The following is a 57,671-nucleotide window of genomic DNA, read 5'->3' as shown; positions in this document are numbered from 1 at the left end:
AGGACAATCGCCGGACATCATCGTAAATTCACCCAAGGAGCATCGCAAGTTCTTTTTTAGAAGATCCGCAAAAAAATGAACGAGTCTGAGTCAACGTACTTCGTACTTCGTAAATCGTACTTAGTAAAGCCTGTCTGCAAAAACTGCAACCTGCTGCATCTGAAACTGAGGAGCAGGTTGTTGATCTGGACAGGCGGAATAGTCAATAGTGAATGGTCAATAGTGAAAGGTGAGGCCTGTTACGGATTCATTGGTCTGTTTAATATTTTGCTATTATGTGGACAATCGCCGGACATCATCGTAAATTCACCCAAGGAGCATCGCAAGTTCTTTTTTAGAAGATCCGCAAAAAAATGAACGAGTCTGAGTCAACGTACTTCGTACTTCGTAAATCGTACTTAGTAAAGCCTGTCTGCAAAAACTGCAACCTGCTGCATCTTTCACTATTGACCATTCACCATTGACGCCCCTCACGCCCCCACCATTTCCCGCGCATTCTCCAGCGCTGCGGCGGTTGGTTTTTCGCCACTAAGCATTTGGGCGATGGCGTTTATGCGTTCTTCGTGGGCAAGCTGGCGGATATTTGTTTTTACAGAATCGCCTTTTACGTCTTTATATACAAAGAAATGAGCGTTGGCCTTGCCGGCGATTTGAGGTTGGTGGGTGATGCAAATTACCTGCCTGCTGTTGGCCAGTTCTTTCATAATAACGCCCACTTGTTTGGCAGCCTCTCCGGAAATACCGGTATCAATTTCATCAAAGATCATGGTGGGGAGATCAATAGATTGAGCTACGAGTGATTTGATGCAAAGCATCAAACGGCTAAGTTCACCGCCGCTCGCTACTTTGCTTATTGGCTCAAAGCGGTTGCTTTTATTGGCGTCAAAAAGAAATTCAATTTCATTGCTCCCTGTTGCATTCAGTTCGGTATCTTTTACTTCAGCCTTAATTCTTGCATTAGGCATACCTACCTGAAATAGTAAGGCATTAACCTTTTGTTCCAATGGTGAAGTTTGCTTCCTGCGCTGAGCGGCAATTTTTTCCGCCTGGGTATTGGCTTGTTTAAAGAGCGTTTCTACCTGCTTTTCTTTTTCTACAATAGCATCGTCAATATGCAGTACTGCCTGTAATTTCTGTTCCAGTTCACTTTGCAGTTGCAACAATTCGGCAGTGGTTTTTACACCATGTTTTTTCAATAATTTATATCCTGCGGCTATGCGTTCGTTGATCCAGTCAATTCGCTGCTCATCATAGTTCACAGCGTCGCTTATGCCTTCGGCTTCAGATGCTATATCCTGGAGTTCAATATGTACACTTTGCAGTCTGTTGATCAACGGCGGCAGATCATGATGAAAAGATGAAAAGCCGTGAAGCTGATTCACCAGTTGTTTTACTGTTTGAATAACAGGTACCTCGCTTTCCTTCAGATCAAAAGCAACTCTTGATAATGCAGTTTTGATGCCTTCTGAATTGGTGAGAAGTTTTAATTCATTGTCGAGATCTTCAAGTTCATTCGGCTGCAGATTTACTTCGCTTAGCTCATCAAACAAAAACCTGAAGTAATCCAGTTCTTTGGTGAAGTTATTTTTTTGAGAGACCAGTTGCTCCAGTTCTTTTTTGCTGGTAGCCCATTGTTTGTAAACGCCGGAATAAGTGTTCAGCAAAGACTGATTCCCTGCCAGTGCGTCCAATACTTCACGTTGAAAATCGCTGTCGCCAATCTCCAGCGTATCAAATTGCTGATGCAGATCAACAAGTAGCGATGCCAGTGTTTTTAGTTGCTGTAAAGTGGCCGGTGTATCGTTGATAAATGCCCTGGACTTTCCATTTGATGCAATTTCTCTTCTTATCACCAGGGTTTCTTCATTATCCAGTTCATTTTTCTGTAAAAACTCTTTAACCGCTTGTTTGTCTTCAACTTTAAAAAAGCCTTCAATAAAACATTTCTTGTCCGAATGCATTAACACGGATGTATCTGCGCGTTCACCCAATATCAGGCTCAGTGCGCCCATCACAATACTTTTTCCCGCGCCGGTTTCACCAGTAATAATGTTCAGGTTAGGAGAAAAGCTAATCTCTATCTCATCTATTATAGCGTAGTTCCGTATGTGTAACTGTTGAAGCATGGGTGCAAATTAAGGAAAAAAGCTATGAGCTATTAGCTATTAGCTGTCAGCCGTCAGCTATCAGCTTTGGCAATTCATAATTTCAGAAATTAAGAAACTTTGGTGAAATTTTAGGTTGCGAAAAATGTACAACGTATTACTTACAACTTTAAACCTCACGCCTCACATCGTACACCTTACATCGTACACCGTACATCCCACATCGTACATCCCCATCATTCTCCTTTGCATCTTGAAATTCCCGCTTTCGCTTTCTGATCCAGCGAGTCCTGGTATTCATGGTCCTTCATGTCGAGGCACTGTTGGTAGTATTGGATTGCCAGATCTTTTTTGCCTTGCTTTTCATAGATAAAGCCAATCTGCAAGGCGGCTCTTGCTGCAAAATATTCTTCGCGATCCTTGCCGAGATTGATGGCAGCGAGATACATCGAAATTGCTTTATCAGCATAACCAAGGTCATCATATATCCTGGCTGCACGATAGGAAAATTCAAGTTTATCGACTTCATTGGGAAAATCGTGCATGCTCTTACCATACAGCATGTTTAACGCTTCACGGTTATAACCGCCATCACTTAGCAGTCTTACCTTAAGTAACAACTGGTTGGGCCACTTGCCCGCTTTTGCATCCTTCTGCGCTTTTTTATCTACATCGGTATCGGTATTGCCACTTTTCAACAGCAACTGGCGTGCACTTTGCGCTCTTGTCATATCGCCCTGCAGGTAATAGCACCAGCTCATTTTCTGGTACACATCCTTTACATAGAAATTGCCTTTAAAGTGTGCAAGATAATTCTGAAAGTATTGTATAGCTTCCTGTGTTTCGAGATGATTGATCTTTGCAAATCCCATTTCCATATCCCAAACAGAAACATTTAAATACTCGGGGGATTGGTTTCTGTGCATGATCACATTCTTGGCATACTCCGTCTGCTTGTTATTAATAGCAAGGTTCGCCGCCATAAATGTGAACAGGTGATTGTTCACCACATCCAGGTTGCGGTCCTTTATGTATGCAAAAGCCTGCTCAGGCTTGTTCAAAATGTAGTTGCTGATGTAACAATAATAAAAACTGGCTTCATTGAACATCAACCTTGCAGAGGAGTCATTGCTATTTAAAAAACTATTGATCACCTGCATACCTTGTTTAATGGATCCTTTCATGCCAAACAAACTCGCCAGCCATTTATAGCCATCCGGTATTGTGCCAACGCCAACCTGCAGCGAGCCATAAATAAAATCATTCAGGATAAAATTGGGATACTTTTTTTTATTCTCTTTTATAAGAAGGAATGCGCGTCTGAAATCCCAGCCTGCTGACCATCTTTCGCCGAACTTAATTTCAACCGCAGCACGTTGCAGATACAGGATTGATTTACCGAACTTGTAAAAAGGAGAGCTTTCCGGTCCGTCTTCCAGGCGGCTCAGTCTTTCACCATATTTGGGTTTGCGTACTTTGTAATCCGCGGGATCTTCATTAAAAAACAGGACAAAAAAATCAATATAGCCCTCGAGTATATCAATAATCAGGTTATCCGGGTTTTGGGCACGTGCCTGGTTCAGCAATTGCTGGCCGTTATTTATTCTAAGGCAATTGATCTCTTTGTATGCTTGCTGGCAGGTTGCATTAAAGTCATATACTTTTTCTGCAAATAACTTATTACACATTGCTGTCAGCAAAAACAGGAAGACCAGAGAAGCTTTTTTCATCCGTTTGGTTTAATGTTCGTTCTGCTGCAGAAAGGTATTCCTACTCACCGATCTGCTTTGGGTGGGTTAAAATTATCGCCGAAAATAAAAAAGGGCACTGAATCCAGCGCCCCTTTTTCAAAAGTTTATGAACGTTTTACCGTTTATTAGTTGATTTCTATTGAGTTGTTCAGCTCATCATCAACAAGAATACGTCCGCAGTTTTCGCAAACCATTACTTTTTTGCGCTGACGGATTTCACTTTGTTTTTGAGGAGGGATGGCGTTGAAGCAACCACCGCAGGCATCACGTACAACCGGTACAACTGCAAGCCCGTTTCTGTAGCTTTTGCGGATACGGTCGTAAGAGAATTGCAAGCGTTCATCCATTCCTTTGCGGGCATCTTCGTTCATTTGTCTGAAATGGTTTTCTTCCTTTTCAGTCTCAACGATGATTTTTTCAAGTTCGCCCTTCTTGTGATTCAGAACGCCTTCTTTATTGGCAATTTGTTTTTTTGCATGCTCAAGAACTTTCACTTTTTCAGCCAGCTCTTCATTTGCATCCCTGATGTGTTTTTCAGCAAGCTTACCTTCCAGCTGCTGCATCTCAATCTCTTTGTTGATGGCTTCAAACTCACGGTTATTCTTTACGGCATTGCTCTGCTTTTCGTATTTTTTTACCAGTGCATCAGCTTCTTTAATCGCGTTCTTTTTCTGCTCAATAAAATCGGTGATACCGTTTATTTCCTCTTCAATGCGATTTTTGCGGTTAGTCAAGCCCTGTATTTCATCTTCCAGGTCGCTTACTTCCATTGGAAGTTCACCTTTTAACACCTGGATCTCGTCAAGTTTGCTGTCAATTTTCTGCAACTTTACGAGTGCTGAGAGCTTTTCTTCAACAGAATAATCTTTAACTGTTGCCATATATCTGTTTAAAATTTGAAATTAAATCTAAAACTGTTATTATCGATAGTAATATACGGGATTTGTCCTAATATCAGTTTTAAGGACGGCAAAGGTAGGGAATTTAGTCTGCAAAATATCAAAAAGCAAATCTACGGTGAACTGCTCGCTTTCCCAGTGCCCGATATCGGCCAGCACGATCTTTCCATCCGCGTCAAAAAACTCATGATATTTTACATCAGCAGTTATGTAAATATCTGCTCCAGAGGCAATTGCGTTGGGGAGCAGGAAAAATCCGGCACCTCCGCAGAGGGCCACTTTTTTCATTGGTTTATCAAGTAAATGTGTGTGCCTGATAACCTGGAGTTCAAATGCCGTTTTCAAACGGTTTAACATATCCTCACCAGAAATGGGGGATTCAAGTTCGCCTATAAGACCACTGCCGGTTTCGGAATAATCGTTGGCCAATGGTACAATATCAAAAGCCGGCTCTTCGTACGGATGGGCTTTAATGAGTGCATTTACAACACTTTTTTGCCTGTAAGCCGGAAAAATGATCTCTATTTTGATCTCATTCTCCTCGTGCCGGGTCTCGATCTCACCAACAAAAGGCTGCGTATTGGTTCCTGCTTTAAAAGTGCCGGTACCCTCTGCATTAAAACTGCACTCACTGTAATTGCCTATGTGGCCCCCGCCAGCATTAAAAAGTGCCGACCGGACTTTTTCAGCAAAATCTTTGGGAGCAAATGTGAAAAGTTTCATCAGCAGGTTTTTCTTCGGAGATAATATCTTTCGATTGATCAAAGAAAGTTTATCCGCAATTTTGTTATTTACTCCGTTAATTACGTTGTCAAGATTGGTATGAATGGCGTATATGGCAATATCATACTTTATCGAAGTGATAACGGTCTGTTCAACATAATTTCTGCCGGTTATTTTTTTCAGACCGCCAAAAATGATCGGGTGATGTGTCACCACCAGGTTGCAACCTTTCTGTTTTGCTTCCAGGATAACCTCTTCGGTTGCATCAAGCGTACAAATAACGCCGGTACATTGCCATGAAGGGCTTCCTGTGAGCAATCCTGCGTTGTCGTAGCTTTCCTGGTAAGCCGGTGGGGCAATAAGTTCGAGATGTTGTATGACTTCTCCTATTTTCATAATAGCTTTATTCAAAAGATCAAAGGATCAAAAGTTTCACAAAGAAACTGCTTATAAATATAAAGGTCAAAAGCGCTTATCCATTAAGAAAAGTTTATAACTAATACATAATTGATATAAGATAAAGATTGCATGTAACAAGGAGTGCATCAAGTAGCAATAATTGATAAATTCGCACTGTTGCGCAGCAACACAATTAATAATCCGTAACCGCTAAAACACAAGACGTATCTATGTTATTAAATGCATTTGTTAACTATAACGGAATGGTCTACCGGTCCGTTAAGTTATTGATCTCACCAGAAAGCAGATCCTTCCGCTATGGAGATGGTTTTTTCGAAACTATGAAAATGATCAATGGAAAAATTCCGCTTGCCGATCTCCACTTTGAACGATTGTTTTCTTCTTTGGAATTGCTGAAATTCGAAAAGCCCGATTATTTTACTCCTGAGTATCTGTTGGAACAAATTGATGAAATTGCCAAAAAGAATCAACACACAAAACTGGCCAAGGTAAGGTTGATGGTCTTCAGGGGAGATGGTGGACTTTTTGATCCGGAGAATCTCACTCCCAACTTTTTAGTAGAAACATCAGAGCTGGATCCTGAATCCAACAAGCTCAATAAAAAAGGTCTTGTGGTAGATGTTTACAAAGACGCAAGGAAATCCTGCGATAACTTTTCCGTAGTAAAAAGCAATAACTATCTTCCGCAAGTGATGGGTGCACTTTGGGCAAGGGAAAATAAGTTGAATGATGCGGTCCTCATTAACAACAGCAACCGCATTGCAGAGTCCACAATTGCGAATATCTTTATTGTAGACGACGGAATTATAAAAACGCCGGCGCTTACTGAAGGTTGTGTTGGAGGAGTTATGCGTAAACACCTGTTACAGGTAATACGCGAAGAAGGCATTCCTGTGCAGGAAACAAAGATCAAGGTTGATGATCTTATGAATGCCTCCGAAGTTTTTTTAACCAATGCTGTATCAAACATCCGTTGGGTTAAAAAAGTTGGTGAAAGCAATTATGAATCCCAGCTGGCAAGTGTGCTTTACAAGAAAGCAGTCGCTCCTTTGGTCAAATAACATTTTTTGAAATTTTAAGAACAACATCCTGCCAAAAACAGGATGTTGCTTTTTTAGGACCAATACTTGTTTGTGTTAAGTTTATAGTTTCAAAATAGTACGGAGCATGAAGCAAAAAGTGAATATTATGTGGTTTAGACGCGACCTGAGGTTGCACGACAATGCTGCTTTGTATCATGCACTAAAGCGTAAGCTTCCCGTTGTTGCCATTTTCATTTTTGATAAAAACATTCTGGACGACCTTGAAGAAAAAAAGGACAGGAGAGTAGAATTTATTCACCAGGAATTGCATGAAATGCAAGCAGAACTGGAAGCGCACAAAAGCAGCCTTAGCGTTTTTTACGATAAACCTGTTCATATATTCAAGCAACTATTTGATGAATTCGATATTGATACTGTGTTTGCAAATGAAGACTTTGAACAGTATGCAATTGACCGGGACAATGCCATCTCCGAAATCTGTAAGAAACATAACGCAGCATTTATGTTGTATAAAGACCAGGTAATTTTTTCAAAAAATGAAGTGTTGAAGGATGATGGAACGCCTTATACTGTGTTTACTCCATACAGTAAAAAGTGGAAGGCTGCGTTGAATGATTTTTATTTAAAGTCTTATCCGGTAAAAAAATATGCTGGCAATTTTTTAAAACAAACGCCTCATCGCATTCCCCCTCTTGAACATATGGGCTTTGAGAAAACGGACTTGCCTTTTCCTTCAAAGTCATTTAATCAATCATTGATAGAAAAATATAGTGGAACCCGCGACTATCCGGGTATAAAAGGCACGAGCCATCTTGGTGTACACCTGCGGTTTGGAACAATAAGTATTCGCGAGCTGGTTCGTTATGCGAAGAAGCACAGTGAAGTTTTTTTGAATGAGTTGATATGGCGGGAGTTTTATCAAATGATCCTGTCACAGTTTGAGCATGTTAGAAAATACCACTCTTTCCGAAAGGAGTACGATCATGTAAAATGGCGCAATAATGAAAAAGAATTTGAAGCCTGGTGTAATGGTCAAACCGGTTACCCGATTGTAGATGCCGGCATGCGTGAATTGAACGCTACGGGCTTTATGCACAACCGCGTGCGTATGATAACGGCTTCCTTTCTTACAAAGCACCTGTTAATAGATTGGCGCTGGGGGGAAAGCTATTTCGCAAAAAAATTGCTCGATTATGATTTTGCAAATAACAACGGTGGCTGGCAATGGGCCGCGGGGAGTGGCTGTGATGCTGCACCATATTTCCGGGTGTTTAATCCTGCATTGCAGGCGAAAAAATTTGATAAGGATATGAAGTATATCCGCAAATGGGTGCCGGAACTCGATGAGCTATCTTATCCTCAACCTATTGTGGAGCATGAAGCAGCAAGAAAGAAAGCGCTCGAGGTGTATGCTAAAGCTGTAAAGTTGTAAGTTATACGTTGTAAGTACGTTGTACTTTTTTCATGTCATAGAACCTATTTTCGTGGATGAACAAGATAGTCATACGTATAAGTTGTTTACTTATTGGAAAAAGCTCTGTGTCTCCTTCTGTATTCTCTGTGTAACAATAACTGCTATTAAGTAGCATTAATTAAATCAGAGATCCTCAAATCAGAGATCAGACATCAGCCATCACGCAAAAATATTCTCGTCTTTAATGTTAGCCGATGGATGTAATTGCTTGTACACATTCAATAGTGTGTTAACAGCCTTTTTGCCATCTTCTTCCAACGCAACAGAATAATTGTTTACATACAAATTAATGTGTTGCTTCATCACCTCTTCGCTCATTTCCTGTGCATGCTGTTTTACGTAGTCAGCCAGTTTTTCGTGATGATGTTCAAATGCGTATTCCACGCTTTTGCGGATCAGCCTGTCAACTTGTTCTATCACATCATTGCCAAGTGATCTTTTGCCGATAATGCCTCCAAGCGGAATAGGAACACCTGTTTTTTCTTCCCAATAGTTGCCAAGATCGATGACTTTATGTAGACCTTTCAGGTGATAGGTAAACCTGTTTTCATGTATGATAACTCCGGCATCTTCAGTCTTATCAAGTACACTGCTTTCAATTTCATTAAAGACTTTGAATACCTTATTACGCGCATTTGGAAAGGCCAGGGAAAACAGCATATGAGCTGTGGTGTTTTCGCCGGGAATAGCGACGGAAAGCTCTTCAATGTTTTTATTATTATCAAGAAAATCGTTCTCCGGAAGCGTTATTAAAAGCGGACCAACGCCTTTACCTAAAGCACCGCCACTATTAAGCACTATATATTGTTCCAGTACAAGTGGCAATACACCATAACTGATTTTCGAAAAGTCAAGTTTCCCTGCTTTGGCCCATTCGTTAAGCGTTTGCACATCTTCCAAAAACACCTTAAATGAAATGCCTTCTGTATCAATCTTATTGTTGACCAATGCATCGAATATGAATGTGTCATTCGGGCATGGTGAAAAACCAAGTGAATAAGTCATACGTTTTACGTTGTACGTTTTGAGTTTTACGTTGTACGTTTTACGTGGTAGCTATTGATTTTTCGAGACACTTCCTTTTGTGAATCTATAACGTACAACGTATAACGTACAACTCCTTACGCTATTCTATAAAGTTTGTCAATGTATTTTAAGAGCGTCTGGTTAAGGTTGCCGATGGATTCTTTAATCTTCCAGTTGGCTTTGTTTCTTTCACCGATATAATTGCTCGTCGCTCTTATCTGGATGAAAGGAATATTGAATGTTCTGCCCACATAATGAAGCGCAGCGCCTTCCATGCTTTCAATAAAAGGGTTGTACTTCTTAATGAGCTGTTGAGCACGTTGCGGCGATGTTGTTATTTCGTTGATGGTTATAGCCGATACTTCCGGCAATTTCAGCAGGTTATATCTATCCAGAAAGTCATTAGGTAGTTTCTTTTTTTGATGCGGAGGATTACTGGGCCTTTCCAATTTAAGATCGAATATGTCTTTCCATTTTCCATCTTCTGTAACACCAATATCCGCAGCCATATCATCTTTTACCGCAATGACTTTTCCCAGCACCGCATTATTATCGAAACAGCCTGCAATTCCGGCCTGGATGATCAGATCCGGTTTTTCTTCAAGGGCCAGTCTGGTCAGAGCAACTGAAGAGGCAAGCATTCCCACACCGCTTTGCTGAAAGGAGACTTTAAAGCGATTGCTTTCGCCAGTATATAATGAACTGATCTGCTGAAACGAGGGCATCCATTCGCCGGCTGTAGCGGCAGTAATAACAACACGCATAGAAGAACAAAGGTAATAGGCTGAAGATCATGAAGCTCAAAGTTTTTTCTCGCAGTTTGTTTCACGCGGTGGGATGGCTAGTTTCACGCGGCGGACGCAAAGAAGCAATGACGCGGAGCATTGCACACAAAGACAACGGTTTCACGCAGCGGGCGCGAAGGAGCGGCGACACGGCGGATCTTGTGCAGCTTAAAATAAATCTCATCAGCAGATACAATGACAGCGACACACAGTAGAAGTAAATGAAGCGTTAAAATGTGTATGAACGCTACGCCACCGATTCGTCGCGTCCGTTGCGTGAAACCTCATGCCAATCGCCGCGCCGCTGCCTCGTAGCGTTCGCCGCGAGAAACCCCATCCCCACAGTCGCGCGTGCCTTGTTGCGTCCGCTGTGTGAAACCCTGGTCCCTACGAGAAATCCCATCCTTGTATTATCTTTGCGCAAATTTTGATGTGAGCGATGGTGTATCTTACGAGGTTAATGCATTTTAATGCGGCGCATAAATTATACAATCCGGCCTGGACCCAGGAAAAAAACGAACAGGTGTTCGGAGTCTGCGCCAACGAAAACTGGCATGGTCACAATTTTGATCTTTATGTTACCATAAAGGGCGAAGTTGACGAAGACACCGGTTTTTTAATGGATGTAAAACAATTAAAAAAGATTATCACCGAACAGGTTATAAAGAAAGTAGATCATAAAAATCTCAATCTTGATGTTGATTTTTTGAAAGGCAAAATGTGCAGTACAGAAAATCTGGCAATCGGCATTTGGAATCAGCTAACTCCTCATCTACCTCAAAATGTTCAGTTGCATTGTATTAAATTATACGAGACTCCACGGATCTTTGTAGAATATTTCGGGTAAAAGTATATAACAAAATTATACATATGTCCCGCAGCGCTTGAGTTGTGGGATATGTTTTTTTTGATATATGATAAAGCTCATAATTAGCTCTTTTTTTTCCCGAAAGCGTATTATCTTTGATATTCTGATGGCATTTGGAGTTTGGTTCATTAGAATTAAAATTTGCCAATTCGAGTTCTTACCGATACGTATGCTTTCTTTTTGTAAGGCCACTTGAGCAGCACACTTCTGCCGCAGTGCCTTTCAGTCGGTGAGAAATTTTCTTAAAAAATGTTGACAAAAGTTCCATTTGTTGAAGTGTGCGACGCAAGGGACGATGCTATGTAAGTGCATGTTGGGATCGTAATAACATGCTCAGTGGCTAGTCGTTGAAACGTATGAGTAAAAAAGTTGCAGTATATCGTAAGGAGCATTTTAATGCGGCGCACAGGTTAAATAATCCTGAATGGACGACCGAAAAAAACCAGGCTGTATTTGGCAAATGCAACAATGCCAATTATCATGGACACAATTACGAGTTAGTTGTAAAACTAACGGGTGTGCCTGATGAAAAGACTGGTTATGTGTACGATCTGAAACTTTTGAGCGATCTTATTCAGGAGGAAGTTATAGACAGGTTTGATCATAAGAACCTGAACCTTGACACGGAAGCTTTTAAAAATCTGAATCCTACAGCAGAAAACATAGCAATAGTAATTTATGACCTGTTGCGTGGCAAAATTGACAAGGATTTAGAATTAAAAATATTCTTATATGAAACAGAACGAAACTTTGTTGAATACCCGGCCTAGCGGAAGTATGAACAATGGTGAAATGAAGCACAAACCTTTTGTGGAGTTGAGCGATGTAATCATTGATGAGATTGGTGATAATCATGTAAGTACGTCTGTAAATACGCCTTTACGTGAAGATGCTTTTGTAATGAGTGAAGATCAGAAGATTGAAAAGATCGAAGAGCATTTCAGAAGCATTATGGAAATAATGGGTCTTGACCTGACTGATGACAGCTTGAAAGGTACACCTCGCCGCGTTGCAAAGATGTACGTTAAGGAGATCTTCAGCGGACTTAACCCTGCCAATAAACCTGCTGTTACTTTATTTGAGAACAAGTATAAGTACAACGAAATGCTGGTGGAGAAAGATATTTCTTTCTTCAGCAATTGTGAACATCACTTTGTGCCGATATTCGGGAAAGCGCACGTAGCCTATATTTCAAGTGGTAAAGTAATTGGATTGAGCAAGCTTAACAGGCTCGTTCAATATTTTGCCAAACGCCCGCAAGTACAGGAACGCCTGACCATGCAGATAGGGAAGGAGCTGCAGGCAGCCTTAAACACAGATGACGTTGCTGTTGTGATCGATGCGAAACACATGTGTGTTGCCAGCCGCGGTGTAAACGACGTTACCTCTTCCACTGTCACTTCTTTTTACGGTGGTAAGTTCAAAGAAGATAGCGTTAAGCAGGAATTTTTGAAGTATTTGGAGTTGAAGACGGATATATAAAAGAAGCCCGGTGTTTGAAGTAAAAGTCAAAAGTTCAAAAGGCAAAAGCAAAAAAAAAAATCGGGAGATAAATGGTGCTTTTGTAGCAAGCAATAGAAGATGTTTGTAAATCGTTGCCCTTGCATTTTGAAGATACGCTGGCGGTAAAACAAGTGCCGGCATTCGTGTTTGCCCTGATCGATTGATTTTTTTTGGATCAAGAGAAGAACATAAAAAAGCAATTGATTTTGACATTCGTTTCGAGGATGTACACATGCCGCTTAATGCATAACATATCAAAGATGCCTACTTTATTCAGAATTGAAAGACAAATTGAAAATCAAAAATCATAGCGAAAATCACGAAGGATGTTAAGTGATCTTCAACCTCCCTGATCCTCTTTTAGTTTTAACTTTAACAGACTGCGAATATATTTGAGTTAATAAAAAGGAGATCCTCCAATAATTTATTTTTTTCACATTAAACAACAAGTTTCTCTATATTGCCGCAATATAAATGACAGGAACGATTATTTAACTCAAACAGATCCTGAATCTGTATGTCAGATTTACCGCAACCAACACTATTAGAAATTGCTTCCGGAAACGAAAAAGCCTTTGCTCAATTGTATGAACATTTTAGTGTTCAGTTGCTTCGGTTTGCTAAGTCGTTATTGCGAAACAACGAATGTGCAGAAGAGGCTGTAGAAGACGTATTCATAGGCGTTTGGCGTAACAGAACCACTATCGCGGAAGTTGAAAACATTGCAGTGTATTTATATGTTGCAACGAAAAATAAATGTCTTACCATCTTATCTCAAAAAGCCAAAGAACTCATTAGCGCCCCTTACGAATTTTTAGATGTTCAGATTGAAGATCAATCAAATCCCTATACCATTATGGCCTCGGATGAGGCCTTTGCCCGCATGAAAAAAGCGATAAATACATTGCCTCCTAAATGCAAAATGATTTTTAAACTCGTTCGCGAAGACGGTTTAAAGTATAAAGAAGTAGCTCAAATTCTCAATATCTCAGTTAACACAATAGATGTGCATATGGCTATCGCCGTTAAACGCATTTGTGCTGCCATGGAAATAGAAAAAACCAAATCAAGAACAAAGCCTCACCCTCTTTCGGTAAAAGAAATAAAAAAAATTCATTTCCCTTTAGTAGATATTTTCAAAATGTAAGTCCTATTGTGTAAGGCAATGTTTGAAAATGTCTAAAAGCAATAGAATTTGGTATTTAATGTCCCGGTGTTTAAATAAAGAAGCATCGGAGGAAGAACAGGAGGCACTGAATGCGCTTCTGAGTGAGGATATTGACTTAGCCCGTCAATATGAAATGCTACAGCAATTCTGGCAGGATGAACAATTGCAACATAGAACAGAGGAGCAGGATACGGAAAATAAGCAACATGAAAATGTAAGAAGGGTTCTGTATTTGGCAAGCCTCCCAGATGAATCTGAGGAAGTTAAAGAACGCAGCAATGTGCACAGTTTATTCCGTTGGAAATCAATTAAACGATACGTTTATACAGCTGCGGCAGCATGTATATTGTTGTTCATTGCAAGAATAGTATTGGTTCAGAAGCAGGAACAAAACAGCGCCTTAAATACTTCTCAAATACAAACAGTTACAACCTCAAACGGCACAAGAACCAGAACGATATTGCCCGACGGTTCGGTAGTATGGCTCAATTCAGGATCAAAAATTTCTTATTCCAATGATTTTAAAGGCGCTTTTCGTGAGGTAACGCTTAGTGGTGAAGCTTTTTTTGATGTGGTAAAAAATCCTAAAAAACCATTTATAATCCATGCTTCCAATATTAATATAAAAGTGCTGGGAACAGCATTCAATGTAAGATCGTACGAATCTGACTCAACTACTGAAACAACCTTAGTAAGAGGATTGATACAAATTAGTAATGCACATCAGCCAGCAGGTAAGACGGTGTATTTGCATCCAAATGAAAAGATTGTCGTATCGAAAAAAACAGAAAGCATTGAACCATTGACCGTATTAAAAAATGATCCGGCAAGTCAATCTGCAACCATATCAAAAATAGACACAGCGGTTAAGATCCAGGACCGGCCTGAAACTGCGTGGGTCTACAACAGGCTGGTTTTTCGGGGAGAAAATTTTAAAGAGTTGGCCACAAAACTGGAACGTTGGTACAATATAAAAATTCATTTTACTGATGAGGCCGCCAGCCAGTTAAGTTTTAATGGTTCATTCGAAAATGAAACCATTGAAGAAGCATTTAACGCGCTTCAGGCAGCAGTACCTTTTAATTATAAAATAACCGATCATGAAATATTTATCAGCACCGCAAAGTAGCCCACATCCTGTGTAGTCAGCACATGTAAAGAATGCTGGCACATTCGTTAAAAAAACACCAACACTAATTAATTTGTAAACGCTCACTGTTTTTCAGGAAGAAATTCCATACCCTTTAATATTAATAATGCTATGCCACTATTTCTAACAAGTGCTAAAAAGCAATTGCTTGTTATGAAACCTCTAACGATGCTTATCATATTGTCGTTATTCGTATCTACAGCCATTGCTCAAAACAAGATCACATTACAGTTTAAAAAAACTGAAATTTCCACGATCCTTACTGCGATTGAAGCGCAATCAAAATCGCGTTTTTTGTATAATAGCAACCTTAAAGCGGTTCATCAAAAAATTGATTTCAATATTCAGGATACTTCCCTTGTGGAAATATTAAACCGGCTGTTACTAAATAATGGAATGACTTACAAATTCCTGCCGGATCATGTTATTGTAATCAATAGCACTGGTTCGGGAAATGATGATAATACAAAGGGAACATCTGTGGTAACAGGTAAGATAACCGACGTTGCTGGAACTGCGGTTTCCGGCGCTGCGATAGTCATAAAAGGCTCGTCTACAGGCGTTGCCACCGATGCTAACGGAATGTTTAAAATTAACGCTGCCAATAACGACACACTGATAGTGTCAACTGTAAACAGCGCCCCCAAAGAAATCGCTATAAATGGCCAGGGTACTTTGTCAATTACATTGGAGTCGGCTGTAAAAAATTTGGAAGAAGTAGTAGTGGTTGGTTATGGTGCAAAGAAAAAAGAATTTCTTGTTACATCGGTTGCAACTGTGGGGCAGGAAGCATTCAGGGATCGCCCGATTACAGATGTATCGTCAGCGCTTCAGGGTGCAGCTCCGGGGTTAATAGTTCAAAGGTATTCAGGTCAACCGGGGGCTGCCGGATGGAATGTTAATGTACGAGGTGCGTCTTCAATAACCAGCACACCTCCGCTTATATTAATTGATGGCATTCAGGGAAATATGGATTTACTGAATCCCAATGATATTGAATCTATGAGTATTTTGAAAGATGCTTCAGCTTCTATCTATGGTGCAAGGGCAGCCGGTGGGGTTATTCTCATCACCACAAAAAAAGGTAAAACCGGGAAGGCTCAAATCACCTACAGTGGAAACGTTGCTACTTCAAAAGTTACCGGAATGATGGAGCAGCCCAACACTTACCAGTTTGCAGTTATGGATAATGAAGCCTATATGCATACTCCCGGTGTTAATGCAGCTTACTATACACCTGATATGCTTCAGCGGATTTTAAATAATGATCCGAATCCGATTCCTGATCCTAACCCGGACAAAGCCGGGGCCGGAATGCAATTTTTCTTTACTACAACTGATTGGTATAAAGAAATATTTAGAAATGGGTTTCAACAAAAACACGCACTCACAGTTTCGGGGAGTAATGATAAGTCCGATTACTTTATTTCAGGAAACTTTAGCGATCAGAAAGGGATAATGAAAAATACCAGTGATGGTAACAAGCTATATAACTTGCGCGTTGGTTATGGTGTTCAACTGAGAGATTGGTTGAAACTGGAAACCAAATTATCTTACGACAACCAGGTGCGCACAGATGTTGGCGGCGGGTCGTGGGGAATAATAGGAGAAGGAATTTTTGGAATGCCTAACCACCCTGTATATACGCCCGACGGTAAATATTTTGCACAGGCAGGATGGGGCAATGCTGTCGGATATGGTAAAGAAGAACCGACTGCTACTTTCAAAACAACCAATATTAATACGAACATCCGTCTTGTTGCCGATATTATTGAAGGGCTTAAAATGAATTTGCAATTTGGCGCCAATAATTTCACCAATACCGGAACGGATATGCAAAAAGCTTTCCCTTTATCTAACTGGGATGGAACTTTTAATTATTGGGGTGGTGCCTGGTCGCCGGACTGGAGTTATGTTGAAGAAACGAATGGTCACAATAACTACTATAACTACACCGGGTATCTTCAGTATACCAAAAGGCTGGGAAGCAAACATAATTTTGATGTGATGGCTGGTGGTTCGTATGAAAAGAATTCTGCCAAAAATGTAGATTTCTACAGATGGAATATAGTTGGCGCTAACTCAAACGTATGGGATGTAAATTTAGGTACCGGCGATGTTGCAACCAGAACATCCAACAACTTCAATGAACAATGGGCCATCGGTTCCGCTTTCTCGAGATTGAACTATGCTTATGACGGTAAATATTTATTAGAAGCTAATCTGAGATATGACGGCAGTTCCAAATTTGCAGGTGCCGACAAACGCTGGGGATTGTTTCCTGGCATATCTGCCGGATGGATCGTTTCAAAAGAATCATTCTTTCGTGTAAACTTTATCAATAACCTTAAGCTCCGGGCTTCTTATGGTACAACAGGTAACCAGGCGGGCATCGGTTTATATGATTTTGTTCAAAAGATCAGCATAGGTTCAAATGGAATTTATCCGTTTGGAAATGGAAGAAGAGATCCGTCAGCTTCTTTAGACACTATGGTGGCTCATCAAAGAACATGGGAAACACTGATCAATCAAAACATTGGATTGGATGCACAAATGCTTTCAAACAGACTGAGTTTTTCATTTGATGTGTTTCAAAAGAGGAATAAGAACATGCTGATAAGAATAAATTATCCGAGTATGCTGGGTTCTACTCCTCCCACAACAAATGCAGGTGAATTAAAAACATGGGGCTTTGAAACAAGCATCGGATGGAATGATAAAATTGGGAAAGACTTTCATTATTCTGTAAGGCTGATGTTGAGCGATGCGCAGAATAAAGTAGTGAGGTATGAAGGAGCGAATTCATATGTGCTTGGATTAAATTCTCCAGGCAGTGGAAATATTCGTGAAGGAGATCCTTTAAACACTTACTATGGATATGTTTTTGACGGAGTAATAAAAAATAAGACTGAATTAGAAGCATATCAAAAATTAGGAGGCGTACATCCCGAGATCGGTATAGGAGATGCTAGGTTTAAAGATGTAAACGGTGATGGCCAAATTAACTTATACAGCAATAAAGGCGATGGTGATGTGGTGAAACTGGGAACGATTGATCCGAGATATATTTATGGAATTAATTTAAATGCCGGCTATAAAGGATTTGACTTAGGTGTCTTCTTCCAGGGTGTTGGAAAACGCACATTGTTCAGAACAGGAGAATATGCTATGCCATGGTCAGACTGGTGGAGACAACCGCCTGCATACTATTATCAAAAAACATGGAATGAAGACCGCCCCAATGCGGAATTACCAAGGCTTTCTCATGGTGACGTTCGCAACTGGAACTATCAGGCATCAACACTTCAGAAGATCAATGCCGCTTACATAAGGCTTAAAAATCTTCAAATAGGCTATTCCTTACCACAAAGTCTTATCAGCAAAATATCCCTATCCAGGGCAAGAGTGTATTTCAGCGGACAGGATCTATGGGAAAAACACCAGGTAAAAGGTGGATGGGATCCCGAATCTGCGGATTGGGGCGGAAATTATCCTTTCCAACGTTATTATTCATTTGGTCTTGACGTAACCTTCTAAAATGACAACTATGATACAAACTAAAAATATATGGTTATTCACTCTATTGGCCATTGTTGGCTTAGGGTGTAATAAAAAATTAGATCTTAACCCCCTTAATAAAATATCAGATGCATCTTACTGGAAAACTTCTAATGACTTTCAGCTTGCTGCCAACGATTTCTATTTCGGTTTGCAGAAAGCGCCTAACTATACTGATAATAATTCCGATATCGTTATTGGAAATGGAGATGACATAGCCGCGAATTATCCTAATAATGGTGTTAGCAACGGATCCTTCCTTCCTCAGTCTGAAACAGATTTATGGAATAATTCCTATAAATACATTCGCTCTACCACCTATCTTTTGCAAAAGGCAAAAGAATCAGGTCTGAAACAGGATGCTGTTGGCCGTTGGGAAGGAGAAGCCTTTTTTTTCCGTGCATATAATTACTGGAACCTGGTAAAAGCATATGGCGGCGTACCAAAAATTGATATGGTACTGGATGTGACTTCTCCGGAATTATATTCAAAAAAAGCATCTCAATCCGAGATTATTGATTTTATACTATCCGATCTTGATAGTGCTATTGCAAAACTTCCTTTACGAAGCGCTCTTACAGGTGATGAACTGGGAAGAGTAACACAAGGCGCTGCATTGGCTCTGAAAGCAAGAGCGGGATTGTATGAAGGCACATGGGAGAAATACAACAAGGGATCAAATGCTGCAAAATACCTGGATGTTGCAGTCACCGCAGCCAATCAGGTGGCCGCTTCAGGCGAATACACTTTGTATACTGATAAAGGTGCAGACAGTTACAAGTATTTGTTCATTACAGAAGGCAATGACAGCAAAGAAATTATACTGGACAGAAGATATAGCGTAGCACAACAGGTAACTCATAACTGGACGAGAGAGCTATTGGTTGATGCTTCTATGGTGCCAACCAAAACAATGGCTGATATGTATCTGGCTACAGATGGATTACCTATTACGCAATCGGCTTTGTTTGCAGGACGCAACCAACTTGCAAGTGAGTTTCAAAACCGCGATCCGCGAATGGCTCTTTCATTTGTAGCACCCGGATCGCAATGGTTTACCCAAAACGGATGGGACAGTTATATAGGAGGCACTCCGGCTTCGGGTGGTAATTCAGGATCTTTGGGTTCCCGCACAGGTTATAGGATCAGAAAATTTTCGGGTGAAAGTTCGAACGATATAAATTTTTTATGCGAATATGGTCCCAGGGAGTTCAGGTACGCCGAAACTTTACTTATACTGGCGGAGGCATTATATGAAAAAAACAGCTCCATCTCCGATGCGGATCTTAACCGGACTATTAATGTCATCAGAACCAGGGTAAGTATGCCTGCGCTGACCAATTCATTTGTTACAAGCAAAGGTTTAAACATGCTTAATGAAATCAGAAGAGAACGCAGTGTAGAGTTGGCTTTTGAGGGGTTCCGCCGCGATGACCTCAGAAGATGGAACCTGGCTGCGACAATAATGCCAAAAGCTATCAAAGGCATTAAATATAAAGGGACAGATTTTGAGCGTCAGTTTGGTCCTATTGGCAATTTAACGATTGATCCGGTGGATAGTTGTGTGGTGGCTGTACCTGCCTCATCACGTCAGTTTTTACCAAAGCACATGCTCTATCCGCTTCCTTTACATCAGGTACAATTATCAAATGGAACCCTGGTGCAAAATGACGGCTGGGAAAATTAATATATCTCTCTATAGTGGTAAATTAGCAGTGCTGAAAAAAGCATTTCAACCATAAGGAATTGTTATAGCAGAGGCATGAAAATATTCTGTCAGTGCCTCTGCACTTTTAATAAATGCAAAAAAATATTTATGAAAAGCCTGGTCCTTTTCGTAAGCCTGTTGATTCTTTTTATCAGTTGTAATACTTCCTCCAACAATAAACTGATGGTAGAAACATGGCTCACCGATCCTGCCGCCAATTTGCTATTTCAAAAACAAACACCAGGGAACGTTGATGAAAAAAATACGGCTGCAACTATCTCCATTGATGATAAGCAAACCTATCAGACAATGGATGGCTATGGTTTTTCATTAACAGGAGGAAGTGCCTTTCATCTACACAATATGGATGCAGCCAATCGTGCAGCTTTGTTGAAAGAGCTTTTTACAACTGACGGTAACAATATCGGAATAAGTTATCTGCGTGTGAGTATTGGTGCTTCCGATTTAGATGACCATGTTTTTTCTTATGATGATCTGCCAAAAGGGCAAACCGATACTGCCATGGAAAAATTCAGTATTGCTGAAGATAAGAAATGGCTGATTCCTGTACTGAAAGAAATTTTAGCAATTAACCCCGATATAAAAATACTGGGTTCCCCATGGTCCGCGCCATTGTGGATGAAAACGAACGACAGCGTCAGGGGCGGCAGTTTAAAGCAGGAATACCACAATGCTTATGCAAAATACTTTGTGAAATATATTCAGGCTATGAAAGCGGAAGGTATTAATATAGATGCCATCACTATTCAAAACGAACCTTTGCACCCGGGCAATACGCCGAGCATGTATATGTTACCTGAGCAGCAGGGGGCTTTCCTGAAAAACAGTCTGGGTCCTGCATTCAAAGCGGCAGGATTAAAAACAAAAATTATTTTGTACGATCACAATGCTGACAGGCCCGATTATCCAATGAGCATTCTTGCAGACAAAGAAGCTGCACAATATGCAGATGGCTCAGCATTTCATTTATATGCTGGACCTATAGATACGTTATCAAAGGTGCATGATGCATTTCCTGGCAAGAACCTCTATTTCACCGAACAGTGGACCGGTGCACCGGGCAATATTCCTGAAGACCTTAAGTGGAATGTAAAAACATTGCTTATTGGCGGAGCAAGAAATTGGTGCAAAAATTATTTACAATGGAATCTTGCTGCCAATTCAAAATATGAGCCGCATACATCCGATGGAGGATGTGATCAATGCCTTGGAGGTGTAACTATTGACGGCAACAATGTTAAAAGAAATTCGGGTTATTACAATATAGCGCATGCTTCAAAATTCGTTCGTCCGGGTAGCGTACGCATTGCTTCAAATATGATTGAAGGATTGCCCAATGTTGCGTTTAGAACTCCTGACGGGAAAAAAGTTTTAGTTGTATTGAATGAAACCAATAAAGCCCGGACATTTAAAATAGTTGACGGAGGGCAAGTTGCATTTGAATTGCTGAATAGCGGAGCAGTTGCAACATATGTTTGGTAAGAAGTTGCTGGCCTTTGAATGACAAATAGCATCTGGCACACAATAAAATTATTATTTAACAGAAACTGATTTGCGGTGTCGCCGCTTCATTGCGAATACCGCAAGAAAATTTAAACGGATGAAAAAAATACTATTATTTTTTCTTGGACAAACACTACTTGTCGCTACAGCCTTTTCGCAACAGGCTCTATTAACAGAAATAGATTCAGCCAAAATGCCTTTGGGTGGCGGAGCACACTATATGCCTGAATATCTATTGGATGTTTCAACAAATCCCGCTGCATGGACTAAAGAAAAACCCGGACTGCATGCATCCTTTGCATCAACCGATCAATTGTACTTTAGAACAGAAGTTCCGGCTTTAGAAAAAGAAAACCTTTTATGGCAGGCAACAGGATGGAAGGGGGAACGCCTGAATACGCAGATACTGATATGGTCTCCGGATACACTGCAACAAGTGCGTTTTATACTCACCGATCTGAAAGACAAAAACGGAAAATTGCTTAGCAAAAATAATATCGGGTTGAACAAAGTGATGTATGTATTATCTAATTACCCATACAACGCAAAAGGATTTGATTGCGGGCCTACTCCGTATAAAAACGGCTACCTGATGCCGGACAGGTTTGAAAAATTTGACCGGTTTGATGTGCCGGGCAAAACAATAAGACCGGTATGGCTTAGCTGCAATATTCCTGCCGAGGCAGAAGCGGGTGTTTACACTGGTACTATTGAAGTAAGAACGGCTACAGCAAAAACAGTTTTAAACATACAGGTAAACGTTCAAAAGCAAATACTTCCAAAACCTCATGACTGGCATCACAGGCTTGACCTTTGGCAAAACCCCTGGGTTATTTCGCAATACTACAATGTAAAACCATGGGGTGAAGATCACAAAGCTTTACTGAAAAAACATCTTCAGCTTTACGCAGATGCAGGCGGCACTTTCATTACAACATATGGTGTGCACTCACCATGGGCAGGTAATGAGTATGTGTTAGAAGAGGCAATGATAGACTGGATTAAGCAAAAGAACGGCTCATGGAAATTTGATTACGACATTTTTGATCAATATGTAGAACTCGCAATGAGTGTGGGTGTTGATAAAGCAATTACTATTTACACACCAGTGCCATGGGGAAACAGGTTCCGTTATATGGATGAAGCAACAGGCGCTTATGCCTATGAAACATGGGCTCCCGAAGACGCTGTTTTCAGTGAAAGATGGAATGTGTTTTTAAATGATTTAAAAAGGCACCTGGAGAAGAAAGGCTGGCTGAATAAGACTTATATCGGCATCAACGAAAATGCCATGGAACAGACATTGGCAGCTATCAAAGTGGTTAAGAAAAACTGGCAGGGATGGAAGATCACTTATGCGGGAGACTGGCATCCGGAATTAGATACACTGTTAAATGATTACTGTTTCCTTTACAGTAAAGAATCAAATGTTGAACAGGTTAAAGCAAGAGCTGCAAAGGGTTTTACAACAACTTATTATGTATGCTGCAATCCTGATAAGCCCAACAACTTTGTTTTTTCACCACCGGCAGAAGGCAGATGGATCAGTTGGTACTCTGCCGCACATGGATATGATGGCTTTTTGCGCTGGGCTTATGATGCATGGCCCGCTGACCCCGTAAGAGATGCGCGTTTCGGTTCATGGGCTGCAGGCGATTGTTACCTGGTATACCCGGGAGGCAATAGCGGCATCCGGTTTGAAAAATTGAGAGAAGGAATTGTCGATTATGAAAAGATCAGGATACTAAAAGAAAAAGCTGCTAGATCAAATAACAAACAGGTTCAGCAATTAATACAACAACTTGATCAGCATCTGGCTCAGTTACTACCTGAAAAAGAATTCAATATGGAGAAAATTTCAAACGATGTGCAGGATGGAAAAAAAATACTGGATCAGTTAAGTGAGCTATTATAGCAGCTAACCTGTTTTTATGCATTATTGCCTGTTGAAAACACCCATGATAAAACTTTCATTTTCACTAGCTGGAATGAAAGTTTTATCATGGGTAATTCTATTTACTCAAAATACATTGCCCGGATGAAAATAACTTCTTTGCTTCTCTTTTTAAGTTGTGTATTAGTTATGAATAGATCATTTGCGCAGTCGCCGCTTTCCTGCACCGAAAGGGAAGATTATATGCTGACACACGGATTAACACCTGCAGGCCCCATTCCTACAGCATATGACGCGAATGGTGTGTACCCATACGAAAGCTATTCCGAAACATCCAATCGTCCCTCATTAAAAAAATATAAATTCATTACACTTGAAAACAACAACCTGAGCGTAACTATTTGCCCGGGCCTTGGCGGGAAAGTTTTTTCCATGATACACAAACCATCGGGCAAAGAAGTGCTGTACGTACCGGATGTTGTTCGTTATACAAGAATATTACCGCGCTTCTACTTTGTTGCAGGCGGCATTGAAGTGAGCTTTCCTATTTCACATTCTCCTTCACAAAACGAAACGGTATCTTACAAGATAGATAAAACAGCCGACAGAATATATGTTACCTGCGGTGAGCGTGAACTTCGTTTTGGGATGCAATGGTCAGTGGAATATTCGCTCGGTACAAATGATAACTTCGTAACTGAACGCGCGCTATTCTATAACCCGGGTATTGGGACTTATCCGTGGATGTCGTGGTCTAATGCTGCATTGCCTTCGGCTCCTGATACCAAATACGATTTTCCGAAAGGAAAGGTATTATCTCATGCATCAAAAGTGGATACTATTGACTGGGTGAAACAAGGACCTAAAACAGAATCTGACATAAAAGAAATGACAGGCTACTTCTGGAAAACCAAGGATGCGAATGCCTTTGGCGCTTACACACCATCATTGGGCACAGGTTTATATCATATCGCTGACGAAAAAAAAGCAGGAGGTGTAAAATTGTGGAGCTATGGTGTTGGAGACGATAGCGCGTGGTCCGTGTTGAGTACAGCCAAACATCAAACATATATTGAAATACAAGGAGGCCCTATAGCCGACCAGTCTATCAAACTTGAAATGCAGCCCAAAGAAAAAAAATGGCATGTAGAATATTGGATCCCTACAGATAAGGAAATGGATATCTATTCCTTAAAAACTCCTAATGTTACTCTACGCCCGATTGCTGCCATTCCGTTGTTTGGCTGGGCCAGGGCAGGTACGGTGAACGTGTGGACAAAACTGGAACAGGCATTTGAGCATAAAACGCAACTACCCGAACCTCCGGCTATTGATCAAAACTTATGGGCGCCTTCAGGAATGGAAAATTTAGATGACGCTTTTAAATGGGCATTAGCAACAACAAAAAACAATACACAAGACCTGTGGAAATTTTACTACGGCACATGGCTGGCAGGAAGAGGCAAGCAGGATGAAGCAATTAAAATACTTTCAACAACTCAGATTGGTGTTGCAAAAGCATTGCTGGCGAGATTGTTTAAATTAAAGGGACAAATGAATGAAGCAAGAAAAGCAATAGAATCCATTCATGAACCTTACCTGCAACTGCATCCGCAAATAGTAGTGGAAAGAGATAAAATGCTCCGCAACCTGGGTTTGCAAACAATACAGGAAAGAGAACAATGGTTGTCAAAAGTTGATGCATTAAAGGACGAATGGCTCATCGAAAGAAAAATTCAGTTACTGATTGATAAAGGCGAATTTCTGCAGGCAAAAGATTTGTTATTACAAACACCTTTTCAAAAAGTACACCAAACTTACACACGTACGGGGTTGTGGAAGCAGATATGTGACAAATTGAATATTCCGTTTACTCCAATCCCTGCCTCTTTGGGAGAAGACAGGCTGGCAACATTTGGCGCATACAGAGAGTATGAATAACATAAAATAATCAATATGAAAGGGAACCAGGCCCAGGCAGAGAACATTTGATCGGAAAAGCACAAAAGCAACTACCCTGATACAGGCATTTTTAAAAACTCAAACCAGCTCTTGCAGATATGTTTCATAAAATGTTAAACAAAGACGGACGCATTGTGAACGATATCTTTCTGAACGATCAATTATACATGAATACAAAGGGCTATGCTATCTACCAAAATACAATCATATTTAAAAAACTAAATATCGATGAATAAAAGTATAGTCCTGATAATTTGTAGCCTTACATTTTTTACACAGAACATTTTTTCTCAAAGCCTTACTGCTAAAGACAAAAGGGTTATTGATGAACTGATGGGCAAAATGACCCTTGAAGAAAAAATTGGGCAGTTAAATCAATTGGACTTTGGCATGGATGTTACAGGCCCGGCCATCAGCAAAGATGTAGAACAAAAAATAAAAGAGGGAAAGGTAGGTTCATTATTGAATGCATACACACCGGAAGTTGTACGCAAACTACAGGATATCGCCGTAAAAGAAACCCGTCTGCATATCCCGATACTATTTGGTAATGATGTGATTCACGGGCATCAGACAACATTTCCCGTGCCTCTGGCGCTGTCCTGCACATGGAATATGCCATTGATAGAACGCTGTGCGCAAATTGCAGCCAAAGAAGCTTCCGCCGATGGATTGAAGTGGACTTTTTCCCCAATGGTGGACATAACCCGTGACCCGCGCTGGGGAAGAGTTGTAGAAGGGTCAGGTGAAGATCCCTACTTAGGATCATGCATAGCAAAAGCAATGGTAAAGGGTTACCAGGGCAAAGACTTGCGTAGCGACAGTTCGATTATGGCCTGCGTAAAACACTTTGCTTTATATGGTGCAGCAGAAGCAGGCCGTGATTATAACACAGTTGATATGAGCCGTATTAGAATGTATCAATATTATTTTCCGCCCTATAAAGCGGGTGTTGATGCGGGCGCAGGAAGTGTTATGACGTCCTTCAACGAAATAGATGCCATGCCGGCTTCGGGCAATAAATGGCTGATGAATGATGTGCTTAGGAAGCAATGGGGCTTCAAAGGATTTATAGTAACTGATTACGCCGCTATCAATGAAATGACACCGCATGGGCTCGGTGATCTGAAAGACAATGTTGTTCGCGCAATGAATGCAGGCGTAGATATGGATATGGTGGGCGAAGGATATTTATCCTATCTGAAAAAACTTTTGCAGGGAAATAAAATAACCTTACAGCAAATAAACGTTGCCTGTCGCCGCATACTGGAAGCGAAAGCCATGCTGGGTTTGCTGGATGATCCTTATAAATATTGCAGTGAAGAAAGAGCCGCCAAAGTAAACCTTGCTCCTGCACACAGACAAACAGCCAGGGATGCAGCTGCACGTTCTTGTGTATTATTGAAAAACGACAATCAACTATTGCCTTTATCCAAAGGGAAAACGATAGCGCTGATAGGGCCTTTGGCTGATGATAAAAAAAATCTGTCGGGAAGCTGGGATGACTATGGTGATTGGAAGAATGCCGTAAGCGTATTGGAAGGGATAAAAAACGGGCAAGGCAATGATGTAAATATCCTGTATGCTAAAGGGTGTAATCTGGTAGAGGACCAACATACTATTGATGTTCTGAACGAATCGGGCGAAGGTTTGAAAAAAGATGAACGCTCTGTAGAAACCATGCTTAATGAAGCATTGGAACAAGCTAACAAAGCCGATATTATTGTAGCGGTACTGGGCGAAGCAAAAGGAATGACTGGAGAAGCTACTAGCCGCGCTGAAATAGGCATTCCCGAAAATCAAAAAGACTTATTAAAAGCATTGGTAAAAACAGGCAAACCTGTTGTGCTGGTATTAATGAACGGAAGGCCGTTAACACTACAATGGGAAAACCAACATGTGCCTGCAATACTGGAAACCTGGTTTGGAGGACTTGAAGCCGGCAACGCTATTGCAGATGTATTGTTTGGAAAATACAATCCATCAGGAAAACTTACGCAATGCTTTCCATTAAGTCTTGGACAAATTCCTGTGTATTACAACTATAAGAAAACCGGACGGCCGTTTGATGATAAGTCACTTGAAAAATATAAATCAAGATATTTTGACATTCCCAACGCACCACTATATACCTTTGGTTATGGGCTTAGTTACACAACATTTCAATATAGTGATGTTCGGTTGAGCACAACTATGCCTAAAGGGAATCAAACATTGCAAGCGGCTGTAACCATTACCAATACGGGAAAGTATGCCGGTGAAGAAACAGCGCAGCTGTACATTACAGACCCTGTGGCAAGTGTGACCCGCTCTGTAAAAGAACTGAAAGGATTCCAAAAAGTATTGCTGCAACCAGGAGAAAGCAAGGAAATAACATTTGATATTACACCGGAAGAATTAAAATTCTACAACGAAAAATTAGCATACATCTGGGAACCTGGAGAATTTATCATACACATTGGTACAAACTCCAATGAAGTAAAATCAGCCAAAGTTAAATGGATGAAATAGCGACCCGGCGGTAGCCGGTGAATATAAATTTTTTTGCCCGGGTCTGAGATTAGCTAACAAGCGGTATTAATAACTCAATACCATCCTGGGAAAAACGAAGCATATGAAAAAAAATATAGTAACACTCATTCTTCTCTTCTTTGCCATTAACTCATTTGCGCAGGTAATTCACTTCGATACAAAGTGGCGCTTTATTGTTGGCGACAATCCTGACTACAAAAATGAAAATTATGATGACAGCCGTTGGCAGCTACGGCCTGTTCCTTCTTCAAATAAGGGATGGGGAGGGCTTTGTTGGTACCGGGTAAGATTTAGTGTACCCAAACAAATGGTGGGCAAGGAAATGGTGTTCTTTGCCGGAACGATTGATGCTGCAGATGAAACTTATATTAATGGAAAATTAGTAGGAAAAGGCGGTAAAATTTCTCCGAATGTTGAAACCGCATGGGACCAGGAAAGACAGTATTCTATTTCAGCGGGAGCAATAAAAGAGCATAACACGCTAGCCATACGCATGTATAATGCGCCGGCTATTGGCGGCATCTACAAGGGCCGTCTTGCTTTGATGACAAAAGAAACTTATGAAAAAGAAAAGCAGGCGCTTGCCATAAACAAACAATCTTATTTTCAGTTAACAACTTCCAATGGATTAATTACCGCTGTGTATAACAAAGAAACAGACAGGGTGGAAACGCTTTATCCGCATCTTTTTTCATACTACGACTCTGCATTGTTTGTATCTCCCGTTGCTTACAATATTTCTTTAAAACAGCCGCAGCAGCCACTCTCAGTAAAATATACCGGTAACACGCATGTTATTGAAGTGAAATATCCTCGTTTTACTGTTTATTATTTTGCACCATTTACCACTCAAGAAAAAGTCTTTTATGCAGTAGTAAAGGGCAATCCGGATGCAATTAAAAATGTAGCATTTAATTATGATCAGGGAAAAGGGCAAATTCAGACCAATGAATATGTAATAAAAAAGGATGGTATTGCAGAAAAATATTTTTTATTTGGATTTACCGATACATTACATCACGATGCCGCCGTTTGTGAAAAAGCCAAAGAACGCTTACAGGAAAAAAATACCTCTTTGTTGGATTACGAAATACAGTTCATGAAATCTGTTTTTGCACGTTGTCATTTTCCGGCAAATGCAACAGCCGATGAAAAAGCAGTACTTCAGCAATCAGCTGCCATTTTAAAAATGTCGCAGGTAGGAGAACAAGAAGTGCTTCCTTATTCTCACGGGCAGGTAATGGCTTCATTGCGGCCGGGCGAGTGGAGCATTTCATGGGTACGGGATGGCTCTTTTGCAATTGCAGCTATGGCAAAACTGGGCATGCATGAAGAAGCAAAAAAGGGCCTGGAATTTATGCTGAACGCGAAGCCTGCAGGGCGGTTTAAAAATTATGTATTCCGCGATGGAAAGGATTATGGTATAGGAGTAGATTATCAAATTTCCGCAACACGTTATTTTGGTAATGGCAAAGAAGAATGTGACTTTAATGATGACGGACCCAATATTGAAATTGATGATTTTGGCCTCTTTCTTTTCGCATTGGATGAATACATGAAAAGCAGCAATGATGTTACATTTTATAAACGCTGGGAAGATGTTTTGGCAACAAAAGTAGCCGACGCCATTATTCACAACATTGACAAAGACGGAGTGATTCGCCGCGACTCAGGTCCGTGGGAGCATCATTTGCCCGGCAGAAGATATACATTCACGGCAGGTGTATGCGCTGAAGGATTAAAACGTTTTGCTTCGTTACAAAAAAATATGGGCTATGAATGGGAAAAATATTCCGCGGCTGCAGATAGCATGTACAGGGGCATTATGAAAAATATGGTGTATGAAAACCGGGTAATAAAAGGCAATGCAGACGATCAGTTAACCACTGCACACTACTTTCATGATGCGGGCACATTTGAACTGTTTGCCAATGGCCTTATCAGTGATAAAAAATTATTTGCAACACACATGCAGGATTATGACCAATTAATGAAAGTGAAAAAAGATATTGGTTATATTCGTGTATACAGTGACGATACTTACGAAAATCAGGAATGGCCCTTTGCCGATCTGCGTGTGGCGGTGGCTCAAAACCATTTAGGAAGCAGGCAGCTGGCCAAAGGCTTGATTGATAAAGTTACAATGCTGTCAAAAGCCAATTATAGCACTATTCCGGAAATATACAGGTTAGGCGATTGTTATTTCCGCGGAGCCATACCAATGGTTGGTTATGGCGCTGGGGTTTATATAATGGCCGTATTGGATTATTATGGAAAATAAAAAAACTCTTAACGATCAGCTTACTCAACTACCTATGAAACGTAATTACTACATCGTAGCACTCATTCTGCTTACGTTCTTTGTTATTTCTTTTATCACAAACATTTTTGGACCGCTTACCCCGGAGATAAAGAATGGATTTAATTTAAATTATACACTAACGGCAATTTTATATTTTGCCTTTTTTATTGCTTACGGAGTTATGTCTATTCCTGCTGGCATGTTGATTGAAAAATACAATGAGAAAAAAATGATGATTGTCTCATTTCTCGTTGTATCTGCAGGCTCCCTGCTTTTCGCTTTATACCCTGATTATTTTATCGCCTTACCCTCTCTTTTTGTTATTGGTTGTGGTTTCGCCATTCTGCAGGTTGTTATCAATCCTTTACTGCGCACTGCAGGCGGTGAAGAACATTATGCCTTTAACTCTGTATTGGCGCAGTTAATATTTGGCGGAGCATCATTTTTAAGTCCGCTTGTTTACAAATATGTAGCCGAAAGCTTAAAAAAACCTGAAAGCAACGCGCTGTCGTTTTTTCATTCCCTTGTTCCGGAAAAATTGCCATGGGTTTCGCTGTATTGGATATTTGCAGCCATTGGGCTACTTATGGTTATAGTTGTTGCATTTTCCAAATTTCCAAAAGTTGAATTGAAGGAAGACGAAAAAGCAGGTGTGTTTGCAACGCACATTATGTTGTTTAAAAACAAGGTTGTAGTATTATTCTTTCTGGGGATCATTTGTTATGTAGGTACTGAGCAGGGAATCGCAAATAATATCTCGCAATTTTTATTTGCTTACCACGGTTATAATCCTGAGCAGGCAGGGGCAGATGCGGTAGCTTACTTTTGGGGACTAATGACTGCAGGAGGTATACTTGGATTATTACTTTTAAAAATAATGGACAGTCGAAAGGTCCTGATCATATTTACAATTCTCGCGCTCACCAGCTTAAGTGCTGCATTATTCGGACCCGCAAAAATTTCTTTGTATGCATTTCCCGCTGTTGGATTTTTTGCTTCGGTGATGTATCCCATAATTTTCTCTTTGGCACTGAATTCTATCAAAGAGCATCATGGCTCTTTTTCCGGAATTCTCTGCACCGGAATTATTGGCGGCGCAATTGTTCCGCTTATAATCGGGTGGTTTGGCGACCTCTTTGGATTAAGAACAGGGATGTTTTTCTTGTATTTAACAATGGGTTACATTCTGTTAATTGGTTTTTGGGCCAAACCAATTATTGCCAACAAAACAATTTTTGACAAAAAGGAAGCGGTCAAATTGTATGAGTAATTTTTGGCATTGGTAGCCGGTAGCAATTTTACTATCTGGGCGCTTCTTCCAATTCCGGGTGCAAAAACACTCACGAGTTTCAATATATTTATAGATGAAGCTGCTGCAAGTAAACTCACCAATTTATTCAAGTAAGATATTGAAGAATGAAACACGCGATAGCATTAGACATTGGAGGAACGAATATTAAATATGCCCTTGTAGATCAAAATGGGTTTATTCATTTTGAATCATTGAAGCCTGTTAAGTCAGAATACGATAAGCTATCCATCGTGTCTCTTCTTAAAACAATTATCAGGGACGTCTTAAATATTGCAAATGCAAATCAAACAGAGATTGTGGGTATTGGCATTGGCGTTCCATCGGTTGTAGATAATGGCGTTGTGCTTTTCGCAAACAACTTACCTGAGCTGGATAACATCAATGTAAAAGCGATCATAAAAGAAGAATTTGGTCTTCCGGTGTTTGTTGACAATGACGCAAACTTAATGGGATTAGGCGAAGTAAAATATGGAACAGCGGGAAGCATTTCCGATGCCGTTTTTCTTACAGTAGGTACAGGTATTGGAGGCGCATTGATCTTAAACGGTCAATTATACGGCGGTTATAGAAACAGGGGCACAGAGCTGGGCTTTTTAATTGTAGACAGTAACAAAAGTGCCGATACCTGTGGTACGGCAGGCAGCCTCGAAGCGATGGCATCCGTAACAGCATTGATCAATGATTATAAAAAAATACTTGCAGAAAATAATCATCATCCAGATACGAACATTGATGGTAAATATATCATTGCCAAATACCTTGAAAACGAACCGTGTGCTATAACGGCAATGAACAATCACTTTTATTATATGGCTGTAGGTATTGCAAGCCTTATCAATGTTTTTGCTCCGCAGAAGGTGATTATAGGCGGTGGAATTTCAGAAGCCGGAGATTTTTATTGTGAAAAGATAAGTGCATTGGTCAACAAAATGGCAATGAAAGAAACCTCCGAATTTACCCGGATAGAATTGGCATCGCTTGGGAATAAAGCAGGTTTTTTAGGTGCTGCAGCTTTAATATTTAACAATAGACAAACTGCGTAATGGTGTATAACTTTTATTTGATCAGGTAGATAACAACAATGAGAATAATGACCGAACATTAGCAGGACTAAATAAACTACAACGTTTTTGAGATCAATGAACATTTTTTGCTAATACCTTGCGGATGATAGCTTGCAGCTATTACTTTTGTCCCATAATTTTAATGTATGAGTAAACATGCTTACATCTTTCCGGGTCAGGGCTCGCAATTCAGTGGAATGGGCAAAGCTTTGTATGAAGGTAATGCAGTAGCAAAAGAGCTTTTTGAGAAGGCGAACGATATACTTGGGTTTCGCATCAGCGACATAATGTTTAGCGGTACGGATGAAGAGTTGAAACAAACGAAGGTTACACAACCTGCAGTTTTCCTGCATTCAGTTATTGCTTATAAAACACTGGATAATGCAAAGCCCGATATGGTTGCCGGCCATTCGCTTGGTGAATTTTCTGCGTTGGTAGCAAATGGTACATTAAGCTTTGAAGATGCGCTTAAGCTGGTCAGCATCCGTGCAATGGCTATGCAGAAAGCATGTGAGCTTAATCCTTCAACAATGGCTGCTGTGCTGGCACTGGCTGATGAAAAGGTGGAAGAAATTTGCGCTAAAGTGCAGCAGGAAACCGGTGAAGTTGTTGTTGCTGCCAACTACAACTGTCCGGGCCAATTGGTGATAAGCGGATCTTTAAAAGGAATTGATATAGCATGTGAACAAATGAAAGCAGCTGGTGCTAAACGTGCTTTGGTATTACCGGTAGGTGGTGCATTTCACTCGCCTTTAATGGCTCCGGCAAAAGAAGAGCTTGCCGCTGCTATTGAATCTACTACATTTAATGCACCTGCATGCCCGGTCTACCAGAACGTAGTTGCAAAAGCCGTTACTGATGCTGAAGAAATAAAGAAAAATCTGATTGATCAACTAACGGGTGCAGTTCGTTGGACGCAAAGTGTGCAGGCAATGGTTGCTGACGGTGCAACGCATTTCACAGAAGTAGGTCCGGGTAAAGTGTTACAAGGATTGGTTAATAAAATTCACAAAGAAGCGACAACTGACGGGGTAAATTAATGGAAAATTGAAAATTGACAATTGAAAATGGGGGAGCCCACCAGAGATGTCGATTTGAATTTCCTTCTTTACATTTTTTAAAAAATGGAGAATTGACTGTTGATACATTGTCAACTTTCAATTCTCCATTTTCAATTAAATAGATAGGTTGCAATTGATCCATTCAGGATCAAAGCCGGCGCCGAGTTTTTTGTAGAAGTTGATGGCGGGTTCATTCCATTCAAGCACCTGCCAGGTGATGCCTTTGAACTGCTTTAGTTTAGCTTCTTCAATCAGTGCATCAAACAAAAGCTTGCCGATACCTTTTCCTCTTGCTTCTTCGGTAACGATAATATCTTCAAGGTACATACGTTGTCCCTTCCATGTAGAATAACGGACATAGTATAATGCAAAGCCAAGGATCGCTCCATCTTCTTCAGCTACAAATGCCCACCAAACGGGATTTTCGCCAAAGCCACTTTCTTCAAAATGATCCAGTGTAACAGTAACCTCATCCGGTGCTTTTTCGTAAGTTGCCAGTTCCTGTATTAACTCAAGTAACCTTGTGCAGTCTTTTTTTTCAGCCCTTCTTATATCGATGCTCATAATGAAATGTGTCAAAAAAGTGAATAGTGAATGGTCAATAGTGAAATGTGCAGCATTGATCCTTTTTTCTTGCTTCACAATACTCTGGTCTTCAATCGCACAACGTACCACTTATCACTTCAGTTCTAAGCTTTGCGCTTTAGGCTTTAAGCTTCTCCTCAACGTATAACGTACTACTTATAACTTACAACTTCAGTTCTAAGCTTTGCGCTTTAGGTTTTAAGCTTCTCCTCAACGTATAACGTACTACTTATAACTTACAACTTCAGTTCTAAGCTTTACGCTTTAGGCTTTAAGCTTCTCCTAATACGCCCACTTAACCCAGGTCGCTCCCCATGTAAAGCCGCCGCCGAATGCTGCAAGTACCAGGTTGTCGCCTTTTTTGAGTTGGCTTTCCCAATCCCACAAACACAAAGGAATTGTTCCTGCTGTAGTATTTCCGTAGCGTTGAATGTTGATCATTACTTTTTCTTTGGGCAGGCCCATGCGGTTAGCAGTCGCATCTATTATACGCAGATTAGCCTGGTGAGGAACCAGCCATGCAACATCATCAGCTGTAAGATTATTGCGATGCATTATTTCGGCACTAACATCAGCCATGCCAACCACTGCAAATTTGAATACTGTTTTGCCTTCCTGGAAAGCATAGTGTTCTCTTGCGGTAACAGTTTCTATCGTTGCAGGCTTTAAAGAACCGCCGGCACGCATATTAAGGTAATGTCTTCCTTTTCCATCAGATTTCAACACGCTGTCTAAAACGCCATAACCGTCGTTGTTGGGTTCAAGCAACACGGCTCCGGCGCCATCTCCGAAAAGAACGCAGGTATTACGATCAGTGTAATCAATAATTGCACTCATTTTATCGGCGCCAACTACAATTACTTTTTTATATCTGCCGGTTTCAATGTAAGAGGCTCCGGTACTCAATGCAAAAACAAAACCGCTGCATGCAGCGCTCAGGTCATAACCCCACGCGTTAATTGCACCAAGTTTGTCGGCAATAATATTCGCTGTTGCAGGAAATACCATGTCAGGTGTAACAGTAGCACAGATAATACAGTCTATTTCAGTGGGGTCAAGATTCTTTTTTTTCAGGATCTCCTGAATAGCAGGAACAGCCATATCGCTGGTCGCAAGTCCGTCACCTTTTAATATCCTTCGCTCTTCAATGCCGGTACGGGTTCGTATCCACTCATCATTTGTGTCGACCATTTTTTCCAGTTCCGCATTAGTTAAGCGATATTCAGGTACATATCCACCTACTGCTGTTATAGCTGCTGTTGTTTTGCTCATCTGCATTTATATGTTAGAGGCGCAAAAGTATCAACAAAAAATCAAATGAAAACAGACCGTTTTAAAAGGGACGTATAACATAAAATAATGAATTATTGCTGTAAAGTCAATAGCAGTCCTGAGGCCGGCCCTAAAATATAAGAAATGGCTTTGCTCTATAAAAAAATAACTTAAATATTCACTTAAAATTATATTTTTGCCTTCCAAGTATGATTGCCTTTGTAAGAGGAAAATTTGCAAGAAAGTCGCCGGCGGTAATAGTTGTTGATGTAAATGGGGTAGGATATGAACTTCAGGTGAGCCTTAATACGTATTCGGCCGTAGCAGACATGGCCGAAGGACAACTGTTTACCTACCTGCATATTACAGAAAACGCTCATGTGCTGTACGGTTTTTTTGAAATGGCTGAAAAAGAGCTGTTTTTGAACCTGATTAGTGTTTCCGGAGTTGGAGCTTCTACAGCAAGAATGATGTTGAGCGGCATGAAGCCCGAAGAAATTGTCCGGGCAATTGTGCAGGGAAATGCAAGGCAACTTGAAGCAATTAAAGGCATAGGCAAGAAAACTGCCGAGCGTTTAATTCTTGAATTACGGGATAAATTAGGAAAACAAAATCTCGATACCGTTATGAACCAACCCTTATTGGCAGTAGAACAGGACGCCCTTTATGCATTAATGGCCCTGGGTATTGCTAAACCCGCAGCAGAAACAGCCCTGAAAAAAGTATTAAAAATATCTCCTGATGCTACTTTGGAGGAGATCATTAAGCAATCTTTAAAACAGATGTAATATCGAAGAGATTTCTACTTAACCAGAGCTACAAATAATTTGACCCGTAAATACCATTTATTTAGCTGTTTATTACTGATAGCCCTATTGGGAATGTCATTTGGTGATGCGTTGGCTCAGAAAACCGACTCGTCCCGAAATGCAGGTAATGATAGCTTACATTACCCCTTAAAAGACAGGCGCGGAGATCCTTTCTCCTGGAAAAACAACAACCCCTTCTACCTAAACGATACATCTTTCATCAAAAAGCAGATCATTTACGATCCTGAAACAAAAGAATATTACATCCTGGAAAAAGTTGGCAACAAATATTACCGCAAACCAACTTACCTGACGTTTGATGAATTGATGAAGATCCAGGGACGGAATGATGAAATAGACTACTTTAATAAACGTGCACAAACCTTAAGTCTGCTAAACCAAAAAACACAAAGACCGAAGTCAAATGTGTACGACAAATTGTTTGACCGCATCTTCGGAACGGGACCCAATGGACTGAAAGTAGATATCAAGCCACAGGGTAACGTGGATATGACGGTGGGCTACCAGGGACAAAATATTAAAAACCCCACACTACCGGAAAGAGCCAGGCGGAACGGAGGATTTGATTTTGACATGAACGCCAATGTGAACGTAATGGGGAGCATTGGTGAAAAGTTGAAGTTGCCCATTAGTTACAACACCCTCGCCAATTTCGATTTCGAAAACCAGATAAAACTCGACTATAAGGGAATGGATGATGAGATCATCAAATCCATAGAAGCTGGTAATATCTCTTTTCAGTCCAAAGGAACATTAATTCCCAGTACGCAAAGTCTGTTCGGTATAAAAACGCAATTGCAGTTTGGTAAGTTGACTGTTACCGCCGCAATCGCTAACCAAAGAGCTCAGCGGCAGTCAATAAACCTGCAAGGTGGCGGTGTAACACAGCAGATCAATAAAAAGCTGGATGATTACGATGAGAACAGGCACTTCCTGGTTGCACAGTACTTCCGCAATAACTATAATAAAACGATGGCCAAGCTGCCCGTAGTGAACAGCCAGGTGCAGATACTTAGAATGGAAGTATGGGTTACCAATCGTACAGGTGCAACCACGGATACACGTAATATAGTTGGTTTGATGGATTTGGGTGAAAATGCACCCTACAATAACAACATCCATTCCTTAACAACCAATCCATTACCGCAGAATGGCGCGAATGACTTGTATGGAGCATTAACTTCAAATCCCAGTTACAGAAATCCTTCACTGGTTAACTCCATCCTTGTTTCAAAGGGATTGAAGCCTGTGGATGATTATGAAAAAACACTCGCCCGCAAGCTAAACAGCAATGAATATACGTTCAACCCTCAGGCAGGGTTCGTTTCGTTAAATATCCAGTTGCAGTCAGATGAAGTGTTGGGTGTTGCCTACCAGTATACCTACAACGGAAGAGTATTCCAGGTAGGTGAGTTTTCCCAGGATGTTACAGTTGATTCTACGCAAGGGGTTCAAAAAGTGCTTTTCCTAAAATTATTGAAAGCAACTTCACAAAGGGTAACGTTGCCGATCTGGCGATTGATGATGAAGAATGTTTACTCTCTTGATGTAACCGGGTTAACTCAGCAGGATTTCAAACTAAACATATTATACCAGGAGCCAAGTGGCGGTTTAAAAAGGTACCTGCCCGAGGCTGCACCGGATGCACTTGGAAAACCGCTTTTATCCTTATTGAATCTTGACCGGTTAAATAACCGCAATGACCCATTACCAGATGGGCAGTACGACTTTGTGGAAGGCTTTACCGTGTTATCGCAACAGGGTAAGATCATCTTCCCCGTGTTGGAACCGTTTGGGCGCGATCTTGATTCACTCGCCTTTAGCGGTCAATCGCAGGATCTTAAAAACAAATACGTCTACTATTATCTCTATGACTCCATAAAAGCTATCGCACAAACCTATGCCAACCTTAACCGCTTTGTGGCACAGGGAACGGCAAAGGGTAGTTCCACTTCTGATATTTACTTAGGTGCATTTAATATTCCCCCCGGATCGGTGATTGTTACTGCAGGCGGGCAGACATTGCGCGAGAACGTGGACTATATGATCGACTACAACCTGGGTACATTGAAAGTGTTGAATGCGGCCATCATTAATTCAGGTGTACCTGTGCAGGTACAGTTTGAAAACAATGCTGGTTTTGGTATGCAGCAACGAAGCTTCCTTGGGTTAAGACTTGATTACAAAGTAAACAAAAAGCTTTCGTTGGGTGGTACCATTGTAAGATTAAGTGAACGGCCATATTTCACCAAGATGAACTATGGTGAAGATCCGATCAGGAATACCATGTTCGGTCTTGATTTCAACTACCGTTCAGAATGGCCGGGTTTAACACGTTTCTTAAATAAGCTGCCTAACTATTCCTCCACAACCATGAGTAATATTAATGCTTATGGTGAATTTGCTGCATTAAAGCCGGGGCACCCGCCGCAGATTGGAACTGGTGAAAATGGGTTGATTTATATTGATGACTTTGAAGGGACAAGAAGCAGCGTGGATATGCGTTTTCCATTTATTTCATGGACGCTGGCGTCTACACCAGCGGGAAACGGATTGTTCCCCGAAGCTACATTGGCTGATTCGGTTGATTATGGAAAGCATCGTGCGAAACTGGCATGGTATAATATTGAACCAACGCTGCAGGATAAGGCAAGTAATGATAACCCGCTGAAAAATAATACAACCGAATTAAGTGATCCACGTGTGCGGGCAGTCTACACAAATGAATTATTCCCTCAGAAAACTACTAATATTACAGACGTTCAAACTGCAACGTTTGATCTGTCCTATTATCCAAAGGAAAAAGGTCCTTACAACTTCGAAGCACGGGGATCTGAAATAGATGCTAACGGACATATAAGAAAGCCAAAAGACTATTTTGGTGGTATTATGAGAAGCATTGATCAGACGGATTTTGAAACCGGTAACGTCGAGTTCATAGAATTTTGGGTGCAAGATCCATTTATTAAAACTCCAACAAGTTCTGGGGGTAAGTTGTATCTTAACTTAGGAAATGTGAGTGAAGATGTTTTGAAAGATGGCAAACGTTTTTACGAAAATGGATTGAATACGCCAACTCAGCCTGCAGCAATAGACAGTCAAAGTACTTGGGGTAGAACTCCGGTGAATCCTATCCAGGTTACCCAGGCTTTTAGCAACGATCCAAATGACAGGCAATATCAGGATCTTGGCTTTGATGGTTTAAATAATACGGACGAAATCCGCAAGCGTGGCTCTTATCTCACGCAACTTGCCAATACTTTTGGGCAGGGTTCACCAATTTATCAAACGGCATCTCACGATCCTTCTGCGGATGACTACATTTGGTATCGTGATTCTCGTTGGACTAATCAAACAGGAATTCTTACCCGTTATAAACAGTACAATAATCCCCAGGGTAACTCACCCGTGGTTACAGATAACTCATCAAAGTTTGCACCTGCCGCAACAATGTATCCGGACAATGAAGATTTGAATAGAGACAATACACTGAACGAAACAGAAGAATATTATGAGTATGAAATAGACTTGAAACCAGGGATGGACGTGGGCCTCACAAAATATATTACGGATAAAAGAGTTGTTACTCCTAAACTTGCCAACGGAGAATCACATCCTGAAAACTGGTATTTGTTTCGTGTTCCAATTAAAGAATTTACCAACAAGATTGGCAACATTCCCGATTTCAAATCCATACGTTTTATGCGTATGTACCTAACCGGCTTCGAAGACTCCGTAACGATGCGTTTTGCAACACTTGACCTGGTGCGTAATCAGTGGAGAAATTTCACCTTCCAGCTGGATACCATCGGCGCATACAAACCGCTTCCTGCCAACTCTCCAACAACCTTTGATGTACTGGCAGTTAACCTGGAAGAGAATAGCAGCCGTCAGCCGATTCCGTACAAAATTCCTCCGGGAATTGAACGTGTTCAAATGCTGAGTAACAATGGAGTAAACTTGCTCCAGAATGAACAATCCATGAGCTTGCGCGCGCTCAATCTTGCCAAGAACGATTCACGCGCGGTATTTAAAACGATGAACCTGGATATGCGCCAGTATGGAAGACTGTCTATGTTCATTCACGCGGAATCAGTCTTGAATCAGCCTTCTATTAAAGATGGAGATGTTACTGCCATCATAAGAATTGGACAGGACTTCCTCAGTAACTACTACGAAATAAAAATACCGCTGAAGATAACGCTGCCGGGAACCAACCCAACTGCGGAACAAATATGGCCGGCAGATAATAACCTTGATTTTGACCTGAACGAACTGGTGCAGATGAAATTGCGACGAAATTCGAGCGGTGCACCTCTTAATACTATTTATCGGGAAACAGTTGGTAATAAAGTCTTTTCGGTGTTTGGTAACCCCAACCTTGGAGAAGTGCAGGGAATGATCATTGCTGTAGAAAACACAGCAATTGGTTCTACGGCGCCGGTAAGTACTGAAGTGTGGGTAAACGAGTTGCGCTTGTCCAAACTTTCGGAAAGTGGTGGTGTTGCTGCGGTTGGAAGGATGGATGTTCAACTGGCCGATCTGGGTACGTTGTCGGTATCTGGCAACATGTACACGGCGGGATTTGGAACATTAGAACAAAGGGTAAACGAAAGGGCACGTAACAGTATGTTGCAATACGATGCCGCGTTGAATATTGATGCAGGAAAGTTATTCCCGAAAAGTATTGGAGCAACAATACCCATTTATGCCGGCATTAACCGTACCGTACTCACGCCAAAGTATGATCCTTACGACCAGGATGTGCTTTATAAATACAAGTTGAATAGTGCGACAAGTAAAAGTGCCAGGGATTCAATTAAGAAGGCAGCACTGGATCAGCTGACGATCAAAACGATCAACTTTACAAATGTCAGGTTCGGTCAGAATAACATGAAGAAGCGGTTGTGGAGCATCAGCAATTTTGACTTTAGTTATTCATTCACCAGTACCGAGCAAACCAATCCTTTAATAACACAGAACCTGATCATTAAACAACGGTTTGGATTGGGATATACATTTAGCGGCGAGGCGAAATACTGGGAGCCATTTAAGAAAATGATCCGAAACAAAAGCCACTGGCTTGATTTTGCCAGGGATTTCAACTTGAATCCTGTGCCGTCATTAATAGGCTTCCGTGTAGATATTAACCGGCAGTTCGGACAATATGTTCCGCGTATAGTAAATACCTACGACAATAAAGTTGACAAGGTAGATACGACTTACGACAAGTATTTTACGTTTGATCGCTACTATAATCTCAGGTGGGATTTAACACGTTCGCTGAATATTGATTTTAGCGCTACCAATTTTGCACGTGTTGATGAGCCTGCAGGCAGAATAAACACGAAAGAAAAGAAAGACTCCATGTGGAGTAATTTCTGGAGTGGAGGTAGAAATACGTTGTATCAACAAAAAGGTACGTTGAGTTACAACATACCATTAAACAAAATACCGGCGACAGATTGGATCACTGCCCGTTATAGTTATTCAACTAATTATAACTGGATAGGAGCGAGCCTGCTGGCACTGAACCTGGGGAATGCAATAGAAAATGGTCAACAGAACAACCTTACAGCCGAATTTGATTTTTCGCGTTTATATGCAAAATCAAAATGGCTCAATGCTGTGAGCCAGCCACCACCGCCTCCGCAACCGGCTAATCCTGATTTGAAGAATCCCAATAATGCAACAACCAATTGGTGGGATACCATACCAACACGTGCACAAGTTGTTAAAGATTTGAAAGGAAAAGAAAAAAAACAGGCATTACGTAAATGGCGGCAGCTAAAGCGCGATGGAAGAAAAGCTAAGCGGGATGCGAAACAAGTACAACCTGAACAGATGAGTGGACTTGAAAGAACTGCAGGAAAACTGGCTACAATGATCAAACGTGTATCTGCTAACTACTCTGAAAACTATTCAAGCCGCGTTCCGGGTTATATGGATAGTAGCCGCGTGCTTGGTCAGAACTGGAATTCGATGCAGCCTGGTCTTGCGTACGTCTTCGGTAAGCAGCCGGATACGACCTGGTTAAACAAAAAAGCAGCCGAAGGAGTGATAACAAAAGACTCTACATTTAACCTGTTGTATCAGCAGAACTTTGAACAGAAGCTGAGTATTTCTGCGCAGATTGAACCGGTCAGAGATCTGATCATTGATATCAATATCGACAAGGCATTTACAAAAGACTACTCAGAACTTTATAAGGATACTACCGGTTCCGGCAATCACTTTGGTCACTTATCTCCATATGCGATGGGAGGATTCAGTGTCTCTTATATAAGTTACCAGACGTTGTTCCGCAAGTACAAGCCAACAGAGATCTCAGGCACATTCATGGAGTTCCAGAACAACCGTATCATCGTCTCTAAACGGGTAGCTGCGTTGAACCCTTATTGGGACAAAACGTATACGACAGATGGATTTGCAAATGGTTATGGACGTTACTCACAGGATGTATTGATACCGGCATTCTTAGCTGCTTACACCGGAAAAGATCCGAATACGATCCCATTGGTTAAGCAGTCTAATCCAAACATAAAAAGTAATCCGTTTAGCGGTATTAATCCACTGCCAAACTGGAGATTGACTTATACTGGATTAGCCAGAATACCGTCGCTGGCCAATACATTCAGCAGTATCAGCATAACACACGGTTACAATGGAACGCTGAGTATGAACAGTTTTACCAGCGCGCTAAACTTCCAGGATCCATATCACTATGGTGCGCCGAAGTTTATTGACACGGTATCAGGCAACTTCGTACCATTCTTCCTGTTGCCAAACCTGACCATAAGTGAGCGCTTTGAACCGTTGATTGGAATTGATCTTACAACGGTCAACCAGATGAACATCCGCTTCGAGTTTAAGAAGAGCAGGCAGTTAAGTTTGAGCCTGATTGACTATCAACTGAGTGAAGTAAGAAGTACTGAATGGAGCTTTGGTGGAAGTTATCGCGCGAAAGGTTTTGAGCTGCCGTTCAAGATTCCGTTTACAAAGAGCAAGACTGTTCAGAATGATATGAACTTCAGGTTAGATCTTGGTCTGAGGGATGATACACAAAGCAACAGCCGCCTTGACCAGGCCAATGCATATAGCACGGGTGGGCAAAAAGTGATCAACATAGAACCATCTGTAGATTACGTTTTAAACAACAGGATCAATGTGAAGTTGTTCTTTAGTCAACAAAGAATAATTCCATACATATCTACATCTGCGCCGATTACAAATACAAAGGCGGGGTTGCAGATAAGGGTTTCACTTGCACCATAGAACAAGATCTTTTATTAAAGAAAAGGACCGGGTCGCTTTTGATCCAGCCCTTTTTTGTGCTTCAGGAGATAGTCAAGCTCTACAAATATTGTTTGCTGATCTTTTTTTCCGGGCTTATGCAGCAGGTATAAAGTACAAGCAGAAATAAGTATTCAAGTGGTTTCATCAATAGATATGTCAAATTTGATCTGAAGGGTGTTGTAATATTTTTTGAAAGGGGGTATCCGTAGCGGTCATAAAGCGTACGGATAATTTTATGAAAAGCTGGAAAATGATCCTGTATAAGTTCTTCAAATGCATTTGCTATTTGTAACTGCCTGTTTACAATAATTTCATTTCCATGCCTTTTTCCTAATCGAAGTGGCTTTACCAATTGCGGACTTCCACATGCGGCAACGGTGCATAGATAATGCCCCTGATGATCAAGAAATGGTGGATGCGTTTTTTGCGAAAAATGCCAGGTAGTCGTTTCTGTAAACACTTTTGCGATGGCGTGCGTATCCTGTCCAAAAACGGTGATGATGCATATTACAATAATACAAAGTGGCCCAGTTAACACCAATACCCAAATGGGCTGCAGCGATGCCTTTACCATAAATTGGTTGAGTGTATTGTAATAGTCGTTTTTAAAAGTCCTGACGTTGCTAAGAGAACTTTCCTTTTTGATGGTTCTTATTGCAATCGTCAAGGACATCAGTGCATTAATGAGTGGCAGGGGGATGAACAAACAGCCGGCTGTTGTGTCTTCTGCATTGTGTGAAACCTGAACCAAAACAAAAATATTCAAAAAAATGCCGGTTAAGAGAAAGCAAAGAGCAATCACTTTTATTAAAGGCGATAGGCGATCATATTTGAGCCATAGTAACATTTGCGAGACAAAAGCAAGAATATAAAATACTAGTAATGTAGGAAAATGTTCCCAGGCAAAAGGAGTATAACCTTCGTAAACAATATCAATTTGTTTGGTGAAATTGGCTCTGTGGTAATCCATTTCTGCCATGAAGAGTAACAACGAAATAAGATGGCCAACAGCAAATGTATATTCACAGATGATAGTACCTGGTGTTTGAGTGGGTCTTACCAGTTTGAATATGCGGTATCCAATGTATAAAAGTATAATGCAAAAAACAGAAACAGATAGCGCTCCTATTAACATTTTGATTTAAGGTTTGTAGGTGAATGAAACGGTCTGTAATAAAATAAATTATGCAATCATGATGCTGTCGGTATTCCTACCACACCGCTTAATTGCATACTGTATCCCGAAATTCGATTAAGTGTTTGATTATGATGTCAAACATTTACTATTCTCTTCGAAAATGCCTATATGTTGTTGGTACGCGGCGCACAAGGCCATCCTGCATACCAACAACGGCTGTCCTTACCAATCCTGATCAGCAGGTGGTGAGCGGTTGATTCCTTCTCTGGTATTCCCGGGTTGTTGCCGTTGTTCGGTGTATAAAAAGAGCTTTGCGTATGGCACTTGTTACAGCAAATTTGGTGATAACATCATGTGGTCGTTACGCTTGTTACTCTGCTTTCCTGCATACTGTATCCCGAAATTCGATTCAGTGTTTTCATGTATTTAATTCCCATCTTTTTCCGGTATTTGCTGAAGTTGTTTCCACCCGCCTGGAATATTTTTTTATGTGCGAACCAAACGACAAGCGATGTCGTGAAAAAGAATAATTTATAAATATGATGACAGATCAGTTTTTCAAAATTGTTTTTTGCAGAGAAAATAACTTGCATTCGTTGCGTCTGGAAATCGATATGATAAGCTTCATCTATCAGGATATCGGTAGCAATCTGTTTTAGCAATGCGCAGTTTGTTGCATCTTTGAGCGATTGATAAAAAATTTGAGCAGTGCTTTCTACCACAATCACAGTGAGCGTCCATATTTCCATGCTCGTGTTAAAGTACCTGATCTTTCTGAATAAGTAGTCACCCCAATTATATGTAATTCTTTTTTGTCCTATTTCATCAAGATAGCGACCCAGGCTATTCCCGTGCTTTTGTTCTTCTTTGATAAACAGCTTAACAGCTTCCACATAATCGGAATCATTTATCTTTTTTGAATAAAGGGTTGCAGCCCGCAACAGGTTTTTTCCGTCGGATGTTTCGCCCAGCTGCCACGCCTGTAATGAAGAAAGAATAACACATACTTCCTTCTCAGAGATGGTTGGTTTTATTTCCCAGTTAACCCTGTAGCATTTTGCATTCGCGGCAAAATGATCGATCCATTGTTTGCTTGTCATAGTTATAAATTTTGTTTTAAAAAGTACTTTGTATTTCAAAGTAAAAACAAAAATTGAAATTTGAAAAAAATAAATCCGTGGTGTTTCAATAATTGGATTTAATTAACAAATTTGGGTCTCCAAAAGCATTGCCCGGCTGGAAATGGTTAACGGAAGCTGCTCGAAATTGGATCTTTGATCCGCTGTTTTGTCTCGCAGGGAGGGCGGATTTAATTACGAACACGTCAATGCCGGGCGGTCCCTTCCGTCGCGCCAATGGTAGATCTTGGATAGTGTTATTGCCAGATCGCAATCCTTTTAGGACAATCAGAACATATTCTCTGTGTAACTCGCTGTCTTCTCAGTGAGCTTCTGTGTAACTATATTTAATTATTCAAAGAAGAGTTGCACCGAGATATGCCATCTTCATTTAGCTGAAATTGATCAATGTGTTCACCTGTTTTTGATGAATTCACGTTAAAATTGCCCGCTAATAAAAGCTTCCGCATCATAACGCACCCGGAGCGATAACGAAGCGATGTACATCGCTTCAGCGACATTGAACGGTAAGTCTTATACAAAATCGTATATTTCCTATGACGATATTATGCAAGGCGGCGAATTTCATTTGTACCTGCAAAAGAAGCCTGCATCATTCATAAAATAGCGTATCAAAAAAGCATATTATGGAGCCTAAACAAAAAGCGTTGGATACATTGGATCGTTTGGGAGTTACATACGAAGTCACGGAGCACGATCCGGTTTACACAATTGAAGACATGGATAAGTTGGAGATCACCGGTCTCGGAGATGTTTGTAAAAACCTGTTTCTGCGTGATGATAAAGGAAGACGGCATTTTCTTGTAGTACTGGACAAAGGCAAATCTGCCGATATTAAAAGTATTCAGCAACAAATAGATTGTACACGGTTAAGCTTTGCATCCGATGAAAGACTCGATAAATATTTGAAACTGAAAAGAGGAGAAGTATCGCCGCTCGGAATTATAAACGATGTAGAAAAAAAAGTGGAAGTAGTACTGGATAAAGACATTGTAGGAAGAGATCGGCTGGGCTTTCATCCCAACGTAAACACGGCAACTGTTTGGATCTCTTTTGATGATCTCCGGAAAGTGATTGAGGCAAATGGTAATTCTATAAAATATGTTACTGTTTAATAGAAGAATGTATGGGAAATTTGAGATTTGATATTTGAAATTTCAAATTTTATGTCGGTTCCAAATTTTTACTGATATTTTATTCCGGGAAATGAGCGCGTCAGAATCTTGTTTAAACTGGTTTTGGCAGCGAATCTCAAATCTCAAATCTTCAAATCCCAACTATGGAATGAAGGTAAGACTGCAGAGCAGTTTTAAATGGCCGATGGTGCAAAGTCACGGAAAAATGTTTTACATGCTTATTTTTGTGTCTACTCAGTGCTCTGGGTGGCCTTTTTTTACACGGAGAAACGGCCGGAGATGCCACAGCGTTTCACAGAGCTTTGCGGCGAGATCCTGGCTTATCAGTAAAAGTAATTGCAACACGATGATCAATGCTATAGGAGAGTCCGCACCGCATCGTCACCCCGACGGTAGGAGAGGTCTCCCGAATATCAATCTGATCGTGATAATTAATGGGTATCTGAGAATGACAACACTTAACTAAAAGACATTGTATTTGCAATGATTAATCTTTACGAATGGGAATAATGATATACACACGAAAAATGATTGCTCTCGTTATGGCCTGTATCGGTGTCATGCAGTTGTGCGCTCAACAAAAACTAAATCTTCAGTTCGTAAACATGGTGGGCGAAAGCAAACTTAATATTGGCGATTCCTATAAGACTTCCTTTGATGAACCCTTCACAGTTAGGCGCTTTAAATACTACATCTCCAACATTCAGCTGCAGGACGATCATCAGCAATGGCACAAAGTTTCTTCCGAATGTTTTTTGGTTGATGCTGAGGACCCTGCATCGCAAGCAATTACAGTTAATCACGGTTTAAAGAATATCAAAAGCATTAAATTTTTATTGGGTGTTGATAGCATAAAAAATGTTTCAGGTGTGCAAACAGGTACGCTGGATCCTGCCAGGGGAATGTTCTGGACATGGAACAGTGGCTATATCGTCGCAAAGCTTGAAGGAAAATCTTCCGTTTCAAAAGCCCTGGGAAGATATATGACTTATGATGTTGGCGGATATAAGCCCGGAGAAAATGCGTCCCGCTGGATTGTTCTACCTTTAACACCAGCTACAAAAAATAAGCCTTTACAGGCGATCAGTATTAAAGCTGATGTACTTGCATGGTTTAAAGGAGAAAATAAAATTTTGATAGCTGAGAATGCCGTTTGTCATGAACCCGGCATCCTTGCGATGAAACTGGCAGATAATTATTCGCACATGTTCTCCATTCTGCAGAAACAATGAGGATTGCCTGCATTACCATATTGCTTACCGTGCTTGTATGCATAGCAACGTCTTTTGTTGAGAAAAAGCAAGCGCCTGCAACAACTTCACTTGCGTTTGTTGTTCCGGAAGGATGGCCGCAACCTGTGTACGATTTTTCACAAAATCCACTTACAAAAGAAGGGTTTGAACTGGGACGAAAATTGTTTTATGACGGACGGCTAAGTGTCGATGGAAATTTCCCCTGTTCAAGTTGTCATCAGCAATTTGCTGCCTTCGCAACATATGATCACAATCTGAGCCATGGCGTCAATAATTCATTAACAACACGCAATGCACCCGGACTTTTCAACCTTGCCTGGCAAAAAGAGTTTATGCATGATGGTGGGATCAATCACCTGGATCTTCAGCCGTTAGCGCCAATTACTGCGACAAACGAAATGGGGGAGACGCTCAATAACGTATTGGCAAAACTACGGGCCGATACAACCTACCGTAAAATGTTTAAAGCTGCATTTGGAGATGAGGACATCAATACACAAAAGATGTCCAAAGCGCTGAGCCAGTTTCTGCTGATGATGGTAAGTTCAAACAGTAAGTATGATAAAGTAAGGCGCGGAGAAGTGAGCTTTAACCTGCCGGAGAGATTGGGTTATGATCTTTTTAAAAAGAAATGCGCATCCTGTCATACCGAGCCTTTATTTTCTGACTATACATACCGGAACATCGGGGTTGATCTTGATAGTTTTATTAATGATGTCGGCCGCATGCGTATTACCCGTCTGTCTGCCGATTCATTAAAGTTTAAAGTGCCCAGCTTGCGCAATGTGATGGTTACAGCTCCCTATTTGCATGATGGCCGTTTTTACAGCACGTACGAAGTTTTTAACCACTACAGGTCGTCCGTTGTAAAAATGAAAAATACAGACAGTCTTGTCCGTAATGGCATTCCATTATCCAACTTTGAAATAGGACAGATCACAGCTTTTCTTTACACATTAACCGACAGCAGTTTTCTTCACGATCCAAGATTTGGCCCGCCCCAGGACGCGGTGGTTCCTCCGGTAATGCATGTGCATTGAGTTGTCAGCTATCAGCAAGTGTATTCACAATTCCAGCATTGCCTTATATTTTGGGTTGAAATGATCTTGTCTGCATCTGTTAATGTCCTACGGACAAGATAATCCGGGTGTGTTTTTTCTCTATTGAGCTTAATGCCCTTCGGGCAAGAGTACAAAGCTTTGGTTGAGTTGTCAGCTATTAGCTATCAGCAAGTTTATTCACAATTCCAGCATTGCCTTATATTTTGAGTTGAAATGATCTTGTCTGCATCTGTTAATGTCCTACGGACAAGATAATCCAAGTGTGTTTTTTCTCTATTGAGCTTAATGCCCTACGGGCAAGAATACAAAGCTTTGGTTTGAGCTGTCAGCTTAGCTATTAGCTATCAGCAGGTGTATCCACAATTCCAGCATTGCCTTATATTTTGGGTTGAAATGATCTTGTCTGCATCTGTTAATGTCCTACGGACAAGATAATCCAAGTGTGTTTTTTCTCTATTGAGCTTAATGCCCTACGGGCAAGAATACAAAGCTTTGGTTTGAGCTGTCAGCTTTGGTTTGAGCTGTCAGCTTAGCTATTAGCTATCAGCAGGTGTATCCACAATTCCAGCATTGCCTTATATTTTGGGTTGAAATGATCTTGTCTGTATTTGTTAATGTCCTACGGACAAGATAATCCGGGTGTGTTTTTTCTCTATTGAGCTTAATGCCCTACGGGCAAGAATACAAAGCTTTGGTTGAGCTGTCAGCTATTAGCTATCAGCTATCAGCAAGTGTATTCACAATTCCAGCATTGCCTTATATTTTGAGTTGAAATGATCTTGTCTGCATCTGTTAATTCCTACGGACAAGATAATCCAAGTGTGTTTTTTCTCTATTGAGCTTAATGCCCTACGGGCAAGAGTACAAAGCTTTGTTTGAGCTGTCAGCTATTAGCTATCAGCTATCAGCAGGTGTATTCACAATTCCAGCATTGCCTTATATTTTGAGTTGAAATGATCTTGTCTGCATCTGTTAATGTCCTACGGACAAGATAATCCAAGTGTGTTTTTTCTCTATTGAGCTTAATGCCCTACGGGCAAGAATACAAAGCTTTGATTTGAGCTGTCGGCTTAGCTATCAGCTATCAGCAAGTGTATTCACAATTCCAGCATTGCCTTATATTTTGGGTTGAAATGATCTTGTCTGTATCTGTTAATGTCCTACGGACAAGATAATCCGGGTGTGTTTTTTCTCTATTGAGCTTAATGCCCTACGGGCAAGAATACAAAGCTTTGGTTGAGCTGTTGGCTTAGCTATCAGCTATCAGCAAGTTTATTCACAATTCCAGCATTGCCTTATATTTTGAGTTGAATGATCTTGTCTGTATCTGTTAATGTCCTACGGACAAGACGTGCTTTATTATATGTTTTTCTACTGAGCTTAATGCCCTACGGGCAAGAGTACAATGCTTATGGTTACGCCTCACCCTTCGCTTAGATAAACGTACAACGTATAACGTACGACTTATAACTTTCTTCAAGCTTTCAGCTTCTTCCATCCGCTTAGATAAACGTACCACGTATAACGTACAACTTAAAACTTTCGATCAGCTGGTTCTAAGCTTTAGGCTTTAAGCTTTCAGCTTTTATGTGTGTAAAACGAATTTGCCTGTGCCGTACACGTGATCACCAGGTCATTAATGCATACATGTTCGGGAAGATTGGCGCAATAAAAAACAGTGTCCGCAATGTCTTCAGCATGAAGTGGTTCATAGCCTTCATACACTGCATCGGCTTTCTGCTGATCGCCTTTAAAACGGACAGTGGAGAATTCAGTTTCTGCGGCTCCGGGGTGAATTGCAGTAACTTTTATTTTGTATGGAAGCAGGTCCATTCTCTGGGCTTTGCTAATAGCATCAACAGCATGTTTGCTGGCGCAGTAGGCATTGCCGTTTAAGTACACTTCCTTTCCGGCCGTTGAGCCAATGTTAATGATATGTCCCTTTTTTCTTGAGACCATGCCAGGCAGCACTGCTTTAGACATGTATAGCAGTCCCTTCACATTCGTATCTATCATTGTATCCCAATCATCCAGTGATGCTTCATCAAAACTGTCGCGCCCCAGTGCAAGTCCGGCGTTGTTAACCAGCACATCAATAATGCTCCATTCCACGGGAAGATTTTTCATCTCGGCAAAAACCTGTGCTTTATCCTGGACATCAAAAACAAGTCCGCGTACTTCCGTTTTATACGAAGCTGCAAGCTCGTCTGCAAGTGCTTCCAGTTTATCTTTTCTCCGGCCTGTAATAATGCAGCGCCAGCCTGCTGCTGCAAATTTTGTTGCAATTGCTTTTCCAAATCCGGAAGTTGCTCCTGTAACCAATATCGTTTTACTCATAAGTAATGTATTCTTTTTTATAGATGCCTGGGAATTGCCAATCAACGTCGTATCCTTAAGAATAATTGGAATTTATCAAGTACGATTTACGAAGCCCGCCCGCGCCGAATGCGCATTCGGACGGGTACGAAGTACCTGATTTTAGGCTTGCTTTGTTTTTTGTGTCCGCTTAAGAAAATGACATTGAATTGCCAACAGTAATTGCAAAACAAAAGATAAAGCCCCAAATCTTCAACAGATAAATCTTCATCCACTGTCTTCCATTTCATCCTCTTTTATTATCCCCACTAACCACCATTCAACCTCCAAATATAAATCTTCCCATATTCTCCCCTCTTACTATCTTACACGTCTTACATGTCTTACTATCTTACTATCTTACTCTCTTACTATCTTATTAGTACCACTGTTCCTTTCTTATCAATTACTTTTCCCTGGTAATCTACTCCCTGCGCCATAAACACATAAGTTCCCGCAGGTTGTTCCTGGCTGCCGAATGATCCATCCCATCCTGCACCTTGTTCTGTGGTACTGAACAGCAGTTGTCCCCACCGGTTATAGATTCTAAAGTAATTGAAACGTTGCATGCCCGCTAACACAGGCCGTAATATATCATTCCGGCCATCGCCGTTTGGAGTGAATGCGGTTGGGATAAAAATATCAGGTGCGGTTTTAAAGATGGTGACTTTTATGTCATCTTCTGCAAAACATCCCGGAGGTTCAATACTCACTCTCACCCGGTATCTGATGCTGTCATAAGAAGCACCTAAAGTTACTACCGGGTTGGGGATTAGTGGGTTATTCATTCCGATGGATGGTGACCAATAATAGGTGTTACCGCCGGTGGCATTCAGTTGTAGAGGTTGTCCTGCCACAATGTTCGTATCGCGGCCGGCATTGGCTCTCACCTGCGGAATAACATTTATAATCATTGTATCAGACACCGGTTTCGGGCACCCCGCATTATCTGTTACGGTAAGTATGAATGATGTAGTGCCTGTTGGCGCAGCCTGAGGATTCAACGACCTCGGATTCAGGAGCAGATTCGGAGGATTCCATGAAAAATAAGCACCAGTGACTGTACCATGTAAAGTTGCCGAAGTTCCGAAACAGATGCTCGTGTCCAGCCCGGCATAAGCCTTTGGATAAGGAGCCGTTCTTACAACAATCTGATCATCTGCAAAACATTTGCCTACACTTGCATGCAACTGGTAGGTGGTGGAGGTGCTGACAGGAACAGCGAACGGGTTTGCTATGTCCGGGTCACTAACCGCATGTAAAGGTGCCCAGTTAAAATAAAGTGCATTTGTTGCCGGATTAAAATGAATTGTGTCTGTAGCGCAAATGGTTGTATCCGGACCTAAATTAAGCAACACTTTATCTATCACCCTTACTAAAACCGAATCATCTCCCTTACAGCCATTTTCAGTAAGAGAGGCCACAAACCAGGTGTCTTTTTTAGGGAATACAAGCGGCGTATAACTATCCGGATTTAAAATAACGTTGGAGGCAGAAGGCTGCCAGGAAATAGCCGCGGTTGTATTGGCTATCAATTGCAACGTATCTATGTTACAGATAAGCGTATCTCTGAATGCGAAGTAACCATCAGGCCTGTCCCGCACAACCACAGCTTTTGTAATTGTTTTTTCGCACCCTTTGCTCGTTCTTGCGGTAAATGTAACTGTACGGGTTGATGTATCCGGGTACAGGTATGCAGGATTTTTCAGGTGAGAAGTATCATTGGTTGCCACAAGGTCGCCAAAATCCCAGTCCCAGCTATTTACTGTGCCATATCTGGTGACGGATGCATCACTAAAATAAAATGGCGACTGATAGCACGAACCCCTGAACGTGAAATTCGGCGTAAAACCAGGGTATACATACACGTTGGTAACCCCTGAGTCAACGCAGCCGTTTTTGCCGTAGACGATTAATTTTACTGCATAGATGCCAGTGTCTTTGAATGTATGTGTGGGAGTGGGGTTTGTTGAAGTGTCACTTGTAGTGTTTTTATCGCCAAAATCCCATAGATAACCCAGAATGCTGGAGGAAAGAGAGCCGTTTTCAAAAGAAGCTGTGAAGGAGTCGCAGGACATTATTTTTTCCGGCAGCATTGCCGCAGCAAAATCGCAGTTGCCCACTTTCAGGATGAAGTCCTTATGATGAACGTTTATCGCCACGCCATTTCTCCACTCGGTTACACAAACGTTAACCACATAACCGCCCGCGACTGCTGGTGCTTTACCGCTTATTTTTCCTGTGCGCGGATCTATTTTAACGAGGCTTCCAAGCGGGCTTGTTCCGCTGAAACCTGATGTATACCGTATTTGTGTAAGAGATAGTATCGCGGTGGGGGCAGGATTAGGATCCCTGTCATTACCGCCTGTATAGGCCGTGCAAAAGGCGTAGCTGAGAGAATCGCTATCCGGATCTTTCGCGCTAAAATCAAGATTGAAGTTGTTATCCCGGCATACCAAAACAGTATCCTTCATCACAAATTCGGGACTGCTGTTATGTTGTCCCTGGGGAAGCATTTTGGTTCCGGGAATAGATGTAATAAATATCGCTCCGGACGGATTTGCGATGTTTACTGAATTTTGGCGACTGTATCTGATCCAGGACAATATATAGCCTTCTGGTATGTCCGGAAGCGTGATATCTGCAGAGAAAATTCCAACCTGGTAGCAGACGTCCACAGGTGTGCTAAGACACGGAATGGTGTTTGAATTGGCTCTTATGGAAGAAATATTTCCCTGGCGGGGAAGATATACGGGGGTAGCCGCCTCGCTCATTGTCTCTCCATTGTATATGCCAATCGTTACCGATTCGGTTTCAAGGGTTTGACCGGTGGATGAACATTCCCTGAAAAGCCGCATTGTTACTTTATATAAGCTGTTTCCTGGTGTTGCTCCGGGGCCCATATATTCATAGAACAGCTCGCCTCCGGCTATATGTGTGGCAAAAGCGTTGGTTAACAGAAAACAGCAAAATAACAATAACAATAAATTCCTGATCATTTCAACATCTGGATTATATTCCTGCAATAAAGTCCAGGAGATATGAATTTACAAGATCGGTTGCCTCCCACATTCCCATGTGGCCGGTATTTTCAAGAATATGGATGTGAGATCGCTTTGGCAAATGCACTTGCTGTAGCACGTCCTGAATGGGAGCTGCAACGTCATCCCTTCCTAAGATAAACAAAACAGGTGTTTTGCTGCCTGACAAAACATGCGTTCTGTCGGGTCTGTTCATCATTGCGGCATAATATTGTTGTAACGCCTCCGGCGCGAAATTATTGCCGCTTTCGCCTAGTGTTTTAACGTCGTCAGGATGTTCTGCTTTGTATTTATTTGAGAAAAGATTGGGTGTAGTGTTCTTTACAAAAGGATATGAACCGTATTGTCCAATCATTTCAATACCTTTTTTCCGCACATTTTTCTTCTCTTCACTATCCGCGAATGCAGTGGAATGCACCAGGCCAAAACCAGAAAGCACTTCCGGGTACTTTTCTGCAAAAGCCAGTGTTATATAGCCGCCGAGACTATGCCCCAGCAAAATACAATTATCTGCCTTTTCATGTTGCAAGATGGCATAGACACTGTCAGCGTAGTCCTCAATACCAATATTATCACCCTCAAGCATCCCCGACTCTCCGGACCCGGGAAGATCTATGGCAATAACCTTACAGTGTTCTTTTAGAAAAGCGATCTGTTTATCCCAAATATGAGCGTCTTCCGCAAATCCATGCAACAAAACAACATTTTTGCCTTTGCCTTCCGTAATATAATGAAAGCTGGCAGCTCCGTACTGAAAATATTTCTCCATAAGAAATGTATTATCATCTCAGGGCAGTTAGCAGAAGTTCAGGATAATTATCCTTCCGCCGGAAATTTACAATACGGCATTTGCTACCGTCAGTTAGACGCCAGTTTTGAACATCGTAAGGCAAGAAACAGTACAATTGGAATAAGAGCAATGTTTATTTGCTGGGGAATCCAGAACCAGCTTAAAAGGAATAATCCGTAAATCAATGCAACAATAAAAAAATATTTTCTAACCCACAACGGTCTTTTCCAGATAAAGAATGCCACAATGAAGTTGGTTGGCAAAGCCCATAAAAGATTAAAATTATTTCTGCATTCAGTATGATCTGTTCCAAACCACATGAAGATCAGGAAGATGCCCAGGATACCCGTGAGATATAAAAAGAATGAGTCAAAAAACTTAGTAATAACAACAGCCCATCTTTTATGTAACAATGAAATGATGAACAGCAATACACAACAAATGCTAAAAATCATTAATGGGGCGTATTTCCATGTTTTGATGTCCGGCGGGTTGGCTGAGTAGATCATTTTGGCAGGCGAAATCTCTTCGGTCTGAGAATAATTGCTCATATCAAGCCCCTGCATAACATAGTCGGGAAGGAACATTGCGGTGTAATTTGAAACAGGCTTGTCCAGCTTACTTCCCAATAAAATATCAATTCCAAGCTTGCTCCACGGTTTGGCACCTTCATCCAGATATTCATGGAGAAGATTTCTATAGGTGATACCGCGATCAGTCAACGAGTCGATTACTTTGAGATCCTTTAAGTTATTGAATAACAGGTCACGAATTCGGGTAGTGCAGTTGTCAGCAAGGATGTCATACTTGTAATAACGGTTGCCATCTGCAAGATTGTTTTGGAGGGCGCGGATTAATGCATGTTTTTTTCCTTCGCTTATGGTCAGCTCCTGTTCCCAAATGCTGCGTTTCTCTTCTTTATAGACTTCTAGAAAACTCTCGAAGGGTTCAACAGAAAGAAAATAGTCAAGCTTTCCGCGGACGAATTTTGAATAAAAGTCAGGATCACTGAAATCAAAAGTGCCCCAATTAAACACAAGATCTTTGTGATAAGTGCTATCAATAAACCTGATGGCACTATGACCAAAAGTGGAGTATAATTCATTGCCCGGTTCGAGGGTTAATACACTTAATCTAACGTGTGTGCTATCTCCCTGGGAAAAAACGCTTTGGGTAAAGAGAAGAAATAAGGCTACCAAAAGCGATGTCAGTTGTTTCATTTTGTCTACAGCTTCTTTAACTGCACCAAAAGTAAGGGAAAGCTGTCAGCTTTGAGCAATCAGCTTTAAGCTTTAAGCTTAAGGCATGAGGGCTGAGGCATGAGGCTGAAGGCATGAGGCTGAAGGTCTGAGGGGAGAGGAGTGAGGTTTCAGGCGTTGGGTTGTAAGGCTGGAATAAAAAAGATTACGGAGACATCACTTTTTCGGACGAGTTCAAAAAAAGGCCGCGGCTTTAAACCGGGCCTTACAAAAAAATATCAGTAATATGATTGATCCTAATCTAACCTAAACCTCAAACCTTAAACTTCAAGCCTCAAACCTCAACCCTTACGCCTTACGCCTTACGCCTTTCACCTTCTACCTATCCCTCACCTCCACAATCAAAAACTTCAAATAATTCGTATTCTCCATTCCCCAAACTATCGGATGATCGCTGGCCTGAGCCTGGAACGTTACCTGGCGCAGTTTTTTGCGTGCGTCTTTGGCCGCCATTTCTATGGTTTGAAGGAATAATTCCGGCTGTACAAGGTTGGTGCAGCTGCTTGTTACCAGGTAGCCGCCATTTTTAATCAGCTTCATACCGCGGAGGTTGATCTCTTTATAACCAGTGATGGCTTTTTGAATATTTTCCCTGCTTTTCGTAAACGCCGGAGGATCAAGCATTACTACATCATATTGACGGCCTTCCTTTGCCCAGACTTTCAACACATCAAAAGCATTTAC

At 41.1% G+C, this 57,671-nt stretch carries 38 protein-coding genes (1 of these 38 running past the window's edge); 23 read left to right on the top strand and 15 right to left on the bottom strand.

Annotated elements, in window-relative coordinates; translation table 11 throughout:
* Positions 1–470: 470 nt before the first annotated feature.
* The 4 genes from recN to QTN47_RS10055 form a co-directional block, all read right to left on the bottom strand.
* Positions 471–2,126, bottom strand: coding sequence for a DNA repair protein RecN (recN, locus tag QTN47_RS10070; RefSeq protein WP_369329232.1), 1,656 nt, complete (start codon positions 2,124–2,126; stop codon positions 471–473).
* Between the two features lie 215 nt (positions 2,127–2,341).
* On the bottom strand, positions 2,342–3,835 hold the full coding sequence (locus QTN47_RS10065) for a tetratricopeptide repeat protein (protein WP_369329231.1): 1,494 nt from the start codon (positions 3,833–3,835) through the stop codon (positions 2,342–2,344).
* 146 nt (positions 3,836–3,981) lie between these two features.
* A complete protein-coding gene (locus QTN47_RS10060) occupies positions 3,982–4,737 on the bottom strand; it encodes a zinc ribbon domain-containing protein (protein ID WP_369329230.1) in 756 nt (251 codons plus the stop codon).
* A 39-nt stretch (positions 4,738–4,776) separates the two neighbouring features.
* A complete protein-coding gene (locus QTN47_RS10055) occupies positions 4,777–5,874 on the bottom strand; it encodes a Nif3-like dinuclear metal center hexameric protein (RefSeq protein WP_369329229.1) in 1,098 nt (365 codons plus the stop codon).
* A gap of 233 nt (positions 5,875–6,107) precedes the next feature.
* Between QTN47_RS10055 and QTN47_RS10050 the strand changes: the two genes are divergently transcribed.
* Both QTN47_RS10050 and QTN47_RS10045 read left to right on the top strand, forming a co-directional pair.
* Entirely contained in the window at positions 6,108–6,959 is an 852-nt protein-coding gene (locus tag QTN47_RS10050; protein WP_369329228.1) for an aminotransferase class IV, read from the top strand.
* Between the two features lie 106 nt (positions 6,960–7,065).
* On the top strand, positions 7,066–8,373 hold the full coding sequence (locus tag QTN47_RS10045; protein ID WP_369329227.1) for a cryptochrome/photolyase family protein: 1,308 nt from the start codon (positions 7,066–7,068) through the stop codon (positions 8,371–8,373).
* Between the two features lie 201 nt (positions 8,374–8,574).
* Here the strand turns inward: QTN47_RS10045 and QTN47_RS10040 are convergent, their stop codons facing one another.
* Together QTN47_RS10040 and mqnB are read right to left on the bottom strand one after the other, a co-directional pair.
* Complete coding sequence (locus QTN47_RS10040; protein ID WP_369329226.1) at positions 8,575–9,420, bottom strand: 1,4-dihydroxy-6-naphtoate synthase; 846 nt, start codon at positions 9,418–9,420, stop codon at positions 8,575–8,577.
* A 116-nt stretch (positions 9,421–9,536) separates the two neighbouring features.
* Positions 9,537–10,205, bottom strand: coding sequence for a futalosine hydrolase (gene mqnB / locus QTN47_RS10035; protein ID WP_369329225.1), 669 nt, complete (start codon positions 10,203–10,205; stop codon positions 9,537–9,539).
* 460 nt (positions 10,206–10,665) lie between these two features.
* Between mqnB and QTN47_RS10030 the strand changes: the two genes are divergently transcribed.
* From QTN47_RS10030 to fabD, 15 genes are all read left to right on the top strand, one after another.
* The gene (locus QTN47_RS10030; protein ID WP_369329224.1) at positions 10,666–11,073 is read left to right on the top strand and encodes a 6-pyruvoyl trahydropterin synthase family protein; all 408 of its coding nucleotides are present in this window, start codon (positions 10,666–10,668) and stop codon (positions 11,071–11,073) included.
* Positions 11,074–11,450: 377 nt separating this feature from the next.
* Positions 11,451–11,864, top strand: a complete 414-nt coding sequence (locus QTN47_RS10025) for a 6-pyruvoyl trahydropterin synthase family protein (protein WP_369329223.1) — start codon at positions 11,451–11,453, stop codon at positions 11,862–11,864.
* Positions 11,827–12,576 (top strand): GTP cyclohydrolase I FolE, encoded by a 750-nt coding sequence (folE, locus tag QTN47_RS10020; RefSeq protein ID WP_369329222.1) that lies wholly within the window; start codon positions 11,827–11,829, stop codon positions 12,574–12,576. Before QTN47_RS10025 ends, folE begins: the two co-directional genes overlap by 38 nt.
* A gap of 538 nt (positions 12,577–13,114) precedes the next feature.
* Entirely contained in the window at positions 13,115–13,744 is a 630-nt protein-coding gene (locus QTN47_RS10015) for an RNA polymerase sigma-70 factor (protein ID WP_369329221.1), read from the top strand.
* A 58-nt stretch (positions 13,745–13,802) separates the two neighbouring features.
* Complete coding sequence (locus QTN47_RS10010; protein ID WP_369329220.1) at positions 13,803–14,894, top strand: FecR family protein; 1,092 nt, start codon at positions 13,803–13,805, stop codon at positions 14,892–14,894.
* Between the two features lie 174 nt (positions 14,895–15,068).
* Positions 15,069–18,452 (top strand): TonB-dependent receptor, encoded by a 3,384-nt coding sequence (locus tag QTN47_RS10005; RefSeq protein WP_369329219.1) that lies wholly within the window; start codon positions 15,069–15,071, stop codon positions 18,450–18,452.
* A gap of 10 nt (positions 18,453–18,462) precedes the next feature.
* The gene (locus tag QTN47_RS10000) at positions 18,463–20,160 is read left to right on the top strand and encodes a RagB/SusD family nutrient uptake outer membrane protein (RefSeq protein ID WP_369329218.1); all 1,698 of its coding nucleotides are present in this window, start codon (positions 18,463–18,465) and stop codon (positions 20,158–20,160) included.
* Between the two features lie 129 nt (positions 20,161–20,289).
* Positions 20,290–21,684: a glycoside hydrolase family 30 protein gene (locus QTN47_RS09995; protein WP_369329217.1), complete on the top strand. Its 1,395-nt coding sequence runs from the start codon at positions 20,290–20,292 to the stop codon at positions 21,682–21,684.
* A 118-nt stretch (positions 21,685–21,802) separates the two neighbouring features.
* Complete coding sequence (locus QTN47_RS09990) at positions 21,803–23,620, top strand: DUF4091 domain-containing protein (protein WP_369329216.1); 1,818 nt, start codon at positions 21,803–21,805, stop codon at positions 23,618–23,620.
* Positions 23,621–23,788: 168 nt separating this feature from the next.
* Positions 23,789–25,540 carry a DUF5107 domain-containing protein gene (locus QTN47_RS09985; protein WP_369329215.1) on the top strand — a complete coding sequence of 584 codons (1,752 nt, stop codon included), beginning with the start codon at positions 23,789–23,791 and terminating at the stop codon, positions 25,538–25,540.
* Between the two features lie 249 nt (positions 25,541–25,789).
* Positions 25,790–28,072 carry a beta-glucosidase BglX gene (gene bglX / locus QTN47_RS09980; RefSeq protein WP_369329214.1) on the top strand — a complete coding sequence of 761 codons (2,283 nt, stop codon included), beginning with the start codon at positions 25,790–25,792 and terminating at the stop codon, positions 28,070–28,072.
* Positions 28,073–28,175: 103 nt separating this feature from the next.
* The gene (locus QTN47_RS09975) at positions 28,176–30,374 is read left to right on the top strand and encodes a glycoside hydrolase family 15 protein (RefSeq protein ID WP_369329213.1); all 2,199 of its coding nucleotides are present in this window, start codon (positions 28,176–28,178) and stop codon (positions 30,372–30,374) included.
* Between the two features lie 34 nt (positions 30,375–30,408).
* Positions 30,409–31,665, top strand: coding sequence for a sugar MFS transporter (locus tag QTN47_RS09970; RefSeq protein ID WP_369329212.1), 1,257 nt, complete (start codon positions 30,409–30,411; stop codon positions 31,663–31,665).
* A 146-nt stretch (positions 31,666–31,811) separates the two neighbouring features.
* Positions 31,812–32,750 carry an ROK family protein gene (locus QTN47_RS09965; protein ID WP_369329211.1) on the top strand — a complete coding sequence of 313 codons (939 nt, stop codon included), beginning with the start codon at positions 31,812–31,814 and terminating at the stop codon, positions 32,748–32,750.
* Between the two features lie 167 nt (positions 32,751–32,917).
* Positions 32,918–33,811 (top strand): ACP S-malonyltransferase, encoded by an 894-nt coding sequence (fabD, locus tag QTN47_RS09960; RefSeq protein ID WP_369329210.1) that lies wholly within the window; start codon positions 32,918–32,920, stop codon positions 33,809–33,811.
* A gap of 135 nt (positions 33,812–33,946) precedes the next feature.
* Here fabD and QTN47_RS09955 read toward each other — a convergent pair whose 3' ends face one another.
* A complete protein-coding gene (locus QTN47_RS09955; RefSeq protein ID WP_369329209.1) occupies positions 33,947–34,396 on the bottom strand; it encodes a GNAT family N-acetyltransferase in 450 nt (149 codons plus the stop codon).
* Positions 34,397–34,699: 303 nt separating this feature from the next.
* Positions 34,700–35,689 (bottom strand): beta-ketoacyl-ACP synthase III, encoded by a 990-nt coding sequence (locus tag QTN47_RS09950; protein ID WP_369329208.1) that lies wholly within the window; start codon positions 35,687–35,689, stop codon positions 34,700–34,702.
* 209 nt (positions 35,690–35,898) lie between these two features.
* Here QTN47_RS09950 and ruvA point away from each other — a divergent pair, with 209 nt between their 5' ends.
* Together ruvA and sov are read left to right on the top strand one after the other, a co-directional pair.
* Positions 35,899–36,477, top strand: coding sequence for a Holliday junction branch migration protein RuvA (gene ruvA, locus QTN47_RS09945; protein WP_369329207.1), 579 nt, complete (start codon positions 35,899–35,901; stop codon positions 36,475–36,477).
* 39 nt (positions 36,478–36,516) lie between these two features.
* A complete protein-coding gene (gene sov / locus QTN47_RS09940; protein WP_369329206.1) occupies positions 36,517–43,794 on the top strand; it encodes a T9SS outer membrane translocon Sov/SprA in 7,278 nt (2,425 codons plus the stop codon).
* A 79-nt stretch (positions 43,795–43,873) separates the two neighbouring features.
* On the opposite strand, the gene QTN47_RS09935 is transcribed toward sov, so the two are convergent.
* Positions 43,874–44,950, bottom strand: a complete 1,077-nt coding sequence (locus QTN47_RS09935; protein WP_369329205.1) for a DUF6688 domain-containing protein — start codon at positions 44,948–44,950, stop codon at positions 43,874–43,876.
* A gap of 353 nt (positions 44,951–45,303) precedes the next feature.
* Positions 45,304–46,053: a ferritin-like domain-containing protein gene (locus QTN47_RS09930; protein WP_369329204.1), complete on the bottom strand. Its 750-nt coding sequence runs from the start codon at positions 46,051–46,053 to the stop codon at positions 45,304–45,306.
* A gap of 517 nt (positions 46,054–46,570) precedes the next feature.
* Between QTN47_RS09930 and QTN47_RS09925 the strand changes: the two genes are divergently transcribed.
* The 4 genes from QTN47_RS09925 to QTN47_RS09910 all read left to right on the top strand — a co-directional run bounded on the left by QTN47_RS09925 (position 46,571) and on the right by QTN47_RS09910 (position 49,521).
* The gene (locus QTN47_RS09925) at positions 46,571–46,699 is read left to right on the top strand and encodes a glycoside hydrolase domain-containing protein (protein ID WP_369329203.1); all 129 of its coding nucleotides are present in this window, start codon (positions 46,571–46,573) and stop codon (positions 46,697–46,699) included.
* Positions 46,700–46,718: 19 nt separating this feature from the next.
* On the top strand, positions 46,719–47,207 hold the full coding sequence (locus QTN47_RS09920) for a prolyl-tRNA synthetase associated domain-containing protein (RefSeq protein ID WP_369329202.1): 489 nt from the start codon (positions 46,719–46,721) through the stop codon (positions 47,205–47,207).
* Positions 47,208–47,728: 521 nt separating this feature from the next.
* A complete protein-coding gene (locus QTN47_RS09915; RefSeq protein ID WP_369329201.1) occupies positions 47,729–48,460 on the top strand; it encodes an MbnP family protein in 732 nt (243 codons plus the stop codon).
* Positions 48,457–49,521 carry a cytochrome-c peroxidase gene (locus QTN47_RS09910; RefSeq protein ID WP_369329200.1) on the top strand — a complete coding sequence of 355 codons (1,065 nt, stop codon included), beginning with the start codon at positions 48,457–48,459 and terminating at the stop codon, positions 49,519–49,521. The genes QTN47_RS09915 and QTN47_RS09910 overlap by 4 nt, the downstream gene beginning before the upstream one ends.
* A 1,599-nt stretch (positions 49,522–51,120) precedes the next feature.
* Here the strand turns inward: QTN47_RS09910 and QTN47_RS09905 are convergent.
* The 5 genes from QTN47_RS09905 to QTN47_RS09885 all read right to left on the bottom strand — a co-directional run.
* Positions 51,121–51,879 (bottom strand): SDR family NAD(P)-dependent oxidoreductase, encoded by a 759-nt coding sequence (locus QTN47_RS09905; protein ID WP_369329199.1) that lies wholly within the window; start codon positions 51,877–51,879, stop codon positions 51,121–51,123.
* A gap of 389 nt (positions 51,880–52,268) precedes the next feature.
* On the bottom strand, positions 52,269–54,896 hold the full coding sequence (locus QTN47_RS09900) for a PKD domain-containing protein (RefSeq protein WP_369329198.1): 2,628 nt from the start codon (positions 54,894–54,896) through the stop codon (positions 52,269–52,271).
* A 13-nt stretch (positions 54,897–54,909) separates the two neighbouring features.
* Positions 54,910–55,707 (bottom strand): alpha/beta fold hydrolase, encoded by a 798-nt coding sequence (locus QTN47_RS09895; RefSeq protein WP_369329197.1) that lies wholly within the window; start codon positions 55,705–55,707, stop codon positions 54,910–54,912.
* An 89-nt stretch (positions 55,708–55,796) separates the two neighbouring features.
* On the bottom strand, positions 55,797–56,948 hold the full coding sequence (locus tag QTN47_RS09890) for a lipoprotein N-acyltransferase Lnb domain-containing protein (RefSeq protein WP_369329196.1): 1,152 nt from the start codon (positions 56,946–56,948) through the stop codon (positions 55,797–55,799).
* Between the two features lie 357 nt (positions 56,949–57,305).
* Positions 57,306–57,671, bottom strand: partial view of a class I SAM-dependent rRNA methyltransferase gene (locus QTN47_RS09885; protein ID WP_369329195.1) — the 3' portion only. Its footprint extends 810 nt past the window's final position; 366 of the gene's 1,176 nt are visible here — the last part of the coding sequence; its start codon lies beyond the right edge, outside the window — the gene reads right to left on this strand; the stop codon is at positions 57,306–57,308.

Source organism: Danxiaibacter flavus (genome assembly GCF_041060425.1).
GTDB classification, from domain to species: domain Bacteria; phylum Bacteroidota; class Bacteroidia; order Chitinophagales; family Chitinophagaceae; genus Danxiaibacter; species Danxiaibacter flavus.
This window is presented reverse-complemented; position numbering and strand designations above follow the sequence as displayed.

Bases quoted from the DNA above. Each gene is read 5' to 3' on its own strand.
- QTN47_RS10005 (WP_369329219.1), top strand. From the start codon at position 15,069: ATGAAACCTCTAACGATGCTTATCATATTGTCGTTATTCGTATCTACA.
- QTN47_RS09955 (WP_369329209.1), bottom strand. From the start codon at position 34,396: ATGAGCATCGATATAAGAAGGGCTGAAAAAAAAGACTGCACAAGGTTA.
- QTN47_RS10015 (WP_369329221.1), top strand. From the start codon at position 13,115: ATGTCAGATTTACCGCAACCAACACTATTAGAAATTGCTTCCGGAAAC.
- QTN47_RS09990 (WP_369329216.1), top strand. From the start codon at position 21,803: ATGAAAAAAATACTATTATTTTTTCTTGGACAAACACTACTTGTCGCT.
- QTN47_RS10060 (WP_369329230.1), bottom strand. From the start codon at position 4,737: ATGGCAACAGTTAAAGATTATTCTGTTGAAGAAAAGCTCTCAGCACTC.
- QTN47_RS09985 (WP_369329215.1), top strand. From the start codon at position 23,789: ATGAATAGATCATTTGCGCAGTCGCCGCTTTCCTGCACCGAAAGGGAA.
- QTN47_RS09995 (WP_369329217.1), top strand. From the start codon at position 20,290: ATGAAAAGCCTGGTCCTTTTCGTAAGCCTGTTGATTCTTTTTATCAGT.
- QTN47_RS10000 (WP_369329218.1), top strand. From the start codon at position 18,463: ATGATACAAACTAAAAATATATGGTTATTCACTCTATTGGCCATTGTT.
- mqnB (WP_369329225.1), bottom strand. From the start codon at position 10,205: ATGCGTGTTGTTATTACTGCCGCTACAGCCGGCGAATGGATGCCCTCG.
- QTN47_RS09965 (WP_369329211.1), top strand. From the start codon at position 31,812: ATGAAACACGCGATAGCATTAGACATTGGAGGAACGAATATTAAATAT.
- QTN47_RS09915 (WP_369329201.1), top strand. From the start codon at position 47,729: ATGGGAATAATGATATACACACGAAAAATGATTGCTCTCGTTATGGCC.
- QTN47_RS10030 (WP_369329224.1), top strand. From the start codon at position 10,666: ATGGTGTATCTTACGAGGTTAATGCATTTTAATGCGGCGCATAAATTA.
- QTN47_RS10045 (WP_369329227.1), top strand. From the start codon at position 7,066: ATGAAGCAAAAAGTGAATATTATGTGGTTTAGACGCGACCTGAGGTTG.
- QTN47_RS09905 (WP_369329199.1), bottom strand. From the start codon at position 51,879: ATGAGTAAAACGATATTGGTTACAGGAGCAACTTCCGGATTTGGAAAA.
- QTN47_RS09925 (WP_369329203.1), top strand. From the start codon at position 46,571: ATGTACATCGCTTCAGCGACATTGAACGGTAAGTCTTATACAAAATCG.
- ruvA (WP_369329207.1), top strand. From the start codon at position 35,899: ATGATTGCCTTTGTAAGAGGAAAATTTGCAAGAAAGTCGCCGGCGGTA.
- QTN47_RS09920 (WP_369329202.1), top strand. From the start codon at position 46,719: ATGGAGCCTAAACAAAAAGCGTTGGATACATTGGATCGTTTGGGAGTT.
- folE (WP_369329222.1), top strand. From the start codon at position 11,827: ATGAAACAGAACGAAACTTTGTTGAATACCCGGCCTAGCGGAAGTATG.
- QTN47_RS09910 (WP_369329200.1), top strand. From the start codon at position 48,457: ATGAGGATTGCCTGCATTACCATATTGCTTACCGTGCTTGTATGCATA.
- QTN47_RS09950 (WP_369329208.1), bottom strand. From the start codon at position 35,689: ATGAGCAAAACAACAGCAGCTATAACAGCAGTAGGTGGATATGTACCT.
- recN (WP_369329232.1), bottom strand. From the start codon at position 2,126: ATGCTTCAACAGTTACACATACGGAACTACGCTATAATAGATGAGATA.
- QTN47_RS10055 (WP_369329229.1), bottom strand. From the start codon at position 5,874: ATGAAAATAGGAGAAGTCATACAACATCTCGAACTTATTGCCCCACCG.
- QTN47_RS09975 (WP_369329213.1), top strand. From the start codon at position 28,176: ATGAAAAAAAATATAGTAACACTCATTCTTCTCTTCTTTGCCATTAAC.
- QTN47_RS09895 (WP_369329197.1), bottom strand. From the start codon at position 55,707: ATGGAGAAATATTTTCAGTACGGAGCTGCCAGCTTTCATTATATTACG.
- QTN47_RS10025 (WP_369329223.1), top strand. From the start codon at position 11,451: ATGAGTAAAAAAGTTGCAGTATATCGTAAGGAGCATTTTAATGCGGCG.
- bglX (WP_369329214.1), top strand. From the start codon at position 25,790: ATGAATAAAAGTATAGTCCTGATAATTTGTAGCCTTACATTTTTTACA.
- QTN47_RS09970 (WP_369329212.1), top strand. From the start codon at position 30,409: ATGAAACGTAATTACTACATCGTAGCACTCATTCTGCTTACGTTCTTT.
- QTN47_RS09900 (WP_369329198.1), bottom strand. From the start codon at position 54,896: ATGATCAGGAATTTATTGTTATTGTTATTTTGCTGTTTTCTGTTAACC.
- QTN47_RS10050 (WP_369329228.1), top strand. From the start codon at position 6,108: ATGTTATTAAATGCATTTGTTAACTATAACGGAATGGTCTACCGGTCC.
- QTN47_RS09890 (WP_369329196.1), bottom strand. From the start codon at position 56,948: ATGAAACAACTGACATCGCTTTTGGTAGCCTTATTTCTTCTCTTTACC.
- fabD (WP_369329210.1), top strand. From the start codon at position 32,918: ATGAGTAAACATGCTTACATCTTTCCGGGTCAGGGCTCGCAATTCAGT.
- QTN47_RS10065 (WP_369329231.1), bottom strand. From the start codon at position 3,835: ATGAAAAAAGCTTCTCTGGTCTTCCTGTTTTTGCTGACAGCAATGTGT.
- QTN47_RS10040 (WP_369329226.1), bottom strand. From the start codon at position 9,420: ATGACTTATTCACTTGGTTTTTCACCATGCCCGAATGACACATTCATA.
- QTN47_RS09930 (WP_369329204.1), bottom strand. From the start codon at position 46,053: ATGACAAGCAAACAATGGATCGATCATTTTGCCGCGAATGCAAAATGC.
- QTN47_RS09935 (WP_369329205.1), bottom strand. From the start codon at position 44,950: ATGTTAATAGGAGCGCTATCTGTTTCTGTTTTTTGCATTATACTTTTA.
- QTN47_RS10010 (WP_369329220.1), top strand. From the start codon at position 13,803: ATGTCCCGGTGTTTAAATAAAGAAGCATCGGAGGAAGAACAGGAGGCA.